The organism is Sphingomonas rubra, assembly GCF_900115745.1.
Lineage (GTDB): Bacteria > Pseudomonadota > Alphaproteobacteria > Sphingomonadales > Sphingomonadaceae > Sphingomonas > Sphingomonas rubra.
The window spans coordinates 54,848-109,269 of sequence record NZ_FOXP01000001.1; the positions used below are offsets into that span (position 1 = coordinate 54,848).

60 protein-coding genes and 2 tRNA genes (2 of these 62 running past the window's edge) are annotated in these 54,422 nt (G+C 70.1%); 33 read left to right on the forward strand and 29 right to left on the reverse strand.

Annotated elements, in window-relative coordinates; genetic code table 11:
• Positions 1–426, forward strand: the 3' end of a protein-coding gene (locus BM145_RS00295) for a CaiB/BaiF CoA transferase family protein (RefSeq protein WP_093329874.1). 690 nt of this gene lie to the left of the window's left edge; only the last 426 of its 1,116 coding nucleotides appear in the window; its start codon lies beyond the left edge, outside the window; it ends in the stop codon at positions 424–426.
• Positions 427–483: 57 nt separating this feature from the next.
• On the opposite strand, the gene BM145_RS00300 is transcribed toward BM145_RS00295, so the two are convergent.
• Together BM145_RS00300 and BM145_RS00305 are read right to left on the reverse strand one after the other, a co-directional pair.
• Positions 484–981, reverse strand: coding sequence for a hypothetical protein (locus BM145_RS00300; RefSeq protein WP_093329876.1), 498 nt, complete (start codon positions 979–981; stop codon positions 484–486).
• Between the two features lie 125 nt (positions 982–1,106).
• Positions 1,107–1,181, reverse strand: a tRNA-Thr gene (locus BM145_RS00305).
• An 89-nt stretch (positions 1,182–1,270) separates the two neighbouring features.
• Here BM145_RS00305 and BM145_RS16485 point away from each other — a divergent pair.
• The gene (locus BM145_RS16485) at positions 1,271–1,393 is read left to right on the forward strand and encodes a hypothetical protein (protein WP_281244322.1); all 123 of its coding nucleotides are present in this window, start codon (positions 1,271–1,273) and stop codon (positions 1,391–1,393) included.
• On the opposite strand, the gene BM145_RS00310 is transcribed toward BM145_RS16485, so the two are convergent.
• Positions 1,390–3,192, reverse strand: coding sequence for an aminopeptidase P family protein (locus BM145_RS00310; RefSeq protein ID WP_093329878.1), 1,803 nt, complete (start codon positions 3,190–3,192; stop codon positions 1,390–1,392). The two genes, BM145_RS16485 and BM145_RS00310, sit on opposite strands and share 4 nt — an antisense overlap.
• A gap of 256 nt (positions 3,193–3,448) precedes the next feature.
• On the opposite strand from BM145_RS00310, the gene acs reads away from it, so the two are divergent.
• From acs to tatC, 7 genes are all read left to right on the forward strand, one after another.
• On the forward strand, positions 3,449–5,374 hold the full coding sequence (gene acs, locus BM145_RS00315) for an acetate--CoA ligase (RefSeq protein WP_093329881.1): 1,926 nt from the start codon (positions 3,449–3,451) through the stop codon (positions 5,372–5,374).
• Positions 5,375–5,583: 209 nt separating this feature from the next.
• Positions 5,584–7,308 (forward strand): arginine--tRNA ligase, encoded by a 1,725-nt coding sequence (gene argS / locus BM145_RS00320; protein ID WP_093329883.1) that lies wholly within the window; start codon positions 5,584–5,586, stop codon positions 7,306–7,308.
• On the forward strand, positions 7,308–8,045 hold the full coding sequence (locus BM145_RS00325) for an SPOR domain-containing protein (RefSeq protein ID WP_093329886.1): 738 nt from the start codon (positions 7,308–7,310) through the stop codon (positions 8,043–8,045). Before argS ends, BM145_RS00325 begins: the two co-directional genes overlap by 1 nt.
• 53 nt (positions 8,046–8,098) lie before the next feature.
• Positions 8,099–9,106: a glycoside hydrolase family 3 N-terminal domain-containing protein gene (locus BM145_RS00330; protein WP_093329888.1), complete on the forward strand. Its 1,008-nt coding sequence runs from the start codon at positions 8,099–8,101 to the stop codon at positions 9,104–9,106.
• Positions 9,107–9,177: 71 nt separating this feature from the next.
• Positions 9,178–9,420, forward strand: coding sequence for a twin-arginine translocase TatA/TatE family subunit (locus tag BM145_RS00335; protein WP_093329890.1), 243 nt, complete (start codon positions 9,178–9,180; stop codon positions 9,418–9,420).
• Between the two features lie 23 nt (positions 9,421–9,443).
• The gene (gene tatB, locus BM145_RS00340) at positions 9,444–9,839 is read left to right on the forward strand and encodes a Sec-independent protein translocase protein TatB (RefSeq protein WP_093329893.1); all 396 of its coding nucleotides are present in this window, start codon (positions 9,444–9,446) and stop codon (positions 9,837–9,839) included.
• Entirely contained in the window at positions 9,836–10,597 is a 762-nt protein-coding gene (gene tatC, locus BM145_RS00345) for a twin-arginine translocase subunit TatC (RefSeq protein ID WP_093329896.1), read from the forward strand. Before tatB ends, tatC begins: the two co-directional genes overlap by 4 nt.
• Before the next feature lie 291 nt (positions 10,598–10,888).
• On the opposite strand, the gene BM145_RS00350 is transcribed toward tatC, so the two are convergent.
• The 3 genes from BM145_RS00350 to BM145_RS16265 all read right to left on the reverse strand — a co-directional run bounded on the left by BM145_RS00350 (position 10,889) and on the right by BM145_RS16265 (position 13,051).
• Positions 10,889–11,023: an entericidin A/B family lipoprotein gene (locus BM145_RS00350; RefSeq protein ID WP_093329898.1), complete on the reverse strand. Its 135-nt coding sequence runs from the start codon at positions 11,021–11,023 to the stop codon at positions 10,889–10,891.
• Between the two features lie 271 nt (positions 11,024–11,294).
• Positions 11,295–12,881, reverse strand: coding sequence for a sensor histidine kinase (locus tag BM145_RS00355; RefSeq protein WP_093329899.1), 1,587 nt, complete (start codon positions 12,879–12,881; stop codon positions 11,295–11,297).
• A gap of 11 nt (positions 12,882–12,892) precedes the next feature.
• Entirely contained in the window at positions 12,893–13,051 is a 159-nt protein-coding gene (locus tag BM145_RS16265; RefSeq protein WP_245738976.1) for a NepR family anti-sigma factor, read from the reverse strand.
• 285 nt (positions 13,052–13,336) lie between these two features.
• Here BM145_RS16265 and BM145_RS00360 point away from each other — a divergent pair, with 285 nt between their 5' ends.
• The 3 genes from BM145_RS00360 (at position 13,337) to BM145_RS00365 (ending at position 15,077) form a co-directional block, all read left to right on the forward strand.
• On the forward strand, positions 13,337–14,137 hold the full coding sequence (locus BM145_RS00360) for a response regulator (protein ID WP_093329901.1): 801 nt from the start codon (positions 13,337–13,339) through the stop codon (positions 14,135–14,137).
• Positions 14,138–14,199: 62 nt separating this feature from the next.
• Complete coding sequence (locus tag BM145_RS15895; RefSeq protein ID WP_177200029.1) at positions 14,200–14,337, forward strand: hypothetical protein; 138 nt, start codon at positions 14,200–14,202, stop codon at positions 14,335–14,337.
• A 92-nt stretch (positions 14,338–14,429) separates the two neighbouring features.
• On the forward strand, positions 14,430–15,077 hold the full coding sequence (locus BM145_RS00365) for a sigma-70 family RNA polymerase sigma factor (protein WP_093329904.1): 648 nt from the start codon (positions 14,430–14,432) through the stop codon (positions 15,075–15,077).
• Here the strand turns inward: BM145_RS00365 and BM145_RS00370 are convergent.
• Positions 15,061–15,273, reverse strand: a complete 213-nt coding sequence (locus tag BM145_RS00370) for a hypothetical protein (RefSeq protein ID WP_093329906.1) — start codon at positions 15,271–15,273, stop codon at positions 15,061–15,063. The two genes, BM145_RS00365 and BM145_RS00370, sit on opposite strands and share 17 nt — an antisense overlap.
• Before the next feature lie 23 nt (positions 15,274–15,296).
• Between BM145_RS00370 and BM145_RS00375 the strand changes: the two genes are divergently transcribed.
• The 7 genes from BM145_RS00375 (at position 15,297) to BM145_RS00405 (ending at position 21,937) form a co-directional block, all read left to right on the forward strand.
• Positions 15,297–17,972 (forward strand): [protein-PII] uridylyltransferase family protein, encoded by a 2,676-nt coding sequence (locus BM145_RS00375; RefSeq protein WP_342741790.1) that lies wholly within the window; start codon positions 15,297–15,299, stop codon positions 17,970–17,972.
• Positions 17,951–18,430 carry a peroxiredoxin gene (locus BM145_RS00380; RefSeq protein WP_177200030.1) on the forward strand — a complete coding sequence of 160 codons (480 nt, stop codon included), beginning with the start codon at positions 17,951–17,953 and terminating at the stop codon, positions 18,428–18,430. Before BM145_RS00375 ends, BM145_RS00380 begins: the two co-directional genes overlap by 22 nt.
• Positions 18,420–19,217 carry a ferritin-like domain-containing protein gene (locus tag BM145_RS00385; protein ID WP_093329909.1) on the forward strand — a complete coding sequence of 266 codons (798 nt, stop codon included), beginning with the start codon at positions 18,420–18,422 and terminating at the stop codon, positions 19,215–19,217. The genes BM145_RS00380 and BM145_RS00385 overlap by 11 nt, the downstream gene beginning before the upstream one ends.
• Before the next feature lie 109 nt (positions 19,218–19,326).
• Positions 19,327–19,995 (forward strand): M23 family metallopeptidase, encoded by a 669-nt coding sequence (locus BM145_RS00390; RefSeq protein WP_093329911.1) that lies wholly within the window; start codon positions 19,327–19,329, stop codon positions 19,993–19,995.
• Between the two features lie 40 nt (positions 19,996–20,035).
• The gene (gene erpA / locus BM145_RS00395; protein WP_093329914.1) at positions 20,036–20,362 is read left to right on the forward strand and encodes an iron-sulfur cluster insertion protein ErpA; all 327 of its coding nucleotides are present in this window, start codon (positions 20,036–20,038) and stop codon (positions 20,360–20,362) included.
• A gap of 10 nt (positions 20,363–20,372) precedes the next feature.
• Positions 20,373–21,143, forward strand: a complete 771-nt coding sequence (gene xth, locus BM145_RS00400) for an exodeoxyribonuclease III (protein ID WP_093329916.1) — start codon at positions 20,373–20,375, stop codon at positions 21,141–21,143.
• Complete coding sequence (locus BM145_RS00405) at positions 21,140–21,937, forward strand: transporter (protein ID WP_093329919.1); 798 nt, start codon at positions 21,140–21,142, stop codon at positions 21,935–21,937. Before xth ends, BM145_RS00405 begins: the two co-directional genes overlap by 4 nt.
• A 212-nt stretch (positions 21,938–22,149) precedes the next feature.
• Here BM145_RS00405 and BM145_RS00410 read toward each other — a convergent pair whose 3' ends face one another.
• On the reverse strand, positions 22,150–23,304 hold the full coding sequence (locus BM145_RS00410; protein ID WP_093329921.1) for an N-acetyltransferase: 1,155 nt from the start codon (positions 23,302–23,304) through the stop codon (positions 22,150–22,152).
• Between the two features lie 123 nt (positions 23,305–23,427).
• Here BM145_RS00410 and BM145_RS00415 point away from each other — a divergent pair, with 123 nt between their 5' ends.
• Positions 23,428–24,516, forward strand: a complete 1,089-nt coding sequence (locus BM145_RS00415; protein ID WP_093330751.1) for a fatty acid desaturase family protein — start codon at positions 23,428–23,430, stop codon at positions 24,514–24,516.
• A gap of 243 nt (positions 24,517–24,759) precedes the next feature.
• Here BM145_RS00415 and lptG read toward each other — a convergent pair whose 3' ends face one another.
• The 10 genes from lptG to BM145_RS00465 all read right to left on the reverse strand — a co-directional run bounded on the left by lptG (position 24,760) and on the right by BM145_RS00465 (position 35,923).
• Positions 24,760–25,860, reverse strand: a complete 1,101-nt coding sequence (lptG, locus tag BM145_RS00420) for an LPS export ABC transporter permease LptG (RefSeq protein WP_093329923.1) — start codon at positions 25,858–25,860, stop codon at positions 24,760–24,762.
• Positions 25,861–25,870: 10 nt separating this feature from the next.
• Positions 25,871–27,067, reverse strand: a complete 1,197-nt coding sequence (gene lptF / locus BM145_RS00425; protein WP_177200031.1) for an LPS export ABC transporter permease LptF — start codon at positions 27,065–27,067, stop codon at positions 25,871–25,873.
• A 78-nt stretch (positions 27,068–27,145) separates the two neighbouring features.
• On the reverse strand, positions 27,146–29,011 hold the full coding sequence (locus BM145_RS00430; RefSeq protein ID WP_093330756.1) for an ATP-binding protein: 1,866 nt from the start codon (positions 29,009–29,011) through the stop codon (positions 27,146–27,148).
• A 119-nt stretch (positions 29,012–29,130) separates the two neighbouring features.
• Positions 29,131–30,315, reverse strand: coding sequence for a serine palmitoyltransferase (spt, locus tag BM145_RS00435; protein WP_093330758.1), 1,185 nt, complete (start codon positions 30,313–30,315; stop codon positions 29,131–29,133).
• Positions 30,316–30,383: 68 nt separating this feature from the next.
• The gene (locus BM145_RS00440) at positions 30,384–30,626 is read right to left on the reverse strand and encodes an acyl carrier protein (protein WP_093329927.1); all 243 of its coding nucleotides are present in this window, start codon (positions 30,624–30,626) and stop codon (positions 30,384–30,386) included.
• 37 nt (positions 30,627–30,663) lie between these two features.
• Complete coding sequence (locus BM145_RS00445) at positions 30,664–31,566, reverse strand: NAD-dependent epimerase/dehydratase family protein (RefSeq protein ID WP_093329930.1); 903 nt, start codon at positions 31,564–31,566, stop codon at positions 30,664–30,666.
• Positions 31,563–32,666 carry a glutamate 5-kinase gene (gene proB, locus BM145_RS00450; RefSeq protein ID WP_093329933.1) on the reverse strand — a complete coding sequence of 368 codons (1,104 nt, stop codon included), beginning with the start codon at positions 32,664–32,666 and terminating at the stop codon, positions 31,563–31,565. Before proB ends, BM145_RS00445 begins: the two co-directional genes overlap by 4 nt.
• A 49-nt stretch (positions 32,667–32,715) precedes the next feature.
• Positions 32,716–34,176 (reverse strand): hypothetical protein, encoded by a 1,461-nt coding sequence (locus BM145_RS00455; protein ID WP_093329938.1) that lies wholly within the window; start codon positions 34,174–34,176, stop codon positions 32,716–32,718.
• A gap of 13 nt (positions 34,177–34,189) precedes the next feature.
• Positions 34,190–35,236: a GTPase ObgE gene (gene obgE, locus BM145_RS00460; RefSeq protein ID WP_093329942.1), complete on the reverse strand. Its 1,047-nt coding sequence runs from the start codon at positions 35,234–35,236 to the stop codon at positions 34,190–34,192.
• A gap of 87 nt (positions 35,237–35,323) precedes the next feature.
• Complete coding sequence (locus BM145_RS00465) at positions 35,324–35,923, reverse strand: TetR/AcrR family transcriptional regulator (protein ID WP_093329945.1); 600 nt, start codon at positions 35,921–35,923, stop codon at positions 35,324–35,326.
• A gap of 67 nt (positions 35,924–35,990) precedes the next feature.
• Here BM145_RS00465 and BM145_RS00470 point away from each other — a divergent pair, with 67 nt between their 5' ends.
• Positions 35,991–36,860 (forward strand): metal-dependent hydrolase, encoded by an 870-nt coding sequence (locus BM145_RS00470; protein ID WP_177200032.1) that lies wholly within the window; start codon positions 35,991–35,993, stop codon positions 36,858–36,860.
• Between the two features lie 284 nt (positions 36,861–37,144).
• On the opposite strand, the gene rpsI is transcribed toward BM145_RS00470, so the two are convergent.
• From rpsI to BM145_RS00485, 3 genes are all read right to left on the reverse strand, one after another.
• Complete coding sequence (rpsI, locus tag BM145_RS00475; RefSeq protein ID WP_093329951.1) at positions 37,145–37,693, reverse strand: 30S ribosomal protein S9; 549 nt, start codon at positions 37,691–37,693, stop codon at positions 37,145–37,147.
• Complete coding sequence (rplM, locus tag BM145_RS00480; protein WP_093329955.1) at positions 37,693–38,172, reverse strand: 50S ribosomal protein L13; 480 nt, start codon at positions 38,170–38,172, stop codon at positions 37,693–37,695. Before rplM ends, rpsI begins: the two co-directional genes overlap by 1 nt.
• Positions 38,173–38,291: 119 nt before the next feature.
• A complete protein-coding gene (locus tag BM145_RS00485) occupies positions 38,292–39,347 on the reverse strand; it encodes a COX15/CtaA family protein (protein ID WP_177200033.1) in 1,056 nt (351 codons plus the stop codon).
• 146 nt (positions 39,348–39,493) lie between these two features.
• Here BM145_RS00485 and BM145_RS00490 point away from each other — a divergent pair, with 146 nt between their 5' ends.
• The 3 genes from BM145_RS00490 to dxs are packed head-to-tail and all read left to right on the forward strand — an operon-like array spanning position 39,494 to position 42,355.
• A complete protein-coding gene (locus tag BM145_RS00490; RefSeq protein ID WP_245738978.1) occupies positions 39,494–39,874 on the forward strand; it encodes a MerC domain-containing protein in 381 nt (126 codons plus the stop codon).
• A 38-nt stretch (positions 39,875–39,912) separates the two neighbouring features.
• On the forward strand, positions 39,913–40,374 hold the full coding sequence (locus BM145_RS00495) for a Fur family transcriptional regulator (RefSeq protein ID WP_093329960.1): 462 nt from the start codon (positions 39,913–39,915) through the stop codon (positions 40,372–40,374).
• A gap of 55 nt (positions 40,375–40,429) precedes the next feature.
• The gene (gene dxs / locus BM145_RS00500; protein WP_093329964.1) at positions 40,430–42,355 is read left to right on the forward strand and encodes a 1-deoxy-D-xylulose-5-phosphate synthase; all 1,926 of its coding nucleotides are present in this window, start codon (positions 40,430–40,432) and stop codon (positions 42,353–42,355) included.
• A gap of 2 nt (positions 42,356–42,357) precedes the next feature.
• On the opposite strand, the gene BM145_RS00505 is transcribed toward dxs, so the two are convergent.
• The gene (locus BM145_RS00505) at positions 42,358–42,675 is read right to left on the reverse strand and encodes a type II toxin-antitoxin system PemK/MazF family toxin (protein ID WP_245739007.1); all 318 of its coding nucleotides are present in this window, start codon (positions 42,673–42,675) and stop codon (positions 42,358–42,360) included.
• Complete coding sequence (locus tag BM145_RS00510) at positions 42,669–42,896, reverse strand: antitoxin MazE family protein (RefSeq protein WP_093329970.1); 228 nt, start codon at positions 42,894–42,896, stop codon at positions 42,669–42,671. Before BM145_RS00510 ends, BM145_RS00505 begins: the two co-directional genes overlap by 7 nt.
• Before the next feature lie 46 nt (positions 42,897–42,942).
• On the opposite strand from BM145_RS00510, the gene BM145_RS00515 reads away from it, so the two are divergent.
• The 5 genes from BM145_RS00515 (at position 42,943) to BM145_RS00535 (ending at position 45,995) form a co-directional block, all read left to right on the forward strand.
• The gene (locus tag BM145_RS00515; RefSeq protein ID WP_093329972.1) at positions 42,943–43,695 is read left to right on the forward strand and encodes a TlyA family RNA methyltransferase; all 753 of its coding nucleotides are present in this window, start codon (positions 42,943–42,945) and stop codon (positions 43,693–43,695) included.
• A gap of 122 nt (positions 43,696–43,817) precedes the next feature.
• Positions 43,818–44,336, forward strand: a complete 519-nt coding sequence (locus BM145_RS00520) for a TspO/MBR family protein (RefSeq protein ID WP_093329975.1) — start codon at positions 43,818–43,820, stop codon at positions 44,334–44,336.
• 29 nt (positions 44,337–44,365) lie between these two features.
• On the forward strand, positions 44,366–44,629 hold the full coding sequence (locus BM145_RS00525; RefSeq protein ID WP_093329979.1) for an accessory factor UbiK family protein: 264 nt from the start codon (positions 44,366–44,368) through the stop codon (positions 44,627–44,629).
• Between the two features lie 53 nt (positions 44,630–44,682).
• Positions 44,683–45,189, forward strand: coding sequence for a type III secretion system chaperone family protein (locus BM145_RS00530; RefSeq protein WP_093329982.1), 507 nt, complete (start codon positions 44,683–44,685; stop codon positions 45,187–45,189).
• Positions 45,189–45,995, forward strand: a complete 807-nt coding sequence (locus BM145_RS00535; RefSeq protein WP_093330766.1) for a pyrroline-5-carboxylate reductase family protein — start codon at positions 45,189–45,191, stop codon at positions 45,993–45,995. Before BM145_RS00530 ends, BM145_RS00535 begins: the two co-directional genes overlap by 1 nt.
• Here BM145_RS00535 and BM145_RS00540 read toward each other — a convergent pair.
• A complete protein-coding gene (locus BM145_RS00540; RefSeq protein WP_093329984.1) occupies positions 45,992–46,480 on the reverse strand; it encodes a MarR family transcriptional regulator in 489 nt (162 codons plus the stop codon). The two genes, BM145_RS00535 and BM145_RS00540, sit on opposite strands and share 4 nt — an antisense overlap.
• A 62-nt stretch (positions 46,481–46,542) precedes the next feature.
• Between BM145_RS00540 and BM145_RS00545 the strand changes: the two genes are divergently transcribed.
• Both BM145_RS00545 and BM145_RS00550 read left to right on the forward strand, forming a co-directional pair.
• Positions 46,543–47,637, forward strand: coding sequence for a branched-chain amino acid aminotransferase (locus BM145_RS00545; RefSeq protein WP_093329987.1), 1,095 nt, complete (start codon positions 46,543–46,545; stop codon positions 47,635–47,637).
• Positions 47,638–47,695: 58 nt separating this feature from the next.
• Positions 47,696–47,770, forward strand: a tRNA-Gln gene (locus tag BM145_RS00550).
• 380 nt (positions 47,771–48,150) lie between these two features.
• Here the strand turns inward: BM145_RS00550 and BM145_RS00555 are convergent.
• From BM145_RS00555 to BM145_RS00565, 3 genes are all read right to left on the reverse strand, one after another.
• Positions 48,151–48,675: a gamma carbonic anhydrase family protein gene (locus BM145_RS00555; RefSeq protein ID WP_093330769.1), complete on the reverse strand. Its 525-nt coding sequence runs from the start codon at positions 48,673–48,675 to the stop codon at positions 48,151–48,153.
• 61 nt (positions 48,676–48,736) lie between these two features.
• Positions 48,737–51,112, reverse strand: a complete 2,376-nt coding sequence (locus BM145_RS00560) for a hypothetical protein (RefSeq protein WP_093329989.1) — start codon at positions 51,110–51,112, stop codon at positions 48,737–48,739.
• Positions 51,113–51,166: 54 nt separating this feature from the next.
• A complete protein-coding gene (locus tag BM145_RS00565) occupies positions 51,167–51,397 on the reverse strand; it encodes a hypothetical protein (RefSeq protein ID WP_093329992.1) in 231 nt (76 codons plus the stop codon).
• A 124-nt stretch (positions 51,398–51,521) separates the two neighbouring features.
• Here BM145_RS00565 and BM145_RS00570 point away from each other — a divergent pair, with 124 nt between their 5' ends.
• Positions 51,522–52,298, forward strand: a complete 777-nt coding sequence (locus tag BM145_RS00570) for a hypothetical protein (protein ID WP_245738979.1) — start codon at positions 51,522–51,524, stop codon at positions 52,296–52,298.
• A 9-nt stretch (positions 52,299–52,307) separates the two neighbouring features.
• On the opposite strand, the gene BM145_RS00575 is transcribed toward BM145_RS00570, so the two are convergent.
• Positions 52,308–52,706 (reverse strand): DUF6165 family protein, encoded by a 399-nt coding sequence (locus BM145_RS00575; RefSeq protein ID WP_093329994.1) that lies wholly within the window; start codon positions 52,704–52,706, stop codon positions 52,308–52,310.
• Positions 52,703–53,572, reverse strand: coding sequence for a glycosyltransferase family 9 protein (locus tag BM145_RS00580; protein ID WP_245738980.1), 870 nt, complete (start codon positions 53,570–53,572; stop codon positions 52,703–52,705). The genes BM145_RS00575 and BM145_RS00580 overlap by 4 nt, the downstream gene beginning before the upstream one ends.
• 128 nt (positions 53,573–53,700) lie before the next feature.
• On the opposite strand from BM145_RS00580, the gene BM145_RS00585 reads away from it, so the two are divergent.
• Positions 53,701–54,422: the 5' portion of a TIGR04290 family methyltransferase gene (locus BM145_RS00585; RefSeq protein WP_093330772.1), read on the forward strand. 91 nt of this gene lie beyond the right edge of the window; 722 of the gene's 813 nt are visible here — the first part of the coding sequence; its start codon is at positions 53,701–53,703; its stop codon lies beyond the right edge, outside the window.

Genomic DNA, 54,422 nt, shown 5'->3' on the forward strand with positions numbered 1-54,422 from the left:
GGCAACGGCCACGCCAATCTGGTGCCGTACCAGGCGTTTCCGGCGATGGACGGCGAGTTGATCGTCGCTGTCGGCAATGACGGGCAGTTCCGGCGGCTGTGCGCGGTGCTGGGGCTCAACCTGGCCAACGATCCGCGCTTCGCGACCAACCCGGCGCGGGTCACGCATCGCGACGCACTGATCCCGCTGCTCGGCGCCGCGATCGGCGGGTGGCGCAAGGCGGAACTCGCCTGGGCGCTGGAGGAGCAGGGCATCCCGGCCGGGCCGATCAACACGGTGGCGGAGACCTTCGCCGACCCGCAGGTGGTCGCGCGGGAGATGGCGCTGGCGATCGACGGCATTCCCGGCGTGGCCAGCCCGATCGTCATCGACGGCGAGCGGATGGTGTCGCCGCTCGCGTCGCCGGCGCTGCCGACGAGCGGCTGATTTCAGGGGCGAGCGGCGAGCCGCCCGCCCCTGTCTCATGCCGCGGTCACAATGCCGTCACGCGGAGGCGGCCGTCGTGCCGAGCTGCGGCGGCGCGTCGTCGATCAGCCGCCTCACGGTGGCGTGGCAATCGTCGATATGGGCGTTGCCGGCGAGCTTCATCGCGCCGAAGCTGATCGTACCCGCCACCGCCTGGCCGATGAACGGCACGTAGCGGGCGACGGAGGCGGTGGCGACGCGCACGCCCATGCGGCGTAGCAGCGCGATCACCACGCGCTTGGTGATCGCGCGTCCGATGACGTTGTTGCCCATGCTGGACGCGATCACCAGCACCTGCGCGGCGCGGCCGGGCTCCATCTTCTCCACCTGATCCTCGCGCAGGCCGAACTTGGCGCTGATCGCGGGCAGCAGGTTGGACAGGATGCCGACGTCGGCGACCAGGTCGGCGCCGGGAATCGGCACCACCGCGGCACCGGCGGAGACCAGCGCACGCTTGGTGACCATGCGGCGGCACTCGTCCGCCACGGCGTCGAGTTCGGCGAGGGTGCGGATCATCGGAATGCCTCGAAGAAATGGAACGAGTGCGCAACGATCGATCGGCACGCGCGGTTGCACGGCATCGCGGCGCGGGACGCATCGATCGCGCGACATACCCCTGGGTCGGGGATCTTAGCGGAAAATGGTGCTGCCGGTGAGGATTGAACTCACGACCTCAGCCTTACCAAGGATGCGCTCTACCACTGAGCTACGGCAGCACGGCCAGCGGGTTGCCCCGGGCGAAGCGCGCCTAGAGCGGAGGCGGCGCGCATTGTCAAGCGGATCGGTGCTGCTTTACACCGCGGCCATGACGAAGGACGAGAAAGCGGAACGGTTGGCGGCGGCGCTGCGGGAGAATCTGCGGCGGCGCAAGGCTCAGGCGCGCGACGCCGCCGCCTCGCCGCCGCCCGCGCCGGAGGAGCGCGGCTAGGCGATCGGCGCGCATTTGGCGGCGAGCCAGGTCGCGTCGTCGCCGTCGAGCAGCGGGCCGATGATCCGTTGGACCTGGGCGTGATAGCGGTCCAGCCAAGCGCGCTCCTGCTCGGTGAGAAGGGCGGCGTCGATCAGGGTGCGCTCAATCGGCGCCATCGTCAGCGTCTCGAAGGCAAGCATGGCGCGGTCGGGATCGCCGCCGGGCACAGCGTGGGCAACGGTGAGCAGCAGATTCTCGATGCGGATGCCGTACTCGCCCGCCTTGTAGTAGCCGGGCTCGTTCGACAGCATCATGCCGGCGCGCAGGGGTTCGAGCGACTGGCCGCCGGGATAGCTGGGCGGGGCGATCCGCTGCGGCCCCTCGTGCACCGCCAGATAGGCGCCGACGCCGTGGCCGGTGCCGTGACCGAAGTCGAGGCCGGCTTCCCAGAGCGGACGGCGGGCGAAGGCATCGATCTGCGCGCCCGACGTGCCGTCGGGGAAGATCGCGGTGGCAACCGCGATGTGGCCCTTCAGCACGCGGGTGAAGCGGTCGCGCATCTCGGGCGTGGGCGGGCCGACCGGGACGACGCGGGTCACGTCGGTGGTGCCGTCGGCGTACTGGCCGCCGGAATCGATCAGGTAGAGCTGGCCCGGCAGGATCGGCGCGTTCGACTCCTGGGTGACGTGGTAGTGCGGGATGGCGCCGTGCGCGCCGGTGGCGGAGATGGCGGGGAAGCTGAGGTCGAGCAGCGCGCCCGTGTCGCGGCGGAACTGATGCAGCTTCGCGGCGGCGGAAAGCTCCGTGAGTTCGCCCGTCGGCGCGGTCCGTTCGACCCAGCGGAGGAAGCGGGTGAGGGCGGCGCCGTCGCGGGCGGAGGCGGCGCGGTGGCCGGCGACCTCCGCCTTGTTCTTCAAGGACTTCAACAGGATGGTCGGATCTCTTGAAGCGACGACGGAGGCGCCGCCGGCTTCCAGCGCCTGCGCGATCGCGGCGACGGCGCCGGTGGGATCGGCGACGACGCGCTTGCCGGCGAAGCGGCCGAGGGCGGTGGCGACGTCGGCGCGGTCGTGGAGGCGGACGGCGTTGCCGAGATGCTGCCGGACGGCGTCGGTGAGCTTGTCGGGTGCGACGAACAGGTCGGTTTCGCCGTTCGCGTGGACGATCGCGTAGGAGAGTGCGACCGGGGTGTGGTCGACGTCGGCACCGCGGACGTTGAGGAGCCAAGCGATCGAATCGAGCGCGGCGACCACCAGGGCGTCGGCCTTTTTCTCGACCAGCCAGTCGGCTACCTCGGCGCGCTTGGCGGCGGAGGAGGCGCCGGCGACGTGGTCGGGCTGCACGACCAGTGGCGCGGGGGAGGGGGCGGGGCGGTCCGTCCAGATCGCGTCGAGTGGGTTGGTGTCTGCCGCGACGAGGGTGGCGCCCGTGCCGGCGAGGGCGGCGGTGACCTCCGTGACCCAGGCGCGGGTGTGGAGCCAGGGATCGTAGCCGATCCGCGCGCCGGCGGAGGCGTGCTCGGCCAGCCAGGCGGCGACCGATCCCTGCGGCACGCCGATATAGTCATAGTCGTCGGCGGACACCTGTTCGCGGACCTGGAGCGTGTAGCGCGCGTCGGTGAAGATCGCGGCGCGGTCCGCCAGGACGGTGGCGCTGCCCGCGGAGCCGGCGAAGCCGGTGAGCCAGGCGAGGCGCTGCGCGTAGGCGCCGACATACTCGCTCATATGTTCGTCGGTGAGGGGGACGACGAAGCCGTCGAGGTGGCGGGCGGCGAGTTCGGCGCGGAGCGCGACGAGGCGGTCGTGATGGGTCGTCATGGTCGGGATATGGCAGAACCGGCCGTGGGGGGACAGCCGGTGGTGCTTGGCCGATCTCCCGCGGCGTCATCCCAGTGACCCGGCATCCACCGTGCCGCGAACTCACGGGCGTAAGTGGGTGCGGACGCATGGACCCCGGATCGGGTCCGGGGTGACGGTGTGGGTGCGGCCGGCAACGGTTCCTCCAAACGGGGCGGCGTGCGGCGCTTGACCGGGCGGGGGCGGGGCGGGAAGGTCGCGCGACGAGGAGAGGACGATGACCGAGACCATCCACCCCGCCGCCGGCCGCGCCGGATCGATCGACCGCGCCGAGTATGAGCGGCAGTATGAGGCGGCACGGAACGATCCGGACGGCTATTGGCGCGAGCAGGCGGGCGTGATCGACTGGAGCCGGCCGTTCACGGTCGTGAAGGACACGTCGTTCGACCAGGCGGATTTCCGCATCCGCTGGTTCGCCGACGGGCAGCTGAACGTGTCGGCCAACTGCCTCGACCGGCATTTGGCGACGCGCGGCGATCAGGCGGCGATCGTGTGGGAGGGCGACGAACCCGGTGAGACGCGCACGGTGACCTATCGCGAGCTGCACGAACTGACCTGCCGCTTCGCCAACGTGCTGAAGGCGCACGGCGTGGCGAAGGGCGACCGGGTGACGCTGTACCTGCCGATGGTGCCGGAGGCGGCGGCGGCGATGCTGGCGTGCACGCGGATCGGCGCGATTCACTCGATCGTGTTCGGCGGCTTCTCGCCCGACAGCCTCGCCAACCGCATCAACGACTGCGATCCCAGGCTGGTGGTGACCGCGGACGAGGGCTGCCGCGGCGGCAAGCGGATCCCGCTGAAGGCCAATGTCGATTCGGCGCTCGAATCCTGTCCCGGTGTCGAGAGCGTGCTGGTGCTGCGGCGCACGGGCGCGGCGGTGCCGATGGTGGAGGGCCGCGACGTGTGGCTGGACGAGGAACTGGCGATGGTCGACGGCGATTGCCCGGCCGAGCCGATGGACGCGGAGGACCCGTTGTTCATCCTCTACACCAGCGGTTCGACCGGCAAGCCCAAGGGCGTGCTGCACACGACGGGCGGTTACCTGGTATGGGTGGCGAAGACGTTCCGCGACGTGTTCGACTGGCGCGAGGGTGAGCTGTTCTGGTGCACGGCGGACATCGGCTGGGTGACCGGGCACAGCTACGTCGTCTACGGGCCGCTGGCGAACGGCGCGACCACGGTGATGTTCGACGGCGTGCCCAGCCACCCCGACCATGGGCGGTTGTGGGAGACAGTGGATCGCCTCCGCGTCAACATCCTCTACACCGCGCCGACCGCGCTCCGCGCGCTGATGCGTGAGGGCGACGGATACGTGACGAAGTACGATCGCGGATCGCTGCGGCTGCTGGGCACGGTGGGCGAGCCGATCAACCCGGAGGCGTGGGACTGGTACTGGCGGGTCGTCGGCGACCGGCGCTGCCCGGTGGTGGACACTTGGTGGCAGACGGAGACGGGGGGCATCCTGATCTCCGCCCTGCCGCACGCGACCGACCTGAAGCCGGGATCGGCGACCCGGCCGCTGCCGGGCGTGCTGCCGCAGCTGGTCGACGGGGAGGGCGTGCCGCTGGACGGCGCGGCGGCGGGCAATCTGTGCCTGACCGACAGCTGGCCGGGGCAGATGCGGACGGTGTGGGGCGATCACGATCGCTTCTTCCAGACCTATTTCACCACCTATCCCGGTAAGTATTTCACCGGGGACGGGTGTCGCCGCGACACCGACGGCTATTACTGGATCACCGGCCGGGTCGACGACGTCATCAACGTGTCCGGCCACCGGATGGGGACGGCGGAGGTGGAGAGCGCGCTGGTGCTGCACCCCAAGGTGGCCGAGGCGGCGGTGGTGGGTTTCCCGCACGAGGTGAAGGGACAGGGCATCTACGCCTTCGTGACGCTGAACGCGGGCGAGGAATGGAGCGAGGCGCTGGCCACCGAGCTGAAACAATGGGTGCGGCGCGAGATCGGGCCCATCGCGACGCCGGACGCGTTGCAGGGCGCGCCGGGGCTGCCGAAAACGAGGAGCGGCAAGATCATGCGGCGCATTCTTCGCAAGATCGCCGAGGGTGAGGTGGGGGCCTTGGGCGATACCTCGACGCTGGCCGATCCGGCGGTGGTGGACGCGCTGGTGGCGGGACGTGTGGGGTAGGTATTCAATCCTCCCCTGCAAGGGGAGGGGGACCGCGAAGCGGTGGAGGGGTGTCGCCGCTTACGAAGCTCGGGCTCGAGCGACCCGTGACACCCCTCCGTCATGCCTGCGGCATGCCACCTCCCCTGCAAGGGGAGGATCGGTGACGTGATTTGAGCGGGCGGGAATTCCCCGCTAGAGAGCCGGCTTTGCCGCATCCCGGATTTCTCATGACGCTTTACACCCGTTTCGCCGCGCATATCGACGCGGCGCTCGACCAGTTGACCGAGGCGGGCGTGCTGCCGGGCGGGCTCGACCGGCGCAACGTCACGGTGGAGCCACCGCGCGACGCTAGCCATGGCGACCTGGCGACCAATGCGGCGATGGTGCTCGCCAAGCCCGCCGGCGCGAAGCCGCGCGAATTGGCGGAGGCACTGGCGGAACGGTTGCGGCAGATCGACGAGGTGGCGCGGGTCGACGTGGCCGGGCCGGGTTTCATCAACATGGTGCTGGGCGACGACAGCTGGCGCGGCGAGCTGGAGGCGGTGCACGCGGCCGGGTCCGATTACGGGCGTTCGGCGAGCGGGCAGGGCGTCACCGTCAACATCGAATATGTGTCGGCGAACCCGACCGGGCCGATGCACATGGGCCATTGCCGCGGCGCGGTTGTGGGCGACGCGCTCGCCAACCTGCTGGAGTTCGCCGGCGCGCGGGTGATCCGCGAATATTACGTCAACGACGCGGGCGGCCAGGTCGACGTGCTCGCCCGCTCGGTGCACCTGCGCTACCGCGAGGCGCTGGGCGAGACGGTGGCGATCCCGGAAGGGCTGTATCCGGGCGATTACCTGGTGCCGGTGGGCGAGGCGCTGGCGGGCGAGTTCGGCGACCGCTACGCCGCGGCGGGCGAGGCGGAGTGGCTGCCGCTGTTCCGCACGCGCGCGGTGGCGGCGATGATGGACCTTATCAAGGCGGACCTGGCGCTGCTCGGCATCCATCACGAGCGGTTCGCGTCGGAGGCCGAGTTGCAGGCGGCGGGCAAGCCCGAAGCGGCCGAAGCCGAGCTGCGCGCGCGTGACCTGGTCTATGACGGCGTGCTGGAGGCACCCAAGGGCGAGTTGCCCGATGACTGGGAGCCGGTGGAGCTGCCGCTGTTCCGCTCCACCGCGTTCGGCGACGACCAGGACCGGCCGATCCGGAAGTCGACGGGGGCGTGGACCTATTTCGGCGCCGACCTCGCCTACCATTATCAGAAGGCGCAGGACGCGGACCAGCTGATCGACATCTGGGGCGCGGACCATGCCGGCACGGTGAAGCGGATCGTCGCCGCCGTCGCCGCGCTGACCGGCGGCGAGACGCGCTTTGACGTCAAGCTGATCCAGATGGTGCGGCTGCTGCGCGGCGGCGAGCCGGTAAAAATGTCCAAGCGGTCCGGCAACTTCGTGACGCTTGCCGATGTGGTGCGCGAGGTTGGGCGGGACGTGGTACGCTTCACCATGCTGACCAGGCGCGCCGACGCGCAGATGGATTTCGACTTCGCCAAGGTGGTGGAGGCGTCGAAGGACAATCCGGTGTTCTACGTCCAGTACGCGCACGCACGGATCGCGTCGCTGCACCGGCGCGCGAAGGAGGCGGGGATCGAGGAGGGCGCGGCCGACCTGTCCCGCCTTGAGACGGACGAGCTGGCGTTGATGAAGCTCGCCGCGCAGTTCCCGCGCACGGTGGAGACGGCGGCGGCGACGCGCGAGCCGCACCGGATCGCCTTTTATCTCTATGACTTGGCGGCTGCCTTTCACGCCGCGTGGAACGTCGGCAACGATCGGCCGGACCGGCGCTTCCTTCAGCCGGACGATCCCGCGGCGACGCGCGCGCGGCTTTTCCTGGCGGCGGGAATCGGGCAGATCGTTCGCAACGGCCTTGCCATCATGGGTGTCGAGGCGGTCTCGGAGATGAACTGATGGCCGACGAGATGGACCTGCGCGATCGGTACGCCGATGGGGGCGACCGGCTGCCCTGGCTGGAGACGGTCGAGCCCGACGAGCAGGAGGGTCGCGGGATCGGCCGGATCGTCGCGCTGGTGCTGCTCGGCGTGGTGGTGGTGGCGGGCGTGGTGTTCGCCGCGATCATCCTGCAAAGGCCCGGCACGTCGGGCGACGGCGAGCTGATCGTGGCGCAGGCCGGCGACTACAAGGTCCGCCCGAACGAGCCCGGCGGCCTGAAAGTGGAGGGCGAGGGCGACAGCGCGATCGCGACCAGCGCCGGCAAGGACGCGGGCACCGGCGCGATCGACCTGCGCGCGGTGCCCGAGGCGCCCGTTGCCGGTCAGCGTCCGCCGGCCGCAACGCCGACCGACGCTCCCGCCGGGCGCGTCGCCACGGCGGCGGTGCCGCAGGCGAGCGGCCGGCTGGTCGCCGCCGCGCCGCTCACCGGATCGCGGCCGCCCGAGCAGGCGGCGAGCGGCGGCGGCAGCCTGGTGCAGCTGGGTGCTTATCCGAGCGAGGCGGTCGCCAACGATGCCTGGAACCGGTATTCCAAGCGGTTCGGCTACATCGCCGCGCTTGACAAGCTGGTGCAGCCCGTCGCCCGTGGTGGCAAGACGCTGTACCGCTTGCGCGTCAACGCGGGCAGCGCGGCCCAGGCGGCGGATATCTGCGGCCGGCTGCGCGTCGCGGGCGAGACCTGCTTCATCGCCTGATCTGATCGCCTCCTGATCTGGCAGGGCTGGGCGGGCGGGAGTAGGAGCGCGGCATGAAACCCGTCATCTTCGGTCTGTCCGGCCCCGTCCTCACGCCAGACGAGCGCGCCTTCTTCGCGGAGGCGGAGCCCGCCGGCTACATCCTGTTCGGGCGCAACGTGGAGAGCCGCGGGCAGGTGCGGGCGCTGACCGATGCGCTGCGCGAGCTGGCGGGGCGCGACGATCTCGCCATCCTGATCGACCAGGAAGGCGGCCCGGTGGCGCGGATGCGACCGCCCGAATGGCCCGCCTTTCCCGCCGGGCCGGTGTTCGACGCCGCCTACGAGGTCGCGCCGATGACCGCGATCCAGGCGATGCGCGCCAACGGGGAGGCGCTGGGCCTGATGCTGTCGGAGGCGGGCGTCACCGTCGATTGCGCGCCGCTGCTGGACGTGGCGCAGCCGGAGACAACGCCGGCGATCGCCACCCGCGCCTATGGCCGCGAGCCGATGCGCGTCGCGGCGCTGGGGCGGGCGATGCTGGAGGGGCTGGCGCTGGGCGGAGTGGTCGGGGTGGTCAAGCACATGCCGGGACACGGGCGGGCGCTCGTCGATTCGCACCATCTGCTGCCCAGGGTGACGGCGCCCGCCGCGGCGCTGGAGGACGATCTCGCCCCGTTCCGCGCGCTGCGCCACGCGAGCATGGGCATGACCTCGCACATCGTGTTCGAGGCGTGGGACGCCGAGCGCCCGGCGACGCTGTCGCCGACGGTGATCGGCGAGGTGATCCGCGGCGCGATCGGCTTTGACGGGCTGCTGATGACCGACGATATCGACATGAAGGCGCTGTCCGGCAGTGCCGCCGACAAGGCGGCGAGCGCGATTGGAGCGGGATGCGACCTGGTGCTCGATTGCTGGGCGCGGATGGACGAGATGGTCGCGATCGTCGATCGGCTGGACGAGATCGCGCCCGCCTCCCGCGCGCGGCTCGACCGGGCGATGGCGGCGCGGGCGATGCCCGTCGGCGATCTGGCCGAGTGTATCGCGCGCCGCGACGCGCTGCTCGCTGCCGCGACGGCGTAGAAACGCCGGTTCGGCTGGCAAAGTCGCGCGACAACGACTAGGTTCGACGCCACACACCAGGAGTTAGCGCCATGGGCAGCTTCAGCCCGATCCACCTGCTCGTCCTCGCCGTCGTCGCCATCCTGCTGCTCGGCGGCGGACGTTTCTCCAACCTGATGGGCGACGTCGCCAAGGGCGTGAAGAACTTCAAGAAGGGCATGGCCGAGCAGGACGACGACGTGCCGGCCAAGCGGATCGAATCGCAGAACAAGGCCGAGTCCGCGTTCGACCGCGACGGCAACCGCACGCGCGACGGCGTGCGCGACGAGCGCTGATCCGTTTCCGCTGAGCTGGCGCCGTGTTCGGAGTCGATTCGTCTGAGTTTCTGCTGATCGCCCTGGTGGCGCTGGTAGTGATCGGTCCCAAGGACCTGCCCAAGGCGATGCGCGTGGTCGGCTACTGGGTCGGTCGCGCGCGCGGCGTCGCGCGCCAGTTCCGCTCCGGCTTCGACGCCATGGTGCGCGAGGCGGAGCTGGAGGAGATGGAGAAGAAATGGGCGGCGGAGAATGAGCGGATCATGCGCGAGCATCCGCAGCCCACCGCCGACGCTGCGCCGTACGGCGATGCGGCGGCGACGGCGCCCGAGATGACGGAAGCCGAGAAAGCCGTGACGGTGGAGCGGCCGGAAGTGGCGCCCGCGGCGGATGATGAGGCCGCGCGGCCTGCGGGCCGGACCGAGGGGGCCTCCTCGTGAGCGAGATCGACGACAGCCGGGCGCCTCTGCTCGACCACCTGATCGAACTTCGCCGTCGATTGCTGTACTGCATCCTCGCGGTCGCGGCGGCGTTCGCGGTATGCTTCTATTTCTCGGAAGCGATTTTCGGCTTCCTGGTCCAGCCGCTGTTGAGGGCGGGCCAGGGGACGCTGATCTACACCGAAATCTTCGAGGCCTTCTTCGTTCAGGTGAAGGTGGGGTTCTTCGCGGCGATGATGGTGTCCTTCCCGGTCATCGCCAACCAATTGTGGCAGTTCGTCGCGCCTGGCCTGTACCGCAAGGAGAAGCGGGCGCTGCTGCCGTTCCTGCTGGCGACGCCGGTATTGTTCCTGATGGGCGCGGCGATGGCGTATTTCGTTGCCATCCCGATGGCACTGCACTTCCTGCTCGGTTTCGACGGCATCGTCGGCGGGGTGCGACGCGAGGCGTTGCCGGCGGTCGGCAACTACCTGTCGTTCATCATGCAATTCCTGTTCGGTTTCGGGTTGTCGTTCCTCCTGCCGGTCCTGCTGATGCTGCTGGAACGCGCCGGAATCGTGACACGTCAGCAGTTGATCTCCGCCAGGCGCTACGCGATCGTGGGTGCCACGGCGATCGCCGCCGTGCTCACCCCTCCGGATCTGATGAGCCAGATCCTGCTCGCCGTCCCACTCGTCATCCTTTACGAACTCGCGATCATCGGCATCTGGTTTACCGAACGCCGCCGCGCGCGCGAGAAGGTGATCGAGGAAGCTTGATTGCCAGTGCGGAGTGACGGGGTGACCGTCACCTCCGCGGGGCGCCGCCGGCGGGGTGGGATCGATGTCACGTCGCCTCAATCCAAGATCGTCGCGATTAGATGGTCGTGAGCGCTGTCCGATGCACGATAGCCGCTTGGGCTAAGCGAAGGTGAAGCAGCTATCGCAGCGTCAGTGCTCTTGTCACACGCTTCTACTTCGATGCCAGCATAGAAGCGCGCTATACTCCGGATGCGCGAACGGGCGCCCGCGTCGAATACGCGGGCGCCCGTCCTGTCGTGATCGCCGGGCTTACTTGGCGCCGTCGGCGGCATTGGCGACGGCATTGCCGGCCGAGCTGACGTCGCGACCCGCACCTTCGACGGTGTTACATGCCGACACGAGCAGTGCCGTTGCCGCGATGGCGAGACCAACGAGATTACGCATGAGATACCTCCTGAACAGGCTTGAATGCCGCAGGTGGCAATGATCGTCCGCGGGGTTCGTTCCACGCGCGGTACGATCCGGTGCTCTGAGTAGGTGGTAACGGAAGAGATTAAGGCCCGAAAGCGTCACCGGGGGGGAGGGGTAGACGCTTCCGGGCCTATGTCGTGGATCGCGATAAGCGGGGGGGGCGTAAGGTCGCGATCCGCTATGCATAACCAGCAATGAGCGGCCGGGTTCCGCGCGGGGGCGGGCTTCCCGGAAATAATTCTCGTCAGTCGCGGCCGATCACGGCAACGGCGATCTCGTAGGCGCCGGTGAGCGGATCGTGGTGCAGCTTGGAGCGCAGCTGGCGCGACAGGCCTTCCATGACGCGGCCGTAGCGGGTGCCGGCGAGGTCCCTCAGCGTGTCGCCGTCGACCAGCGCGCGGGAAACGACGCGCAGCACGGCACGGGTATCGGTGTCGGCGGGCTTCACCGACACGCGGATCTGCGCGGCGGGATCGCAGCCGGCGGCGAGCTCGATCGCCTCCGTCACTAGGAAGGCGACGGCGACCGCCACGTCCTGGTTGACCAGGAACGGATCGACGTCGAGCGTCAGGCCGATCATGTGCTGCTGTTCGGAGGCGGTGGCGCGCAGGTTGGAGGCGAGTTCGCCGATCAGCGTGCGCAGATTAAGGCCGCGATGCTCCTCCAGCTCGGCGAAATGATGGCGGTGGACGACCGCCAGCGCGTCGACCCGGCGCTGGATCGAGGCATAGGCCGCGGTCGCATCGGCGGAGCGCGCGCCGCGCGCGTGGAAGTTGATGAGACTGGAGATGACCTGAAGGTTGTTCTTGACGCGGTGATGGACCTCGCGCGTCAGCTTGGTCTGCCGACGCAGGCCTTCCTCCAGCCCCTCCTCGTGATCGGCGACGGTGCGCGACAGGGTCCGGAACGTATCGGCGAGGTCGCTGATCTCCTGCGTGGGCAGCATCCAGCCGCGCGGATCGATGACGGTGCCGGGCGTATAGGCGGCAACGCCCGCGCGAAGCCGCCGCAACGGCCGCAGCAGCAGCCGATCCACGACCAGCCAGGCGATGCCCGCGGCGGCCGCCCACATCAGCAGCGGCAGCAGCAGCGCGATGACCAGCGACGAGGTGATCGGCGCGCTGCGCACGCTGGTCTGCAGGCGCAAGTCGGCGATACCGAGCGGCGTCTCCATCGTCTCCAGCCGCTGGAACACGCCGCCCGCCGGCGCCGGCTCGAGCGGCAGCGCCTCGCCGTCGACGATCAGCGCGCTGGCGAAGCTCGTCGCGCGGCTGGTCGGCTGACCCAGGCGGCGCAGCACGTCGCGCGGGAAGAAGGCACGCGCCGACACGTCGTCGCGCGCGCCCTCGACACTGAGCACGACGCCGCGGGCGGGGAGGATGTCGGCGCCGAAGGCAGTGCCGTCGGGCAGGCCGTCCGTGGCGGGCAGGCGCGTGCCGCACAGCAGGCGACCGTCACGACCGGCAATTTCGAACCGGGCGCCGGCGGAGGCCTGTTGCGCGAACACGCCCTGGGCGCGCGCGCAGCTCGCCGCGTCGGTGGGGTCGATGCCGAGCGCGTTCACCGCGACGCGCAGCGCCGTCATGTCGCCGACCAACTCGATCGCGATCGCGCGTCCGCTCTCGGCGGCGGCGATGCGCAGCCGGGCGCGCGCCTCGGCATCGGCGAGGCGGCTGGTCTGGAGCGTCGCAAATACGGCGATCAGCGCCAACGGCAGCAGCGCGGCGCTGAGGATCAGGAACAGCTTGGCGCCCGTCGGCCAGCGCGCGATGCGGCTGCTCCGCGGGAGCGGCGCGTCGTCGGGCTGGGGCGCGGGATCGATGTCGCTCATCGATCCGCCGGTCAGGATAGCTTGCCGAGCAGATCCAGCAGGTCGTCCGGCACCTTCTCCTCCACGGTACGCTGATATACCGAGCGAAGCGCCGATCCCATCTCGCGATCGGACCCCAGTTCCGGCGCGGTATCCAGCGAAGGCGCCGTTTTCTTCTTATCTTGACCCAACCCGAAAAAATCCCCCTGGGGACGCCCGGCGGAGAAGGCCGGACGACCGGTGCCTCATCTCCAGGCACGGCTTCAACAAGGGGCGGAAACTAATCGGCGCTTCGTTGGTTCCGACCCTTGCACGAAAAAGCAGATCGCCGTGCACGGGGGGCTTCCATGCGGTGTTCCGCATTGCATCGGCGCCGTCCCGCGCACAGATGGGCTGGACGTTCACCCCTTCAACCGCCGCGACGACCCGTCGTCGCGGGTCGGCCAAACAAGTTCTCCAGGGAGTTTTCACCGCCCATGTCGCTCGGACAGCAACTCGCCCCGCACCTTCCTTTCCTGCGGCGCTACGGCCGGGCCCTGACCGGCAGCCAGACGCACGGCGACCGTTACGTGCGTGCCACGCTGGAGGCGATCGTCGCGGCGCCCGACCAGTTCCCGCGCGACGTGGAGCCGCGGCTGGGTCTCTACCGGATGTTCCAGGGCATCTGGAATTCGGCCAATTACGACGAGATGGAGGACCATCTCGGCAGCGAGTTGGACGGGGCGGAAGCGGTGACGCGCGCGCGCCTCGCTCGGATGACGCCGCTGTCGCGCCAGGCGCTGCTGCTCACCGCGATGGAGGGCTTCACCCCGGAGGACGCGGCCTATCTGATCGACACGGACGCGAGCGAGGTCGAGCGGCTGGTGGCGGAGGCGCTGTCGGAGATCGAGAACCAGACGCGCGCGCGCGTGCTCATCATCGAGGACGAGCCGATCATCGCGATGGATATCGAGGCGATCGTCCGCGACTTGGGCCACGACGTGACCGGCGTGGCGGTGACGCGCGACGAGGCGGTGGGCCTGGCGATGGAGGACCGACCGGGTCTGGTACTGGCGGACATCCAGCTTGCCGACGACAGTTCGGGCATCGACGCGGTCAAGGATATCCTGGCCGAGTTCGAGGTGCCGGTGATCTTTATCACCGCCTTCCCGGAGCGGCTGCTGACCGGCGAGCGGCCTGAGCCGACGTTCCTCATCACCAAGCCGTTCCAGCGGTCCACGGTGAAGGCGGCGATCAGCCAGGCGCTGTTCTTCGACCAGAACACCGCGCCCGAGTGATTTCACTCGCGGCGATGACAAAGGTTACGGACCTAAAACGATTTTCGGGGGTTTGAAGAGCCATGGCTGATCCGAACGACCGCATCGAACTCAACACCGACGAGGCTCGCGCCGGATCGACGCCGCATATGACGCGGTACATCCTGCCCATCTCGCTGGTGCTCATCATCGTGATCTTCGCGGTCATGGTCTTGCGCTGAGGCGATTTCCTGAACCACGTGATGGAAAAGGGGCGGATCGCTCCTAGATATTGGCCCGGCGCGCGTGTGCCGGGCTGCATGATCGGAAATGAATGACTGAGACCACGCTGCGCGACGATGACGCGGACACGCCGGAGGCGGCGCCCGTCGAGCACGTTTCGCTGTCCGACCCGGAGTTCAAGACGCAGCTCGCCCAGGTCATCCCGCACCTGCGCGCGTTCGGTCGTTCGCTGTCGGGCAGTCGCGACCTCGCCGACGATCTGGTGCAGGAGACGCTGTTGAAGGCGTGGGCGGCGCGCAAGCGCTTCCAGGCCGGTACCAACATGCGTGCCTGGACCTTCATCATCCTGCGCAATCTTTATTTGTCGCAGATGCGCCGCGCGCGCTTCAAGGGCGAGTGGGACGATCTCGTGGCCGACCGCATCCTGGCGGCACCGGCCAGCCAGGATCGCCACGTCGAGCTGGGCGACATGCAGCGCGCGCTGATGCATCTGCCGCAGCCGCAGCGCGAAGCGCTGATCCTGGTCGGCGCGGGTGGCTTCGCTTATGAGGAAGCGGCCGAGATCTGCCAGGTGGCGGTGGGCACGATCAAGAGCCGGGTGGCGCGCGGTCGTGTCGCGCTCGAGGCGCTGATGACGGATGGGCAGCTACCGTCACGCCGTGAGCACGTCACTGATACCAGCAAGACGGTGCTCGATACCATCATGGGCAATGTCGATCAGCTCAGCGGCGGCCGCTGATCCGTTCGGCATCCGGCTTCGTTTCCATGCGGGGCAGCAGGCGCGCGATCGGATCGGGGATGGCGCGGTGAACAGCGTAGACCCGCTGCAGCAGTGCGCCGATCGCATCCCAGCGGCGCGGCGGACGCACGACCTGCTCGCCGTCGTGTCGATCGATCAGCAGGGATGACGTCGGTGTCATATCAGTGAAACGCATCGTTGTCGCTTTCGTTGCCCGCGATCGTTGACCTCGCGGTGCGTGACGTCGTGATCGATCCCCGGCTGCCGGAGGCGCTGGAGCGGGCCCGGCGATGGTCGCCGTTCCTCGATATGCTCGCCGCGCGCGAGCCGGCGATCGCCGCGGCGGCGGCGGAAGGGCGGCTCGACCGATCCCTGCCAGCGATCGATCCGGCGATGCCGGTCGGTCGGGCGCTGCGCCTGCGCCGTCGGTCGCTGGCGCTGTCGGTGGCATTGGGCGATCTGGCCGGCGTGCTCGACCTGACCGGCGTGACGCGGGCGCTGAGCGACTTCGCCGACGAGGCGCTGGACCTGGCGATCGGCACCGCGATTGCCGAGCGCTACCCGGACGCGGAGCCGCTCGGGTTCGCCGGCATCGCGCTGGGCAAACAGGGCAGCCGCGAACTCAACTATTCCTCCGACATCGATCCGATCCTGTTGTTCGATCCCGAGACGCTGCCGCGGCGCGCGCGAGAGGAGCCGGAGGAGGCGGCGGTGCGGATCGCGCGCCGGGCGGTGGAGCTGTTGCAGGCGCGCGACGGCGACGGGTACGTGCTGCGCGTCGACCTGCGACTGCGGCCGTCGCCCGAGGTAACGCCGATCGCGGTGCCGGTGAACGGCGCCATCGCTTACTATGAGAGCCAGGCGCTGGCCTGGGAACGCGCCGCCTTTATCCGCGCCCGCGCCGCCGCGGGCGACCACGCGCTGGGGCAGCGTTTCCTGGACGCGGTGCGGCCGTTCGTGTGGCGGCGGACGCTCGATTTCGGCGCGGTAGGCGAGATGCGGGCCTTGTCCGCACGCATCCGCGACCATCACGCGCACGGCCAGCGTCTGGGGCCGGGATACGATCTGAAGCGGGGGCGCGGCGGCATTCGCGAGGCCGAGTTCTTCGCGCAGATCCATCAGCTGATCCACGGCGGCCGAGACCCCGTGCTGCGCGCGCCGGCGACGCGCGACGCGCTGGAGGAGCTCGCCATCGCCGGCTGGATCGACGTGGGCGAGGCGCACGCGCTGGCCGACGCGTACGCGCTGCTCCGGACGATCGAGCACCGGGTGCAGATGGTGGACGACAGGCAGACGCACGCGCTGCCCGCGGGCGAGTCGCTGGACGGGGTGGCGCGGTTGCACGGGCTGGCGGACGGAGCGGCGCTGATCGACCTGCTCGCCCCGCACGTCGAGCGGGTCGGGCGCATCTACGACGCGCTCGACGATCGGCAGCGGCCGGCGCTGTCGCGCGATCCGGCGCTGCTCGGTGCGGCGCTGGGCGCGGCCGGCTTCGCAGAGGAGGCGGCGGCGCGGGTCGCGGCGTGGCGGGCGGGCACCTATCCGGCGCTGCGCAGCACGGCGGCGCGCGACGCACTGGAGGCGGTGCTGCCGGTCCTGGTCGAGGCGCTGGGCGCCGCGCCCGATCCCGGGGCGGCGCTCAACCGGTTCGACCGGATGCTGGAGCGGATGCCCAGCGCCATCAACGTGTTCCGGCTGCTGGAGGCGCGGCCGGGGCTGGCGGAACTGCTCGCTCGCATCCTCGCCCATGCGGGCCCGCTCGCCGACGAGCTGGCGCGGCGGCCGGCGTTGATCGACGGGCTGATCGACGCGACGGCGCTGGGCGACGTGGGCACGGTAGAGACGCTGGCCGCGGCGATGCGCGGCGGCGACGCGGACGATTATCAGGGGCGGCTCGACCATGTCCGCCGCGTGGTCGGCGAGCGGCGTTTCGCGCTCGGCGCGCAGATCGTCGCGGGCAGCGCCGACCCGCTCGATGTGGCGGCCGGCTACGCCCGCGTCGCGGAGGCGGCGGTGGCGGTGCTCGCCGAGGCGACGGTGGCGGAGTTCGCGCGCGCGCACGGTCGGGTGCCCGGCAGCGAGCTGGTGATCCTGGCGCTGGGGCGGCTGGGCGGTGGCGCGCTGACCCACGCGTCGGACCTCGACCTCGTCTACCTGTTCACGGGCGATTTCGGCGCCGAGTCGGACGGGGCACGGCCGCTCGGCGCGACGCTCTACTACAACCGGCTGGTCGCGCGGGTGACGGCGGCGCTGTCGGTCGCGACGGCGGCGGGGCCGCTCTACGAGGTTGACACGCGGCTGCGGCCATCGGGCGCGCAGGGGCCATTGGCCGTGTCGCTCGACAGTTTCGCGCGCTACCAGCGCGAGGACGCCTGGACCTGGGAGCATATGGCGCTGACCCGCGGGCGCGCGGTGTTCGGCTCGGCGGCGGCGCGGCAGGCGGTGGCGGCGGTGATCGCCGGCGTGCTCGGCGGCGAGCGGCCGGCGCGCGACGTGGTGGCGGACGCGCGCGGGATGCGCGACGAGATGGCGCGGCACAAGCCCCCGCGCGGCGAGATCGACGCCAAGCTGCTGCCCGGCGGGCTGGTCGACCTGGAGTTCGCCGTGCACGTGCGGCAACTGACCTGCCGGACGGCGTTTCACCCCGACTTGGCCCAGGCGATCGACCGGCTGGTCGAGGCGAAGCTGGCACCGGCAGCGATTCGCGGGGCGCACGACGTGCTGGGGCGGTTGCTGGTGGTGTTGCGCCTGCTCGCGCCCGACGCGGCGGCGCCGGTGCCGGCGACGCGCGCGCTGGTCGCGGCGGCCCTGGGCGAGGAGGATTGGGACGGCGTGGTTGCCAGCCTGGCGGCGGCGCGGCAGGAGGTGGCGGCATGGTGGCAGCAGATCACGTGATCGCGCCGGGCGATCCGATCCCGGCGGTGACGCTGGTGGGGCAGGCGGGGACGATCGACCTTGCCGCCATATCGGGCGCGCTGGTCGTCTATTTCTATCCCAGGGCGGATACGCCGGGGTGCACGCGCGAGGCGCAGGACTTCTCCGCGTTGAGCGAGGCGTTCGCCGCGGCGGGCGTGCGGGTGATCGGCGTCTCGCGCGACGCGCCGGCCAGGCACGCGCGCTTCGCCGCCAAGCACGATTTAACGGTGGAGCTGGCCAGCGACGAGGACGGCAGCGCCTGCGCGGCGTTCGGGGTGTGGGGCGAGAAACAGCTCTACGGCAAGACGTACATGGGCGTGGAGCGCGCGACCTTCCTGTTTCGCGACGGGCGGCTGGTGCGGGCGTGGCGCAAGGTCAAGGTGCCGGGCCACGCCGCGGCCGTGCTGGAGGCGGCGGAAGCTCCACGTGACCGATAGCGTCGCCGCCGCGTGCCGGGCCGTGCTGCTCGCCGACGAGCCGCGGGCCAAGGTGCGGCTGGCGCGGGCGGCGGCGCGGGCGTGGCGGCGCGGCGCCCTGGCGTATCGGTTCGACGCGGCGATGCCCGACGTGCCAGCGCGGCCCGACCGACCCGAGCTGCTGCCGCCCAATCGCATGCCCAAGCGGGGGCGCGGTGGATCGGAGCGGGGGCGGGCGGCGATGCTGCACGCACTGGCGCACGTCGAATATTCGGCGATCGACCTCGCCTTCGACGTCGCCGGACGGTTCGGCGCCGAGTTCCCGCGGCGCTTCGTCGACGACTGGCTGTCGGTGGGCGCGGACGAGGCGATGCACTTCGCGATCCTTGATCGCAGGCTGCGCGTGCTTGGCGGCGGGTACGGTACGCTGCCCGCCCATGCCGGCCTGTGGGAGGCGGCGGCCGCGACCGCGCACGACGCGGCGGCGCGGCTGGCGGTGGTGCCGATGGTGCTGGAGGCGCGCGGCCTGGACGTGACGCCGGCGACGGTGGCGCGGTTCGAGGCGGCCGGCGACGCGCCGTCCGCGCGCATCCTGCACCGCATCTACACCGACGAGATCCGCCACGTCGGCTTCGGCGCCAAATGGTTCGGCTATCTGTGCGCGAATGCGGGGATTCGGCCCGCGCCGCACTGGCAGCAGCTGGTCCGCACCCATTTTCGCGGGCAGCTGAAGCCTCCGTTCAACGATTCGGCGCGCACCCGCGCCGGTTTGACGCGCGACTTCTACGAACCCCTTGTCGCGGGCTGACTTCTTCCGCCACACAGGCTGCGACTGGCGAGCGGAGGGGCTGCGAACCAAGTCGGGGATGGACTGAGCCGGTCCTTTCGGGGGCGCCGGCGCTTCGCATTGGGGTTCGATGACCAAGCTGATTTCCCTGCTCGCCGCGGCGAGCTTCGTGGCTGCTCTGCCGGCTGCGGCAAATGCCAACGATGCCGCGACGGCGATGGCCGGGGCGGCCACGGCGACCGCCACCGCCGAGGTGGCGACTGAACAGCAGTTCAAGGCGCTGTTCCAGACCTGGAAGGGTTTCGACGGCGGCCTGCAGCCCAAGGGCGCGATCGCCATCCCCTCGGTCCAGCCGGTCACCGAGATGCAGTTCACCAGCAATTTCGGCATCCGCAGCGATCCGTTCCAGGGCACCGCGCGGATGCACGCCGGGGTCGACATCCGCGGGCCGATCGGCACGCCGATCTACGCGACCGCCGACGGCATCGTCGCGCATGCCGATCGCCAGGGCGGTTATGGCAATTTGATCGAGATCAACCACGGCAAAGGTATCGCGACCCGGTACGGCCACCTGTCGAAGATTCTCGTCGCCGATGGCGGCCGGGTGACACGCGGGCAGCTGATCGGGCTGATGGGATCGACCGGCCGGTCGACCGGTTCGCACCTCCATTACGAGGTGCGGATCGACGGGCACGCGGTCAACCCGCTGCCGTTCCTGACCACCTCCGACTATTTGCTCGCGTCGCAGGACCAGGCGGTGCGGATGATCCCGGTGACGACCGAGGCGGCGCAGGACTGATCCGGTTGTCCCCGGGCTCGCCCGAGCCTATCTGCCGATCATGACCGACATCGCCCTGACCCCGGCCGCGGCCGCCCGCGTGGCGACGATCGCAGCGAAGCAGAACAAGCCCGCGATCCTGCGCCTGTCGGTGGATGGCGGCGGCTGTTCGGGCTTCCAGTATAAATTTGGTTTTGCCGACGCCGCCGAGGGCGACGACACGGTGGCGGAGACGGACGGCGTGCGGCTGGTGGTCGACAGCATCAGCCTGGATTTGGTCCGCGGTGCGCGGGTCGATTACGTCGAATCGCTGGGCGGCGCGGCGTTCAGGGTCGACAATCCGGTCGCGGCGTCCGGTTGCGGTTGCGGAACCAGCTTCTCGGTTTAAGACCGGTGGCGTGAAGATCGTCACCTACAACGTCAACGGCATCAAGGCGCGGATCGACCGGCTGGTCGAGTATCTGACCGAGGCCGACGCCGACATCGTCTGCCTTCAGGAACTGAAGGCGTCCGACGAAACATTCCCGCTGCCGGCGATCGAGGCTGCGGGGTACGGTGCAGTATGGCATGGGCAGAAGGCGTGGAACGGCGTCGCCGTGCTCGCCCGCGGCAAGACGCCGGTGGAGCGGCTGCGCGGCCTGCCCGGCGAGCCGGAAGACGAGCAGAGCCGCTACCTGGAGTGCGAGGTGGACGGCCTGGTCGTCGCGTCGCTCTACCTGCCCAACGGTAACCCGCGGCCGGGCCCCAAATTCGACTACAAGCTACGCTGGATGGAGCGGCTGCGCGCGCGCGCCGACGCGTTGCTGGCGGAGGAGGTGCCGGCGGTGCTGGCGGGCGACTATAACGTGATTGCCAACGACGACGACACCTTCTCCGTCCGCGCGATGCAGGACGACGCGCTGATGCAGCCGGAAAGCCGTGCCGCCTATCGCCGGCTGCTGGCGTCGGGCTGGACCGATTCGCTGCGCACGCGGCATCCGACGGGAGGGGTGTGGACCTTCTGGGATTATCAGGCGGGCGCCTGGGCACGCGACGCGGGGTTCCGCATCGACCATCTGCTGCTCAGCCCGCCGGCCGCCGACCGGCTGGTCGATGCCGGCGTCGACAAGGAGTTTCGCGGGCGCGAGAAGGCGAGCGACCACGCGCCGACCTGGGTCTCGCTGCGATGAAGGTCGCGGTGGCCACGGCGGCGCTGCTGCTGCCGGCGGCCGCGTGGGCGCAGGACGAGGGGCCGCGCTTCTGTCCCAATCGTCCGTCGCTGGAGAGTTCGGCCTGCACCACCGAGCCGGGGCGTGTGCATGTCGAGTTCTCGGTCGCCGACTGGACGCTGGACGACGATGCCGGCGAGCGGAACGACACGATCCTGGGCGGCGATTTCCTCGCCAGGCTGGGCGTCGGGTCGTCGACCGAAGTGCAGCTCGCCTGGACGCCGGTCGCCTACGCGCGCACCCGCGACAAGGCGACTGGTGCCGTCAGTCGTGTCGCGCGGCCGGGCGACGCGCGGCTGGCGGTGCGGCAGAACCTCGCCAATCCGGACGGCAGTGGCCTGTCCTACGGGCTCGAACCGTTCGTGACGCTGCCGGTCGGGCGGTCGCCGGTCGGGGCGGGCACCTGGGGCGCGGGCGTGGTGCTGCCGGTGACGTACGACGTCAGCGACACGGTGAACGTCGGCTTCACCGGCGAGCTCGACGCAGCGCCGGACGACGACGGCCGCGGCCGGCACCTCCAGTATAGCGGCGTCGCGGCCACCTCGTTGCAACTGACGCGAGCGTTGTCGCTGACGGTGGAGGGCGAGTTGCTGCGCGACCGCGATCCGACGGGGCACGAGACGCAGGCGCTCGCCGGGCTCGGCATGTTGTGGAAGTACAGCCGCACGCGTGCCTTCTACGCGGAGGCGATCGGCGGGTTGAACGGTGCCTCGCCCGACGTGCAGCTTTACGCGGGGGTGGCGGCATTGTTCTGATGCCGGCTTCCTGTCGCCTCTGATGTCCACCGACCTAGGTCGTTGATGCAAATATCTACCCCGGCGCAGGCCGGGCCCAGTTGGGAAACGGTAAGGATGAGGGAAGCGCTCCTCACGTCGGCCGATGCAACTGGGCCCCGGCCTGCGCCGGGGTGGATGTCAGGACGGAAAAGCGCCGACTTGATCCTGCGTGAAGTCGGCGGCGAGCGCTCCTACAGCGCCTTCTCGTACACGTTGTACACCTTGTTCACCCGGCTGCGGATCGTCTCGGCGATCGAGCGCATGCCCTGGTTGTCGTCCAGGACCCAGCCGATCTCGCCGCGACTGGCACCGTAGCGCTCCACCGAGGCGCGGCGGATATACTCGATCATCATGAAGGCGAGCTGCGACGCCATGCGCGACGATTGCAGGTCCTTGACCACACCCATCAGCGGCACGCGCATGGTGCGGACCTTGGGCGCGCGCAGCCACAGGAGCAGCTTGGCCCAGCCGAACGGGAGCAGCGATCCGTTCAGTGGCCGGATCGCCTCGTTCAGGTCGGGCAGGGTAATCATGAAGGCGACCGGTCGGCCGTCCAGCTCGGCGATGCGGATCAGGTCGTTGAACACGATCGGCTTCAGCTTGACGCCCACGTCCTTGATCTCGGGCGGGGTAAGGGGAATGCCGCCCCAGTTTTCCGACCATCCGTCGTTGAGGATATCCAGGATGATCGCGGCCTCTTCCTCGAACTTCGACTTGTCGACCTCGCGGATGCGGATGCGCTCGTTCTTCTCGCCCGACGCGATGATCCGCTGTACGATCGGCGGGAAGGTTTGCGTGATGTCGAGTTCGTACGTCATCAGCTGCTTGACGAGGGTATAGCCAGCCACCTCGATCCAGCCGCGATATTCGGGTTTGTGGTGGCCCATCATCACCGTGGGAGGATGATCGTACCCTTCGACCAGCAGGCCCGGTTCCTCCCAGATCGATTGCGAGATGGGGCCGAGCGCGCGCGTCATCCCCTCGGCACGGAGCCATTGTTCGGCACGGGCGAGCAGGGCGAGGAAGATATCTTCCCGCTCCGCGTCCATCAGTCCCCACTGGCCGACGCCCGGTCCGAACCCCAGTGCCGGATCAATCGTCAGCGCCAGCGTATCGATGTGCGCGGAGATACGCCCGACGACGCGGCCATTCTCCTCGGCCAGGAACAGCTGCGCCTTGGCGTGGCTGTACCAGCCGTTCTTCTCGGGCGTAATCATGCCCAGCGCCTCCGACCTGAGCGGCGGCACCCAGTGCGGATCGTCGGCGTAGAGGCGGAAGGGCAGGTCGACGAACGCCTTGCGGTCGCGCTTGGTCTCCACGGGGCGTATCGTCAGCGTGTCGGTCATCGATCGTTCCTTGCCTGTTAGTGCCGTAAACGGCCGGATCGATCATAGCGAGTGGCGATTCTCGGCCGCGGACGGCTGTAAACACCATGCTGTCGCCACTATTTGCAGGGCATGGAGATGCCCATGGCCAGCAGTTTCACGCTCGATCGCGCGCCCGCGCCCGTTTCCGCGGGCGCCGCGCCCGTCAGGACCGCCGACGACAAGGCGATGCTGCGTGCCGCCGCCGACCTGACCCGCCAGCTGTCGACGCCCAGGCCCACGATCTACTGGGCGGACCTGCTCGGCTCGGCGCTGATCGGTTACGGCGCACTGGCGGTGGCGATCCTGTCCGCCTCGACGGCGGTGAGCGTGGTCGCCGGCATCGTCGCGGTGCTGGGCCTGTACCGCGCGATGAGCTTCATCCACGAGGTGAGCCATATGAAGCACAGTAGCCTGCCGCATTTCCGCGCCGGCTGGAACGCGGTGGTCGGCGTGCCGATGCTGATCCCGTCCTTCATGTACGAGGGCGTGCACAACCTTCATCACGCGAAGACGCGTTATGGCACCGTGGAGGACCCGGAATATCTGCCGCTGGCGCTGATGAAGCCGTGGACGCTGCCGCTGTTCATCGTCGTGTCGGCGCTGGCACCGGTGGCGTTGCTGTTCCGCTACGCCGTGCTGTCGCCGCTCTCGCTGCTGTCGCCCAGGCTGCGGACCGTGGTGGTGGAGCGTTACTCTGCGCTGGCGATCAACCCGCAATTCCGCCGCCGCGCGCCGGAGGGCGAGGCAAAGGCGCAGTGGAACCGGATTGAGACGGCGGCGAGCCTGTGGGCGATCGCGCTGATCGCGCTGGTGGCCACGGGAACGCTGTCGCCTCGCTCGTTCGCGATCATCCTGGCGGTCGCGTCGGCGGTGGCGGTCGTCAACCAGGTGCGGACGCTGGTCGCGCATCTGTGGGAGAATGACGGCGAGCCGATGAGCGTCACCGCGCAGTATCTCGACACCGTCAACGTGCCGCCGCCGACGCTGCTGCCGGCGCTGTGGGCACCGGTCGGCCTGCGCTATCACGCGCTCCACCACCTGCTGCCGAGCGTTCCGTACCATGCGCTGGGCGAGGCACACCGGCGGCTGTCGGCGATGCTGGAGCAGGACTCGCCGTACCACAAGGCGAGCTATCCGGGATTGCCGATGCTGGTCGGCAAGATCGCGCGGAGCACGATGCTGAAGCGGTGAGCGGCGAAAGCAACGTCGTAGGAGGTGGCCGCTCCCCGGCCGCGCCGACGTGACGAGTGTTCACTTTGCGGAGCTAGAGCATCTAGCTCTAACACCGTTCGCGCTGAGGAGGCATTGAGCTTGTCGAAATACCGTCTCGAAGCACATGCCCTTCGAGACGAGGCTTCGACAAGCTCAGCTTCTCCTCAGGGCGAACGGTCGTCGTCAGGATTTGCGCTCAATACTTTTGGAGAGGCCGCCCGCTTATTCCTCGGTCCGGAACAGCACCGCCTCGCCGATCAGGAAGAACAGCAGGAACGGCGCCCAGGCGGCCAGGAAGGGCGGGTAGGCGCCGAGATTGCCCATCGCCAGCGCGAAATTGTCGGCGACGAAATAGGCGAAACCGAGCGCCATGCCGATCACCGCGCGCACGAACAGCTGGCCCGAGCGCGCAATGCCGAAAGCGGCGACGGCGCCGAGCAGCGGCATCAGGATCGACGATAGCGGCCCCGACAGCTTGTGCCACAGCGCGCCCTCCAGCGCCTTGGTCGGGCGGCCCGCGTCGGCGAGGTCGTCGATAGCCTCGTTCAGCTGGTCGAAGGGCAGGCTGTCCGGATCGACGGTGGCGAGCGTGAACTGGTCCGGGCGAACGCCGCGGCCGATGACGACCGATCCCAGCCGAGTCTGGCGGCCATCGCCGACGGTAAAGCGCGTGGCGTCGGGGCCGATGCGCCAGCCGTCGCCGTCGCGCACGCCGCGGGTGGCGCGGACGATCGATCGCAGGTTGCCGCCGGCCCGGTCGTAGAGGGTGACGCCGCCCATAATTGCAGCGTCGCCGCGCCCGCGGATCTGGTCCGCCTCGATCAGATCGTCGCCGTCGCGCACCCACACGTTGCTGCGGTCGCCGCGATCGATCGGCAGCGGACCGTAATCGACCTTCTGCCACTGCGTCAGGGTCGCGGTGGCGCGCGTCACCACGCGCTCGTTGAAGGCGAAGGACAGGATCGCGACGCCCATGCTGGCGACGATCAGCGGCGCCAGCACCTGGTGCGCCGACAGGCCCGCGGCCTTCAGCGCCACCACCTCGCTGTTCTGGTTCATGGTGATGAGCGTCAGGATGGTGCCGAGCAGCACCGAGAAGGGCAGGAAGCGCGCGATGATCTGCGGCGCGCGCAGCGACACGTAGGTCCACACCTGCGCCTGGCCGTTGCCGGGCACCGCGAGGATGTCCCCCGACTCGCTCAGCAGATCGAGCGCCTGGAGGACGAGCACCAGCGCGAACAGGATCGCGAAGGTGCGCACCAGGAACAGCCGCCCGGCATAGCGCGCGAAGGTGCGCGACGGAAAGAAGCTCATGCCCTTCATGGTGCGGCCCTCATTGCGGCGCCAGTTCGCGGCGGCGACCGGGTAGGCGACGGGTGATCGCCTTTGCCAGCTTGGCGAAGCCGCGTTCCAGCGCGCCGATCGGCTGGCCGCCCGGCACGTGCGCGATCTGATAGTACATCCACCAGACCAGCGCCGCGAACAGCGCGAACGGTGTCCATAGCGCGAGCGCGGGATCGACCCGGCCCAGCTCGCCGATGCCCTGCGCATATTCGTTGATCTTGTGATAGGTGACGATCATCACGATCGACAGGAACACGCCGAGCGCCGAGGACGATCGCTTCGGCGGCACGCCCAGCGCGGCAGCGAGCATCGGCAGCAGGAACATCGTCGCCACCTCCACCAGGCGGAAGTGAAATTCGGACCGGCTGGCGTCGCGCAGCCGCTCGGTGCCGCCGGCATGGCCAAGGCGCGCGAGTTCGGGCAGGGTGAATTCCAGATTGCGGCCGCCGCGCTGGCGGAAGCTCTCGATCTTGGGTAGGTCGATCGGCAGGTCGTGGGCGGTGAACTGCAAGACCCGCGGGGTGCGGAAGTCGGGCCGGTTGTGGACCAGCGTGCCGTTATTCAGGCGGAAGATGATGACGTTGGGATCGTCCGTCGCCATGAATTGCCCGCGCTCGGCGGTGACGGCCAGCCAGTCCTGCTTGGGCGTCTGCACGTGGACGAAGATGCCGGACAGGTCGCGCCCCGAATCGCGGCTGCGCTCGATCCGGAGCGTCATGCGGCTGCCAAGATGGGTGAACTCGCCGACCTTGATCGACGCGCCGAGCGCGCCGGTGCGCAGTTCGAAGCGCAGCCCCTCGTAGTAATAGCGCGCGATCGGCTGCACGTAGCCGACGATCGCCAGGTTCACGGCGGCCAAGCCGATGGCGTAGAGGTATGGCACGCGCAGTAGCCGGGCATAGCTCATGCCCACGCCGCGCATCACGTCCAGTTCCGACGAGGTGGCGAGGCGGCGGAAGGCGAGCAGGATGCCCAGCATCAGCCCGATGGGGATGCCCAGGCCCAGATATTCGGGCAGCAGATTGGCGAGCATCCGCCACACCACGCTGATCGGCCCGCCCTGCGTGGCGACGAAATCGAACAACCGCAGCATCCGGTCGAGCACCAGCAGCATGGCCGAGATGACGAGCGTGGCGAGCAGCGGCAGCGCGATCAGCCGCGCCATGTAGCGATCGATGGACTTCATGCGGGGGAACGCTCGCTCGGCAGGGTGGCGGCGGGTATAGGAGGCGGCGCGCCCGTCGTCTCCCCCCAAAAACGGTGCCTACTCGGCGGCGATCTGCGCCGGCGGCGGCGGTCGGCGGCGCATCGTGTCCGCGACGGCACGATCGAGCGCGGCGAGCGTGAACGGCTTGCGCAGCACCGCGTGGTCGCCGAACTCGGCGGCGTTGGCCTCGCCGGCGAAGCCGGTGACGAACAGCACGGCGACGTGTGGGAAGCGCGGCAGCAGCCCGGCCACCATCTCCGGCCCCGTCTGGCGCGGCATCAGCACGTCGGAGACGACCAGCGACACCTGCGGGTGGCGGGCGAGCAGGTCGGGCGCGTCGAGCGGGTCGGGGCAGGGGACCGTGCGATGGCCGAGCTCCTCCAGCGCGCCCACCGTCGCGGTCAGCACGCGCGGATCGTCCTCGACGACCAAGATGTCGTGGCCGTCCGCGTCGTCGGCGGCGACGGCATCGGCGACGGGCTCGGCCGCGGGCGACTCCACCGCGGCGACGTCGCGCGGCAGGTAGAGCGTGACGGTGGTGCCGCGTCCCGGCGCCGTGTCGATGCCGATCTCGCCGCCGTGAGCCTTGACGAAGGCGAAGATCTGGCTGAGGCCGAGGCCGGTGCCGCGTCCGGCTTCCTTGGTGGTGAAGAACGGCTCGAATACCCGTTCCGCCACCTCCGGCGTCATGCCGCAGCCGTCGTCGGCGACCGCCACGGTGACGTAGTCGCCCGCGGCGCAGCGGCCCACCGCCTCCGCGCCCAGCGTGACCGCGTCGGTGGCGATGGTGATGGTGCCGCGGCCGTTCACCGCGTCGCGGGCGTTGACGGCGAGGTTGAGGACGACGTTTTCCAGCTGCACCCGGTCCGCGCGGACGCGCCAGCCGTCGGCGCCGTCGCGGGTCACCAGCGTGATGCCGTCACCCAGCGTCCGGTCGAGCAGGTCGGACATCGCGGCGATCAGCGCGAAGGCGGCGATCGGTTCGGGCTTGAGCGACTCCTCGCGGCTGAACGCGAGCAGCCGCCGGGTCAGCGCGGCGGCGCGGTTGGCACCCTCTGTCGCGTTGTCGATGTGTCGACGTGTAGCTGCCAGCGTGGTGCTGCGCCGGGCAAGCTCCAGCCCGCCCAGCACCACCGCCAGCATGTTGTTGAAATCATGGGCGATGCCGCCGGTCAGCTGGCCCACCGCGTCCATCTTCTGCGCCTGGCGGAGCTTCGCCTCCTGCGCGCGCAGCTCCGCCGTGGCCTCGGTCACCGCGCGTGACAATTCCTGCGCACGCTCGCCCGCGGCCTCCGCGTCCGCCTGCGCCAGCGCGCGCTCGTTGGTGGCGCGCAGCGATACCCAGCCGAGCACGATGGCGCCCAGCACCAGCAGGATGCCGAACACGGCCAGCACGCCGGCGATGCGGCTGGACGCCGCGACGCTGCCCGCCGCCACCTGCGCCCGCTCGTCGAGCAACGCGCGCTCGCGGGCGATGACGGTGTCGAGCAGGTGGTTGATCTGAATGAGCGAGGCCGCCTTGCGCGTCTGGTAGAAGCGCGCATAGGCTAGGCTGTTCTTGCCGTAGGTCGTCGACAGCGCCGTGGTCGACAGTTCGCGACCGCGCGCTTCGTAGGCGGCGCGCAGCTGCCTGATCGCGGGGCCCTGATCCGAATTGTCGTGGGTGATGTGGTCGAGCCGGTCGATCTGCCCGCCCGCCAGCGTCCACTCGTCATAATAGAGCTGCCCGAGCTGCTTGTCGCCGGAGATGACGTAGCGGCCGAGCGACGCCTCCGACCGGGCGATGGTGCCGGCCAGCGTGCGCGCCAGGATCATCACGTCGTAGCTGTGCCGCTGCCGTGCCAGCGCCAGGTCGCGCTCGCGATTGGCGCCGCCCAGCGTCACGATCAGCGCGACCAGCACCGCCGCGGCGGTGAGCGCCATCGCGCCCAGCGCCAGCGTCTGCCAGAACCCTACGCCCCCCGGCGTGCCAGTGTCGCCATCCCGCTCCACGGGCCGTTTCTACCGCATTCGCCGCCGCGTCGGAAGCCGTGCCGCTCGGCTCAACCGATCGCCCCCACCGCCTGCCCCGCGCTGCGGAACATCGCCAGCACGCGGGTCAGCTGATCGGTCGTGTGTTCGGCACATAGCGAGCAGCGCAGCAGGTAGGTGCCCTGCGGTGTCGCCGGCGGCCGCGCGACGTTGACGTAGAGGCCGCCGTCCAGCAGCGCCTGCCACATCGCCACCGCCTGTTGCTGATCGTCGAGGATCACCGCGACGATCGCGCTCTGCGGCGTTTCCGTGCCGAGCTTGAAGCCCATGGCGGTCAGGCCGCCGTGCAGCTGCCGCGCATTGGCCCATAGCCGCTCGCGCTTCTCCGTCGCGGTCGCCAGCTTGCGGATCGAGGTGGCGGCGGTAGCGACTACGGAGGGCGGCAGGCTGGCGGTGAAGATATAGGGGCGGCAGGCGAGGCGGATCGCCTCGAACTTGGGATGGTCCGACACGCAGAAGCCGCCCACCGTGCCGACCGATTTGGAGAAAGTGCCGATGACGAAGTCCACGTCCAGGCCCTGATCCTCGTACACGCCGCGGCCGTTGGGCCCGAAGAACCCCATCGAGTGCGCCTCGTCGACCAGCACCATGGCGCCGTGCTTGCGGCTGACCGCGACCATCTCCCGAAGCGGCGCGATATCGCCGAGCATCGAGTAGACGCCTTCCAGCACGACGAGCTTGCCCGCTTCCTTGGGCAGGCGGCCGAGCCGCTTGTCGAGATCGTCGACCGAATTGTGGCGGAAGCGGACGATCTCGGCCACGCCCTGCTTGCAACCGTCGTAGATCGAGGCGTGGCTGTCGGCGTCGAGGATGACGTACTCGCCCTTACCCACCAGGGTCGAGATCATGCCGAGATTGGCCATGTAGCCCGTCGAGAACACGATCGCACCGGTCATGCCGTAGAAGTCGCGCAACGCCTGCTCGACCTCGACGTGATCCTGGAAGGTGCCGTTCAGCATCCGGCTGCCGTTGGTGCCGGAGCCGAAGCGGTCGAGCGCCTGCTTGCCCGCCGCGACCACGTCCGCGTCGAAGGTCATGCCCATATAGTTGTAGGTGCCGAGCAGGATCGTCTCCCGCCCCTTGATGACCGCCTCGGTCGGGCTGCGGACCTCTTCCATCACGATTGCGAAGGGATCGGTGACGCCGCTGTCGATCAGCGCCCGTCGCTCGGCGATCAGGCCGTCGAACTTCGACATCAGGTCGCGGTCCGGGGCGACGGGCGCCGGATCGAGATCGAGCGTCTCGGGCTGGAGGCCGGTTTCGGTCACTGCTTCAGCTTCTCCACCGCGTCGACCAGCTGGCCGACCGTCTCGATCTCGGCCTGCATGTTCATCGTGATGATGATGTCGAACTCGTCCTCGATCGCGGCGACGAAATCCATCACGGTCAGGCTGTCCCACTCCAGGTCGCCCTGGAAGGTGGTGGCGTCGGTCAGCGCGACGCCCTTCTTGTTGAATGGCTCGATCTGCCGGGTGACGGTGTCGAAGATGCTGTCGCGGTCGCTCATGCGGGGTCCTTGGGCGAGAATTGCGGCGGGGGTGCGGCTATAGCAGGCCGTTCGCGCGATACCACCGGGCGGTGTCGGCCAAGCCCTGCGGCGTGGCGACGCGGGGGCGCCACAGCGAGGCCGGGGGACGCCTGGCCGGGTCCACCGTCCAGTCGGGATGGCAGTACATTGCGACCCGGTCGGGGGTCAGCTTCGCGCCGGCCCCGCGCACCAGCCGGTCGCCGCGCGCGACCAGCGACAACAGCGCGCGGGGCAGGGGAAGGGGCAGCACGCGGCGGCCCACCGCCGCGCCGATCGCGCGCGCGAAGCCCGCGTGCGTCCACCCGTCCGTTCCGTCGTCCGCCTCGTAGATCGTCCGCGGGCCGTCACCCGTCGCCGCCGCCAGCAGCAGCGCAGCGAGATCGTCCACCGCGATCACCGACAAGCGGCCGGGCGGCGGCAGCATCACGACGCCGCGCCGGGCCATGCGGAACAGTTCCAGCTGCTCGAGGTCGCCGGGGCCGTAGACGCCGGGCGGGCGGACGATCGTCCAGGCGAGCGGCGACGCCGCCACCAGCCGCTCCGCCTCCGCCTTGGACCAGCCATAGTCGGACAGGCCGGGCTCGCGCGCCGCCAGCGAGGAGACGTGGACGAAGCGCGTCACGTCCGCCCGCGCGGCGGCGGCCAGCATGGCGCGCGTGCCCTCCACATTGCCCGCGACGAAGCCGGCCCGGTCGGCCGCGTTGACGACGCCGGCGACGTGGATTGCGGCGTCGGCGCCCGCCAGCAGCCGGTCGAGCGCGGGCGCGTCGTCCAGCGCGCCGGCGATCCAAGTGACGCCGAGGCGCTCCGGCTGCGGGCGCCTCGCCAGCGCGCGCACTTGGTGGCCCGCGGCGAGCGCCGCGTCGATCAGGCGCGCGCCGACGAAGCCGGTGCCGCCGGTGAGGGCGAGCACGGTCACAGCAGCGCCAGGTGGTTGCGGTGCACCACCGCGGCGCGCGGCGCGTAGCCGAGGATCGCCGCCTGCGCGTCGCTGCGATGGCCGATCAGGCGGCGCGCCTCGGCGGCGTCGTACTCGGCCAGGCCGCGGGCGACGGGGCCGGCGGGGCCGTCGATCGTGACCAGGTCGCCGCGCCCGAAACCGCCCTCCACCGCGACGATGCCGGCGGCGAGCAGGCTGCCTCCGCCCGCCAGCGCGGCGGTGGCGCCCGCGTCGATGCGGATCGATCCGGCCGCGGTCAGGCCGCCGGCCAGCCAGGCCTTGCGCGCCGTGGCGGTCCGCTCGGCGACGAACAGCGTGTGGACGCGCTCGCCCGACAGCGGGCGATCGACCCGGCCGGACGCGATCGCGAACGGGATGCCCGCGGCGGTCGCGATCCGCGCTGCGGCAATCTTGGACATCATGCCGCCCGATCCCAGGCCGGAGCCGGAGGTCGCGTCGGCCATGCCGGCGACCGCGTCGATCCGCTCCACCCGCGCGATGTGGCGCGCGCCCGGGTGGGTCGCGGGATTGGCGTCGTACAGCCCGTCGACGTCGGACAGCAGCACCACGCCGTCGGCCCCCGCGGCCTGCGCGACGCGGGCGGCGAGCCGGTCGTTGTCGCCGAAGCGGATCTCCTCGGTCGCGACGCTGTCGTTCTCGTTGAGGATCGGCACCGCGCCGAGCGCGAGCAGCCGGCCGAGCGTCGCCGCCGCGTTGAGGTAACGGCGCCGATCCTCCAGGTCGCCGAGCGTCACCAGCATCTGCGCGGCGGCGAGGCGGTGATCGGCGAGCAGCTCCGCCCAGACCTGCGCCAGCGCGATCTGCCCCGTCGCCGCGGCGGCCTGCGCATCCTCCAGGCTCGCGCGACCGCCCTTGGGCAGCGCCAGCCGCCGCGCGCCCAGCGCGATCGCGCCCGAGGAGACGATCGCCACCTGCTGCCCCGCCGCCACACGCTCCGCCACGTCGGCGACCAGCGTCGCCAGCCAGTCGCGCCGCACCCGCCCGTCCGCGTCGACGAGCAGCGCCGAGCCGACCTTGACGACGAGGCGCTGGGTGGAGCCGGGGGCGAACAGGGTCATCGCGCCGGACCCTAGCGGCGGCCGCGCGGCGCGCAACCGTTCCGCCCGCTCACCGTTCGGCGAGGTCGCGCCGCACGTAGACCAGCGTGTGCCAGCGACCGCGCGGCACGACCAGGCGCAGGCGGTAGTCGTGGACCAGGGCGCGATCGACGACGCGGCGGCTGTCGACGTTCCAGATCATGCGCTGCCGATCGGAGGTGACGACGACAGGCGGGCGGTTCCGCATGATCCGCGCCACCTCGCCCGCCTCGTCGATGCCGGTCGCGCCCTGCTCGATCCGCTGGGCGAGGGTGTTGAGAAAGGCGTAGGGCGTGGGGACGCAGGCATCGGCGAGATAACAGGTGATCGGGTCGCCCATGAAGACGTAGGGACAGCCCCGGCTCCCGACCGACCGGACCAGGGCGATGACCTGACGGGCGCCCGCCGCGTCGTCGCGCCGGGCGAGCCGCTCCCCGGCGAAGATCGCCAGCGCGGCGACGATCGCGGTCCACGACAGCCACCGTGATCGACCCAGCACGGTGGCCGCGACGACCGCCAGCGGCGGCAGCAGCGGCAGGGCATAGTGATCGTGGAACGTGCCGATCGACAGAAAGCCGATCAGTGCCGCGGCCAGCCACCACCGCGCCAGCGCGGCCTCGGTCGATCGACCCGGCCGGGCGATCGCGATGATGGCCGGGACGAGCAGCGGCGCGATCTGGCCGACGATGCTGCCGAGATTGGCGACGACCAGCGCCGGGGGATAGGCGTGCCGCAGCGTGATAGACACGAAATTGGCGAACCAGAACGCGTGCAGCGCGTCGGGGCCGAGCCGCGCATAGGCGGCAACGACGGCCAGGGTCGGCAGCAGCCCCGCGAGCATCCAGCCGGTCGCGACGAGCGCGACCCTGACGGGGCGCCCGCCCGCCCGCCGCAACGCCCAGACATGCGCCAGCCCGACGAACGCGGCCTCGAACGCCACCGTGTATTTGATCTGCATTGCGATGCCAGCGAGCAGGCACGCGCCGCCGCCGCGAGCGACGATGCGCCCCGTCGCGCCCGCCGCGATCAGCCGCGGCATGCCGACCGTGGCGAGTGCCGCCAGCGCGACGGGTAAATTGTAGAAAACGGGTGCCTGGCCGCCCTGGCCGCCGATCACCGAGGCCGCGAGCAGGTACAGCGCGCCCGCGACCAGGCTCCCGCGCGGCGCGGCGCCGGTCGCGTCGGCGATGCGGGCGATCGTCGCGGCGGTCAGGCCGGCGGCGATCGTGGCGGCGATCTGGTAGACGACGATCGTATCGCCGGGGATCAGGCGAAACCCGGCGAACAGCAGGAACAGGCCGACGGGCTTGCGATCCCACAGGTCGACGAACGGGATCGCGCCGCGCAGCACGCGATCGTCGACGAGCAGATACCATTGCTCGTCCAGGTCGAGCACCGGGTTGCCGATGTCCCACCCGCGCAGCGCGACGGCGAGCAGGAGCAGCGCGGGCAGGGTCCAGCTGCGCGTCGTCGCGTCCGCGCCCGTCGTCATTCCCGCCGTCCGATCAGATCGGCGACCACTCCACCGTGTCCTCACCGCCGTCGTCGGCGACGGGTTCGCCGCTCGCCGGGCCGATCGCCTCGATCAGGCGGTCGAGCACCCAATCGACACCGACGCCGCTCGCGCCGGAGATGGGGATCACGTCCGCGCCCGAGGCATCGGCGAGTTCGGCCGACAGCGCCTCGATCAGCTCGTCGTCGAGCGTGTCGATCTTGTTGAGCGCGACCACGTGCGGCTTGTCGACCAGGCCGGCGCCGTATGCTTCCAGCTCGTCGCGGACGATGCGGTAACTCTCCGCCACGTCGGCGTCGCCCGCGTCGACCAGGTGGAGCAGCACGCGGCAACGCTCGATATGGCCCAGGAACCGGTCGCCGATGCCGGCGCCGTCGGCCGCGCCCTCGATCAGGCCGGGGATGTCGGCCACCACGAACTCGCGGCTCTTGTGGCGGACCACGCCCAGCTGCGGCCGGGTGGTGGTGAAGGCGTACTCCCCGACCTTGGCCTGCGCGTTGGTGACGGCGTTGATGAAGGTCGACTTGCCCGCGTTGGGCAGGCCGACCAGCCCGGCATCGGCGAGCAGCTTCAGCCGCAACCAGACATACGCCTCCTCGCTCGGCCAGCCGGTGCCGTGCTGGCGCGGGGCGCGGTTGGTGGAGGTCTTGTAGCTGGCATTGCCGCGACCGCCGTCGCCGCCGCGGAAGAACACCTCGCGCTGTCCGGCAACGGTGAAGTCGAGCAGCACCTCCTCGCGGTCCTCCGACAGCACCTGCGTGCCGACGGGCACCTTGATGACCAGATCGTCGCCGCCGCCGCCGGTGCGGTTGCTGCCCGACCCGCCCTCGCCGCGGGGTGCGCGGAAATGCTGGGTGTAGCGGAAGTCGATCAGCGTGTTGAGCCCGGCCACCGCTTCGAACACGATGTCGCCGCCCTTGCCGCCGTTGCCCCCGTCGGGGCCGCCATATTCGATGAATTTCTCGCGCCGGAAGCTGACGGCGCCAGGGCCGCCGGCGCCGGAGCGGACGAAGATCTTTGCTTGGTCGAGAAAGTGCATGGTACAGCGCGTAGCGATTTAGCGTCGCTAAAGCGACCCGGCGCTGCATCCGGCCGGCGCGGCGTCGCCGCGCCCGACGACGCGGGCCTAGCCCGCTTTCCCTTCGGCCGCGTACGCGCGCAGCAATTGCCGCAACGCGATCTCCCGCGCCGTCTCCGCCGGCAAGCCCAACGCCCCCGCCATCGACGGTCCGAGCAGCGCGTGGCCGAGCGCGGCGAGGACCAGCGACAGCGTGTTCTCCGCGATAAAGCGGCTCGCCTCCGCGCCGCCGCCCATCTCCGCCCCCAGCTGGTCGACCAGCCGGTGGATCGCGTCGAGCACCGGGTCGAGCACCTGCGTCTGCCCGGTCAGGATCACCCAGCTGGCCAGCGCGCCCGCGCCCTCCTGCCCGAAGGCGTCGAACGTCAGGTCGACGATGGCGCGGGGATCGGCGATACCGGCGCGCGCGGCGCGCACCGCCTGGCCGATCGTCTCGGTGATATCCGCCGCCATCCGCTCCGCCAGCGCGCGTTGCAGGCCGGCGGCCGAGCCGAAATGGTGGAGCAGGTTGGCGTGCGTCCGCCCGACCCGCGCCGCCACCGCCTTCAGCGTCAGCCCCTGTGGCCCTTCCTCGATCAGCAGCGCGCGTGCGGCGTCCAGCGCGCGGTCGCGCGATTCCTCGGGGGCGAGACGACGGCGGTTTGACACGGGGGAGGGGAGACCTTACTTACACGACTGTAAGCAACAATCGCTGCTCTTACCTTTGGAGATTTTCGTGGCCAAGGCAATCACCCCCGCGGACCTGACGATCACGCCGCGCGACGTGCGCTTCGGGCGCGGGCAGCGGCTGGGTCGCTACTGGCTGAACGACGATCCGATCGCGACCGCCTTCTACAACGCGCTGTCGGTCACCTTTCCCAAGGGCGAGGCGTATTTCTGCGAGAGCGTGAAGGCGTTCCGCGAGGGCACGCCGCCCAAGCTGGCCGGCGAGATCGCCGCCTTCGTCAAGCAGGAGGTGATCCACAGCCGCGAGCATGTCGCCTTCAACCGCCACGTCGTCGACCAGGGTTACGACGTGTCGCTGCTGGAGCGCCACGTCGACGAGGCGCTGGCCCTGACCAAGGGGCGCCACCCGATCGGCAATCTGGCGGCGACGATGGCGCTGGAGCATTTCACCGCCATGCTGGCACACGAGCTGATCGCCAATCCGAAGCATCTCGCCGGTGGCGAGGCGCAGGCAGTCGGCTTGTGGAAGTGGCACGCGGCCGAGGAGATCGAGCACAAGGGCGTCGCCTACGACACCTGGATGCACGCCACGCGCGACTGGTCGCGCGGACGGCGCTGGCGCGTCAAGGCGCTGGTGATGCTCATCACGACGTGGAAGTTCTTCCAGGGGCGCCGCAAGGGGATGCTCGAACTGCTGCGTCAGGACGGGATGACGGGTCCGAAGGTGTGGGCGAAGCTCGCCTGGTACGCGTTCGGGCGCCCGGGCATGGCACGCAAGGTCGCGGGCGTGTGGGTCAGCTATTTCCTGCCCGGCTTCCACCCGTGGAAGCATGACGACCGCGCGCTGATCGCGCTGGCGGAGAGCGACTATGCCGATGCGGTGATGCCGGCGGCGCGACGCGAGGCGGTGGCGGCCTGAACTCTCCGTCGCGATAGCGCGAGGCGATGGCGGTCCTGAAGTCTCTGTCATGCCGGGCTCGTCCCGGCATCCAGGGCCAAGCAGCGGAGCGTTCGTGACCCTGGATGCCGGGACGAGCCCGGCATGACATGAAAAGGGCGGCCCCTTGCGGGACCGCCCTTTTTGTTTTCAGGCTGCGGAGGCCGTCACGGAGTGAATTCGTGACGTCGAACGGGGCGGGCGAGCCGCCCCGTCGGTCGGGCCGCGCCGGGTGCCCGCGGATCGGTCGCCCGATCCGGTGGCTGTTAGCGCTTGGAGAACTGGAACGAGCGACGGGCCTTGGCGCGGCCGTACTTCTTGCGCTCCACCACGCGGCTGTCGCGGGTCAGGAAGCCCGCTGCCTTCACCGGCGCGCGCAGCGTCGGCTCGTACTTGGTCAGCGCCTGGCTGATGCCGTGCTTGACCGCGCCGGCCTGGCCGGAGAGGCCGCCGCCCTTGACGGTGCAGATCACGTCGTACTGGCCCTCGCGCTCGGCGACGCCGAACACCTGGTTGATGACGAGGCGCAGCGACGGACGCGCGAAATACACTTCCTGGTCGCGGCCGTTGATCGTGATCTTGCCCGATCCGGGCTTCAGCCACACGCGGGCGACCGCGTCCTTGCGGCGGCCGGTGGCATAGGCGCGGCCCTGGGCGTCGATCTCCTGCTCGCGCAGCGGCGCGCGCTGCACGGGCGCCTCGATCGCGCCGGCCATGTAGGCGTCGGCGGAGGCGTCGGACTGGGCGGCGGCGGCCTCGCGCTGCTGGCCGAGCGCGGCGCCGAGATCGGACAGGGACTGGCGGTTGTCGGACATTATGCGCCCACCTTGTTCTTGCGGCTCATGCCGGCGATGTCGAGGACCTCAGGGTTCTGGGCGGTGTGCGGATGCTCCGACCCGGCGAAGATGCGCAGGTTGCGCATCTGGTCGCGACCGAGCGGCCCGCGCGGGATCATCCGCTCCACGGCCTTCTCCAGCACGCGCTCAGGGAAGCGGCCTTCCAGCACCTTCTCGGCGGTGATCGACTTGATGCCGCCGGCGTAGCCGGTGTGCTTGTAATAGACCTTCTTCGCCGCCTTGTTGGAGGTGAAGCGGATCTTGTCGGCGTTGATGACGACGACGTTGTCGCCGCAGTCGACGTGCGGGGTGAACGACGTCTTGTGCTTGCCGCGCAGGACGTTGGCGATCACCACCGCGGCACGACCGACGACGAGGTCGGTGGCGTCGACGATGTGCCACTTCTTCTCCACCTCGTGCGGCTTGGCCGACTTGGTGGTCTTCATGAGCGCCTTCATGGGCGGGTGAACCTTTCAAAACGGATCGCGCCGCCCCGGTGAGGGAGCGGCGCGGTGTGATGCGCCAATTGCGGAAAACAGCCGGCAAGTCAAGCAAACCGCCTCTGAGCCGACGGGTATCATGATACCATGGCGCGTTGCCGATCGGCGCGACCGACGATGTGGGCGGCGGCGACCGTGGCAAGGAGGAGGAGCGCGGCGTTGGCCTGATGGGCGACGGCGACGCCGATCTCCACTCCGGTGAGGAGGGTGGCGACGCCGAGGAAGATCTGGAGGGTGACGAGCGCGACGACGAGGAAGCCGAGCCGTGACCCGGCACGCGTGACCGCGACGGCGAGCGCGAGCAGGCCGGCGGCGGCGGCGAAGGCGAACCAGCGGTGGATGAACTGGACGACGACGGGGTTGTCGACCGCGTTGGTCCAGGCGGGGCTCAGCATCGGCACGCCGGCGGGGAACCAGGCGTCGCCCATCAGCGGCCATGACGAGAAGGCGTAGCCCGCGTCGAGCCCGGCGGTGAGGGCGCCCAGCGTGATCTGGAGGGCGAGAAGGACGAGCGCGACCACCGCGAGCGGACGCAGGCGGGCAGGGGCGGCGAGGCGATTGCGCTCCAGCCTCTGAAGGTCGAGCGCGGTCCAGGCGATGCCGGCGAGGATGAACAGCGCGGTGCCGAGATGCGTCGCGAGGCGCAGGTGGCTGACATCGGTGCGCTGCGTCAGCCCCGAGGCGACCATCCACCAGCCGATCGCCCCCTGAAGCCCGCCGAGCGCGAGCAGCGCGACCAGCCGCCAGCCATAGCCCGCAGGAATGCGCTTCTTCACCGCGAACCAGAGCAGCGGCAGCGCGAAGGCGAGCCCGATGACTCGGCCGAGCAGACGGTGGAGATATTCCCAGAAGAAGATCGCCTTGAACCCGGCGAGCGTCATGCCGCGGTTGAAGGCGGCATATTCGGGAATGCGCTTGTAGCCGTCGAACTCGGCCTGCCACTGCGCCTGCGTCAACGGCGGCACGATGCCGCTGATCGGCTTCCACTGCGTGATCGACAGGCCCGACTCGGTCAGGCGGGTGATGCCGCCGACCACCACCATGGCGACGATCAGCACCGCCACCAGCCAAAGCCAGCGCGCGATCTGGCCGGGACGGGCGGTGGACATGAACGCGGCGCTGGGTTGAAGCATGGGAAATGCCCTACTCCCGGTAGGGCGTCGCGCCAAGCGTCGCTAAGGCAGCCGTTATATGGCGCGGGGATAATGCTCGCGATCGATGCATACCGCGACATTGTGTGATGTTGTAACCTGGCCGCGTCGTTGTTATACCCTCTCGCGTGACGCTTGTTCTGCCCTCCCGCTGGTCGTTGGACCTTGATCGCCTCGCGATCGGCTTGTCGGGGCTGTGCGTCGTCCACTGCGTCACCACCACCGTGCTGCTCGCGCTGTTGTCGACGGCGGGGGGCATGTTCCTCCATCCGGCGGTGCACGAGGTCGGGCTGGTGCTGGCGATCCTGTTGGGCGCGGTAGCGCTCGGTCGGGGGGCGGTGGTTCACGGCTATCTGATGCCCGCGGCGATGGGCGCGTTCGGGCTGGGCGTGATGGCGGGCGCGATGAGCCTGCCGCACGACGGATCGGGTGGCGAAGCGCTGTGGACGATGGTGGGGGTCGGCCTGCTCGCCTTCGGCCACGACCTCAACCGGCGTGCCGCCGCCTGAGGCTTGCCCGACCCGGCCGGCGGCCTTACCTCTCCGCTATGGCGCACTCGCACGATCACCACGAACCGCAGGGCGACGATCTGGTCCCCGCCGCGCGCGCGGCACTGGAAGCCTCCGGCGAGCAGTGGACGGCGATGCGCGCGTCGGTGTTCCAGTCGCTCGCCGGATTCAGCAAGCCCGCCTCCGCCTACGACATCGCCGACGCGGTCTCCAAGACGGAGGGGCGACGAGTCGCGGCCAACAGCGTGTACCGCATCCTCGACCTGTTCGTCGGGGCCAATCTGGCCCAGCGGGTGGAGAGCGCGAACGCCTACGTCGCCAACGCGCATCCCGGCTGCCTGCACGACTGCATCTTCCTGGTCTGCGACGCGTGCGGGCAGACGACGCATATCGACGACGACCGCGTCACCCGCGGCGTCCGCAACGCGGCGGAGGCGACCGGCTTCTCGCCCGTGCGCCCGGTGATCGAGGTGCGCGGACGCTGCGCCGCCTGCGCCTGACCGTCATCCGTCGGTAGCAATCGACACCATTGCCGGGCTGGGTTAAGTGCGCGGGATGGTTGATCTCCCCGCCACCCCGCTGCTCGACACCGTCCGCTCGCCCGCCGACCTGCGCGCGCTGAAGCCGGAACAGTTGCGCCAACTGGCCGACGAGCTGCGTAGCGAGACGATTTCGGCGGTGGGGACGACCGGCGGCCATCTCGGCTCGGGCCTGGGCGTCGTCGAGCTGACGACGGCGATCCATTACGTGTTCGACACGCCGACCGACAAGCTGGTGTGGGACGTCGGCCACCAATGCTACCCGCACAAGATCCTGACCGGGCGGCGCGACCGCATCCGCACGCTGCGCCAGGGCGGCGGGCTGTCGGGCTTCACCAAGCGTAGCGAGAGCGAGTACGACCCGTTCGGTGCAGCGCACTCGTCGACCTCGATCTCCGCGGCGCTCGGCTTCGCGGTCGCCAACAAGATCGCCGGCCGGCCCGGCCGCGGCATCGCGGTGATCGGCGACGGATCGATGTCCGCCGGCATGGCGTACGAGGCGATGAACAACGCCGAGCAGGCGGGCAACCGGCTGGTCGTGATCCTGAACGACAACGACATGTCGATCGCGCCGCCGGTCGGCGGCCTGTCGGCCTATCTGTCGCGGATCGTGTCGAGCCGCGAGTTCCTGGGGCTTCGCGATCTGCTCAAGCGGTTCGCCAAGAAGCTGCCGCGTCCCTTCTCCGAAGCGGCGCGCAAGACCGACGAGTTCGCCCGTGGCATGACCATGGGGGGGACGCTGTTCGAGGAACTCGGCTTCTATTATGTCGGGCCGATCGACGGCCATAATCTCGACCATCTGATCCCGGTGCTGGAGAATGTCCGCGACGCGGAAGAGGGGCCGATCCTGGTCCATGTCGTCACCAAGAAGGGCAAGGGATATGCCCCGGCAGAGGCGTCGGCGGACAAGTATCACGGCGTCCAGAAGTTCGACGTCATCACCGGCGCGCAGGCCAAGGCGCCACCCGGACCGCCGCAATATCAGAACGTCTTCGGCGAGGCGCTGACGCGAGAGGCGATCACCGACCCACGCATCTGCGCGATCACCGCCGCGATGCCCTCGGGCACGGGGCTCGACAAGTTCGCCGCCGCGCACCCCGATCGATTCTTCGACGTCGGCATCGCCGAGCAGCACGCGGTGACCTTCGCTGCCGGGTTGGCGGCGGAAGGGATGCGACCGTTCTGCGCGATCTACTCGACCTTCCTCCAGCGCGCCTACGACCAGGTGGTGCACGACGTGGCGATCCAGAACCTGCCCGTCCGTTTCGCGATCGACCGCGCCGGCTTAGTCGGCGCGGACGGCGCGACGCATGCCGGGTCGTTCGACGTGACCTATCTGGCGACGCTGCCCAATTTCGTGGTGATGGCGGCGGCCGACGAGGCCGAGCTGGTCCACATGACGCACACCTGCGTGCTGCACGACACGGGGCCGATCGCGGTGCGCTATCCCCGTGGCAATGGCACCGGCGTGGCGTTGCCGGACGTGCCCGAGCGGCTGGAGATCGGCCGCGGCCGCGTCGTGCGCGAGGGCAAGACGGTGGCGATCCTGTCGCTCGGCACGCGGCTGGCGGAGGCGCAGCGCGCGGCCGATCAGCTGGAGGCCAAGGGCCTGTCGACCACGGTCGCCGACCTGCGTTTCGCCAAGCCGCTCGACGAAGCGCTGATCCGCCGGTTGCTGACCAGCCACGAGGTCGCGGTGACGATCGAGGAGAACGCCGTCGGCGGCCTCGGCGCGCACGTGCTGACGCTGGCGAGCGACGAAGGGCTGATCGACGGCGGGCTGAAGCTGCGCACGATGCGGCTGCCCGACCTGTTCCAGGATCAGGACAAGCCGGAACTGCAGTACGCGACTGCGGGACTGGACGCGGACGCGATCGTCACCACGGTGCTGACCGCTCTGCGGCATAACAGCGCGGGCGTCAGCGAGGGCGCGCGGGCGTAAGCTTAGCCGGCGATCCTGAGGACGATCGCAAGCGAAGCCGAGAGGCGCTCGCGATCATCGAAGGACAGGTGCCCGATAATGCCATCGATGCGCGTGCGCCGCGCCGCTCCGATCTGATCGACCATCATCTGTGACGGCGCAAGCAGGCCATTGCCTTTATCGGGTACGAGGGTAGGTCGATAAATGGGCGCGTCGATGAGCTGCGACGTCAGCGGACAAAGCAGAATCCGGTCGGGTGTCACCAGCCAATCCGATTGGATGACCACGGCCGGTCGTGGCTTGCCTTCGGCGACACGAACGATGTCGCCGCGTTTCAGCACCAATCGTCCCGCGCCTCCGCCGCCAGACGATCCATCATCGCGATGGCATCCTGTTCGTCCTGACTGTGGTTGAGCAACGCAGCCTGCCGCTTCGCTTCCGCCTGAAACTCGGGCGAACGCGTGTCAGGCAGCCACAAACGTACCTCTCGCAGCCCTGCCGCCTTCTTGCGCGCACGATAGGCGCGAAATTTGTCGTATCGACCGGGACTTGCGTCATTCATGGGCGGAAAGTAGCGCGCTACTTTCCGCCGTCAAGGAAACTCCCGTTTGCCCAAGATTCGCGTCGATCAATTGCTTGTCGATCGCGGGCTCGCCGAATCGCGCACGCGGGCGCAAGCGCTCGTCATGGCGGGGCTGGTGTTCGCCGGCGACCGCAAGGTCGACAAGCCGGGGCAGGTGCTGGCCGAGGATGTCGTGCTCGACGTCCGCGGGCGCGATCACCCCTGGGTGTCGCGCGGGGGGATCAAGCTGGCGCACGGGTTGGACGAGTTCGGCTGGGATGTGGCCGGCACCGTCGCGATCGACGTCGGCTCGTCGACGGGCGGCTTCACCGACGTGCTGCTCCAGCGCGGCGCGGCGCGGGTGTACGCCGTCGACAGCGGTACCAACCAGCTCGCCTGGAAGCTGCGTCAGGACGAGCGCGTGGTGGTGCACGAGCAGACCAGCGCGCGCGTGCTGACGGCGGCGCACGTCCCGGAGCGGGTCGACCTGATCGTCTGCGACGCCAGTTTCATCGGCCTGGCCAAGGTGCTGGAACGGCCGCTCTCCTTCGCAGGCCCCGGCGCGCGGCTGCTCGCGCTGGTCAAGCCGCAGTTCGAGGCGGGGCGGGCGGAGGTAGGAAAAGGCGGCGTCGTCCGCGATCCCGCCGTCCACGCCCGCGTCGTCGGCGAGGTCGCGGCCTGGTTGACGGGGCAGGGATGGCGCGTTCTCGGCACCACCACCAGCCCGATCACCGGGCCGGAAGGAAATGTCGAGTTCCTTATCGCCGGGCAGCTCGACGCGCCCGCGGGCGACGATTGATCCCGAAGCGGAACGCAGCCCGGTACGGAGCGGTTTACGCCCGCGCTTTCCTGCGGCAGGAAGCGGCAATTATCGACCGGGGGACGATTGTGGGCGGGATCGCATCGAAGGGCCAGTTGCGAATGTCGTTTCTTCGCTGGGCGGCCGTCACCGTTCCGGCGGTGCTGCTGCTCGGCTTCGCCTCCGGCCGGATCGTGCCCGCGGGCGACGACAATGGCTGGTATCGGGCGCTCGCCAAACCCGCGCTGACGCCGCCGGGCTGGGTGTTTCCGGTGGCCTGGACGACGATCTACATCCTGATGGGGCTCGCGCTGGCGATGGTGCTCAACGCGCGCGGCGCGCGGGGGCGCAAGGGCGCGGTCGGGCTGTTCGCCGTTGGATTCGCGATGGCGCTCGTCTGGATGCCGCTGTTCTTCGGCGCGCACCGGATCGACGCGGCGACGATGCTGATCGGGGCCATGGTGCTGGTCGGCATCGCCACGACGGTCGCCTTCGGCCGCATCCGCACCGCGGCGGCGTGGCTGATGCTGCCTTATCTGGTGTGGATCAGCTTCGCCGGCGTGCTGTCGTGGAGCATCGGCCGGCTCAATCCCGGTGCCGCCACCCTTGCCCCGGCGGCCCGTACCTCCCAAATGCTGTAATCACCGTACCTCCCGAAAGTCGAACCGTTATGCAATCCGAGAACCGCCTCTTCGACGACGTCGCCAAGTTGCTGAACGGTGCCGCGGGGACGCTGGCGGGCGTCGGCCGCGAGGCGGAGCAGTCGGCGCGGGCGCGGGCGCGCGAGTGGATCGGTGGGCTCGACTTCGTGTCGCGCGAGGAGTTCGACGCCGTCAAGGCGATGGCCGCCGCCGCCCGCGACGAAGCGGACGTGCTGCGCGCGCGTCTCGACGCGCTGGAGGCCAAGGCGGCCGATCCGCTTCCTACCGTCTGAACGCGGTCGGGCGTCGGCCTTCCGTCGGCCGCCCACCCGTGCGACAAGGCACCATGCTGGACCAGAGTCAGGATCAGGACGACGACGCCCCCATCGACACGCTGGAGGGATATTATGCCGCGCATGGCTGGGACCATGATCGGCATGACGACGAGATCATCGCGTCGGTCAAGGGCAGCTGGGCGACCTATGAGCTGCGCGCGCTGTGGCGCGAGGACGACAGCGTCCTCCAGTTCCTCGCCTTTCCCGATATCAAGGTCGCCGACGATCGTCGCGCCGCGATCCACGAGGTGCTGGCGCTCATTAACGAGCAGCTGTGGATCGGCCATTTCGAATTGTGGTCGTCCAGCGGCATTCTGCTGTTCCGCCACGCCGCGATGATCGATGCCGGCGGGGACGACGAGCCGCGACTGTCGCTCGCCGGCGCCGAATTGCTGGTCGAGTCGGCGATCGAGGAGTGCGAGCGCTTCTACCCGGTTTTCCAGTTCGTGTTGTGGGGCGGCAAGACCCCACGCGAGGCGATCGCCGCGGCGATGGTCGAGACGCAAGGGGAAGCATGATGCCTCGCCCGGCATTCCCCGTCGGCCCGTTATGGATGATCGGCTGCGGCAATATGGGTGGCGCGATGCTGCGCCGCTGGCTGGACGCCGGGCTCGATCCGGCCACCGTCACCGTGGTCACCCGCAGCGGTGCCGGCGTGCCCGACGGCATCCGCTCGCTGCGTGCACCGCCGGTCGACGAGAGGGCAGCGACGCTGGTGCTCGCGGTGAAGCCGCAGCAGCTGGACGCCGTGGCGCCCATGCTGGCGTCGATTCGCCCACGATTGCTCGTTTCGGTACTCGCGGGGGTGGAGGAGCCCGCACTCGCCGGACGTATCCCCGCCGGCGCCGTGGTTCGCGCGATGCCCAACCTGCCCGTCGCGATCGGGCGCGGGGTGACGGCGCTGTTCAGCAGCAGTGCCGACGCCGGCGTGCGCGACGCCGCCACGGCACTGGCCGCGCCGCTCGGACTGGCGGAGTGGATCGCGGACGAGGGCATGTTCGACGCCGTCACCGCGCTGGCGGGTTGCGGCCCCGGCTTCGTGTTCCGCTTCGCCGACGCGCTCGCGGCCGCGGGCACGTCGCTCGGCCTGCCGCAGGATCAGGCACGGCGCCTCGCCCTGGCGACGCTCGCCGGATCGGCGGAGATGGCACTGACCGCCGATGAGGCGCCGGCGACCCTCGCCGACCGGGTCGCCAGCCTCGGTGGATCGACGCGTGAGGGGTTGAACGTGCTCGACCGCGACGACGCGCTCGTCGACCTGCTGCGTCGGACGCTCGCCGCGTCGGCGCGGCGCAATGCCGAGATGGCCGCGGCGGCGCGCTAGCCGCGCAGCCGCTCGACCTGCGGCATCTCGTCCTCGGGAATTAATCCTTCCAAGACCTTCCAATATCCGGCCACCGCCTCCGGCCCGGCGCGCGAGTAGGCCGCCGACATCTTCTCGCGCGCGGCATCGAACAGGTCGCTCTCCAGCGCCGCGCCCATCGGCGTCAGCCGCAGCAGCCGCTGGCGACGATCGCGCTCACCCGTCCGCGTCTCGACATAGCCGCGCTCGGCCAGTTCGGTCAGCACGCGGCCGAGCGACTGTTTGGTGATCGCCAGCAGCGCCAACAGGTCGCTGACCGTCAGATCGGGCTGCCGCGCGATGAAGTAGAGCGCCCGGTGGTGCGCGCGGCCGAGCCCCTGCGCCGCCAACCCGCGGTCGATGGAACGGATCAGATGGCTCTGCCCGAAATACAGGAGTTCCATGCCGCGCCGCAATTCGGGCTCGCGGAGGAACAGGGCGGGCGCGGAAGGTGCTGAGGCAGCCATGTTGACCCGTCTAGCCATCGTGCCTAGTCGACGGCAACCCGCATCGAGCAAGGTTCCCGATCATGTCCATTTCATCCGCCTTTCGCCTGGAGCCGCACGAGGCGCCCGTCGCGGCGGCGGAGCGTGCCAAGCGATTGATCGATCCCGGCTTCGGCCGCGTGTTCACCGATCACATGGCGGTGATCCGCTACTCGGACGCCGAAGGCTGGCACGACGCGCATATCGGTCCGCGCGGGGCACTGCCCATCGATCCCGCCTCGTCGGTGCTTCATTACGCGCAGGAAATCTTCGAGGGCCTGAAAGCCTATCGCCAGGCGGACGGCGGCACCGCGCTGTTCCGACCGCACGCCAATGCCCGCCGCTTTCGTGATTCGGCCAGGCGGCTGGCCATGCCGGAACTGCCCGAGGCGCTGTTCGTCGAATCGATCGAGCGGCTGGTCGCCGCCGATCGCGACTGGATCCCGGAAGGAGAGGAGGGCGCCTTGTACCTGCGTCCCTTCATGTTCGCGTCCGAGGTGTTCCTGGGCGTGAAGCCGGCGGCCGAGTATCTCTACATGGTGATCGCCTCGTCGGTGGGTGCCTATTGGAAGGGTGGGGCGCGGCCGATCTCCGTCTGGGTCAGCCGCGACTTCACGCGCGCCGCGCCCGGCGGCACCGGCGCGGCGAAGTGCGGTGGCAACTACGCCGCCAGCCTGATCGCGCAGAAGGAAGCGATCGGCCAGGGCTGCGATCAGGTCGTCTTCCTGGATGCGGCCGAGCGGCGCTGGGTGGAGGAACTCGGCGGCATGAACCTGTTCTTCGTCCACGCCGACGGCAGCCTCGTCACGCCGCCGCTGACCGGCACGATCCTGCCCGGCATCACCCGCGACTCGCTGCTGACCCTGGCCCGCGCCGAGGGGATGGCGGTGCGCGAGGAGCCGTACGCGATCGACGCGTGGCGCGCGGACGCGGTCAGCGGCGCGCTCACCGAGGCATTCGCGTGCGGCACCGCGGCGGTCGTCACCGCGATCGGTACGGTCGCGGGAGCGGACGGCCGCTTCACCGTGGGCGACGGCGGCATCGGACCGGTCACCCAGCGCCTCCACCGCGCGCTCGCCGCCATCCAGCGCGGCCAAGCGCCCGATCCCCATGGCTGGGTGCACCCGCTCGGCAGCTGACACGATGACAGCGCGGGGCTTCCCACCTCGCAGAGAGCCGCTATAAGCCGCCGCTCGTTGGGGCGTCGCCAAGCGGTAAGGCAACGGTTTTTGGTACCGTCATACGCAGGTTCGAATCCTGCCGCCCCAGCCATCATGACATCTAAGTCGTTGATTGGCGGCCAAAACCGTTTCCGTCCTCTGGATAGGGTCGGAGGGCGTGACGGCTCCATGTAGAGTTGCCTTGCCTGCTATCCAGCATGGCCAGCGCCGCAGCGCGGTTTGCTACGAATGATGTTTGGTTCCAGCCCGGCGGAAGAGGGGCCCAGGTGGGAAAACATCGCGGCGACGTGCCTCGTCCACGATGTGCGACTCGCAACTGAGCCCTGGCCTGCGTTGGCGTGGAATGATGTTGAAGGTCGGTTCGGCCTTCCCGGCACGCCCGGCTGACCCTGTTCGCCGGAGCGTCGCTGTGTGTCGAACAGTGCCGTGCGAGCGGGCACGTTCGACATCCTGTCCCGGCGGGACGGCCGTTCAATCCAGCCGTCGCAGGTCCGCGGCGTAATCACGCGCCTTGGCGGCGTAGCCGGTCGCGGACGCGCGCAGCCTGGCGACGTCGTCCGGCGAGAGTTGCCGAACCGCCTTCGCCGGTGAGCCCACGACAAGGCTGCCGGCCGGAAAGGTCTTGTTCTCCGTCACGAGGGCGCCCGCGCCGATCAGGCAGTCGTCGCCGATGACGGCGCCGTTGAGGATGATGGCGCCCATGCCGACGAGCACGTTGTCGCCGATCGTGCAGCCGTGGCAGATCGCGTGGTGACCGATGGTCACGCCGTCACCGATCGTCAGCGGCGCGCCGGGATCGGAGTGAAGCATCGCCCCCTCCTGAACGTTGGTGCGCGCGCCGATGACGATCGGCGTGTTGTCGGCACGAATGACGGCGCCGAACCAGACGCTCACGTCCTGTCCCAGCCTGGCGTCGCCGATCACGTCGGCGCTGGGGGCGATCCAGACGCCCGGTGCCAGGGTGGGTTCGTTGCCGTCGATCGCGTAGCGGGCCATGAGACTGTTGTTCTCCTTCGTTGCTGCCGTCGCCTTCGCCGTCAGCACGGGGACTTGTATGTCACCCCTTCGCGGGCAGATCGACCCGGACGGTCGTGTCCGGCGCGTCGTGCAGGCGCAGGAAGATCGTCCGATCGGTCGGCGCTGGCAAGGTGATCGACGTGCCGACGAACCCGGCAGGCAGCGTGACCGCACGGGCGAGGTCGGCGGTGTCGCCGATCGCGGCGATCACGAACAGGTCGCGGCCGGATAGGGTGCATTCCTGCGTCCCCGCGCAGTCGATCCCGCGCAGGGACGGCAGGCGGACGACGCGGGTGAGCGGCTGCCAGTCGCTCGCCGTGCCGCCTCGCCACAGGCGTATCCTGAGCGCGCCGGTCGCCGCCGGGCCGAGCAACGCTGCCGGCGCGATGCTGGCCACCGCGATGTCGGCGCCGACCCGCTGGAGCCGGCCCGACGCGACGGTCAGCCGGGCGGCGCCGTCGCCGTCGACCGCGGCGATCTCCACCTGATCGTCCGGCGCGACGCCGCCTTCCACCCGCAGCGAGAAGGTCAGCGTGGCGCCCGCCGGTGCCAGGCCGTCGGGCAGGACGATCGGCAGCGATCCGGCGGGCGGCGCGTACTCGACCGACCGGCCGATCACCGTCAACCGGGGGCGGTGCGGGGTGAGGGTCGCCGCGACGGTGGCGACGCGGCCGTCGCGCATCCGCACCTTTGCCTCGCCCGCGCCGCTGCTCGCGCCCGGCGCGGCGTCGGCGGTCATCTCCAACCGGTCGCCATCGTCTCCGCGGGTCACGGCGCCGGCGGCGAAGCGTCGGCCGCCGAAATCGAGCGAGGTCACCTGATCGAGCCGGCTGCCGGTGAGCAGGCCGGTGCGATCGCCCGCATGGATCGTGAACCCGTCGAGCCGGCTCGCCTCGACGCGGCCCGTCAGGGTGATCGTCGTCGGCCGCGGGACGCCGTGATGGCCGACGATCAGCTCCAGCGGACCCGGCGACACGCGCGCGAGGGGAAGCGTCGTCTCGATCGCCTCGGCGGAGATCGCCTTCCAGGCGAGCGTCCGTTCGGTGCCGTCGCGCGTCCGCAAGGCGATATGCGTCACGCAGGCCGGCGCCCCGCCGCGCAACACCAGCGAGGAGTCGCGGCCGACGACGACGGCGTCGTTGGGCTGCGGCGTCCATCGGGGCTGCGCGTCGAACTGCACCGGCAGCCGCGGACCCACGAACGGATCGAAGCCCCAGCGACCGCGCAACACCGCGCCGGTCACCCGGCCGGGAATGGCGGGCGCGCCGTCCATCGCCAGCCGGATGCCGCCGCGCTCGACGTCGCGGACGACGGGCAGGTCGGTGACCGTCGCGTCCGCGGAGGTGACCCGCAGCGTCAGGTCGTGCGCGTAATCGGTGGAGAACAGCAGCGACGCGTCGTCGAGCGGCATCACCGCGTCGTTCCGGCCCAGGCAGACCGGCTTGGCGGCGGCCGGCTGCCACGCGGGCGGGACGGCGGTTCCGATCGGCGGCAGCGGCGCGACCAGCACGGAGCGGGGGTTCTGGAACGAGGGCGCGGTGTTGAGCTGCAACCGCACGCGGCCTCCGTCGGCGAGCGCCAGCGCCGGGACGTACTGATATTGCGCGCTGCGGAACGCGCCGAACAGCCGCGCCAGGTCGCGCGCGAGGCCGATATAGGGGCTGTAATAGCCAGCGCCGCCCTCCCGCGTCGCCGCCACGCGATAGGCGAGGTCGACGGGGGTACCGGTCAGCGTCTCGGCGAAAGTGGCGCCGCGCTGGGCCTGGAGCAGCAGGGAGTCGCGGTTCTGCGTCAGGCACGCAGCCTGGAGGGCACGCTGCCGCAACAGGCATTCGCCGTTCAGCTTGATGCGCAGCGACTGGGCAAGGACGGGGGCGACCGTGGCGAGCCGTTCCGGCTCCGTGTCGCTGATCCGCGCGATGCCGTTCACGAAGGTGTCGAGCCGGGCACGGTCGAGGGACGCCTGGTAGAGATCCTGCGCGGCGCGGACGAAGATGCCCGGGCGGCCGCGCACCGCCTCGCGCACCGCGTCGAAGCCGCCGCCGGCGTCCGGCGCGAGCAGCAACACCGCCTGCTCGGCGCCCTCGGGCACGGCGATATCGAGGACGTTCTTCTTGTTGCGCCACGGTTCGGCGTGGAAGAACCAATCCTTGGGCGGGGGCGCGGTCGCGCCGCGCAGGAAGGCGACGATCACCAGGTAGCGTCCGGCGTTGTCGGCCGGCATGTCCGCGCGGACGATCAGGCGATCGCCACCGTGCAGCGACGGCACGGCGGCGAGCGGCAACTGCGCGGGCCCGCGCCGCACCGCGATCGACAGCCCGGGACCGGCGAGGTCGAACCCGTTCTGCTGCGCCCGCGCCGGAGCCATGGAGAACAGCAGGGCGAGAGCGAGCAGGCGGGCGGACGGACGCGGCATGGCGAGCCTATAGACGATCGACCTGCCGGTGCATCACTTTGCTGGCGTGGCGGATCAGGACGTACCCTGTTTGCGGGCGCCCACGATCATCCGCCGCGCGATGTCGCGCACGCCTTCGTCATCCTTGGTCGCGTCGTGGGCGGGATCGCCGAGATGATCCAGGCTCGCGTCGAGGAAATCGAGCAGGCCGGGGTGCCGGGCCTCGACATACTCGATCAGCTTGAACAACAGGTGTTCGCTGGCGATCTCGCGCTGGCGGGTACGGGTGGCGGTGTCGTCGGTCATGATCGCGTCTCCGAGATGTCCGGTCGCTAACGGTCGGATGCGCCGGATAGTGCCGCGCGTTGCGGCGGCGACGGTTCCTCATGATGGCGCGACCGTGTAGCGCGGGGAAGAAGGAGAACGGAGCATGCGGTGGCGGGCAGCGCGGATCGGCGGGGTGGTGGCGGTCGCGTTGATGACGGCGGCCTGCGGCACCCGGTCCGACAACGACAACGCGCTGGCCGCTACGGTCACGGCGTCGAACGATGCCGCCCCGGATGCTTCGGCACAGGCCGGTCCGGCACCCGCTCCGTCAGCCGCCTCGACGCCGATCCGCACAGGAAGCGCGCGCCCGCGATCCTGCGCGGCGGAGATCGGCCAGGCGGCGGCGAAGGCGCGGGTCGCGGTGTGCGTCAACGTCTCGCCCGCCACGCACCCGCCCTGCAACGTGGCGAACAGCTGCGCGATGATCGAGGACGAGATCGCGCGCGCCTGCGCGTTGTTCGACGGGCAGGGCGCCTCCATGGCCGGGTGCGAACCGGCGCCCAAGAGCATGGAGGCCGCCGCCGACGTGGTCCGCCGCTACTATGCCGCGATCGACGCCGGCGATTACGACACGGCCTGGTCGCAATGGGGGGAGAACGGGCGACCCGGACAGACCAGGGCGGCGTTCCAGGCGGGGTTCGCGCGCACCCGATCGACGCATGTGACGATCGGGGCGCTGAAGCCGGGCGAGGGCGCCGCCGGGTCGATCTACCAGCCGGTGCCCGTCATCGTCGACGCGACGCTGGACAACGGCACGCGCCAGCGGTTCCGCGGCCAATACGTGGTGCGCCGGATCAACGACGTCGACGGCGCCACGCCCGCGCAGCTTCGCTGGCACCTCGATTCCGCACAGCTGACGCCGGTAGCGGTGGCGCGGTAGCCTGGCTCGTCAGGTCGCCGACCAGTAGCTCTTCTCCTCGACCAGGGTGGAGCCGAGCATCACGTCGATCCGGCGCTTGATCGCCGCGCGCTGGTCGTTCGTGCGGTAGACGGAGCGGGCGAGGTCGATGAACGCCTGCCCGAAGCGGCCGGCCGCGTCCTCCGCCCGGATCGCGTCCTCGATGTCCCACAAGGCCGCGTTGACGGCGGCAAGCTCGTCGAATAGCGCCGCGACGCGCTCGTCCGCCAGCACGGGCGCGCCGATCCGGTGGAGCAGATCGTGCTCGCGCGCGACGTTGGCGCGTGCGTCGGTCGCCGCGATTCGGTCGCGCTTGAGCTGGAGGATGGTCAGTTTGTCGAGCAACTCTCCCCAGGAGACCGGGATCGTCGGAGTGGTCTGGCCGGTCATGGCGGGCAAATCCTGTGAAAGTCGAGGTCGGCGAGAACCGTCGGCCAGTCGCCGGGGCGGGGTTGGACGTATGAGCGGATCGACGGGTACCAGGGGCTGCCCCGCGCGTCGGGCGACCAGCGCCAGTCGGGGCTGGCCTTGAGCAGCAGCCGGGTGGGTTTGCCCATCGCGCCGGCGAGATGGGCGATCATGGTGTCGACGGTGACGACCTGCTCCACGCCGGCGACCAGCGCCGCGGTCGCGGCCATGTCGGGCGGGCAGCCTTCCGGGTTGAGGCAGGGCAGGTCGGTGCCTCCCACCGCCAGCATCACGCACGGCCGGGTCTCGCAGAGCGGCCGGAGCAGGTCGGCGGGGATCGAACGGTCGGCGTCCCAGTCGCCCGCGACGTGGCAGATGCCGATCGTGCCCGCGGGCAGCGCCGCGGGCGGCCAGGAGAGGTAAGGCGCGGCGAGGGCGTCGGGCGGCACCCGCAGCGCGCCCGGCAGTTCGGTGATCTCGATGTCGCAGTCGCGCGGTGGCAAGGGGGCGGCGACGTCGAAGGGGTGCACCTCGTCGACGCCGAGGTTCGCCAGCAACGGGATCAGCCGCGGCTGCACTTCCAGCGCGACCGAGCGCGCGCGGGCCGCGAGCACGGGGAGGTAGCGCGCGAACTGGATCGTGTCACCGAGGCCGTGATAGCAGCGGACCAGCACGTCGCGTCCGTCGACCGGACGTCCGTCCCACACCCAGCGGCGATGATAGGGCAGGGCGGGGTCGTCGCGCCCGGCCGGGTCGCGGGCGGCGATGGTCGCCACCTCCATGTCCCACGCCTCGTCGTAGCGGCCCGCGCGCATCGCCGCCGCCCATGTTTCCATCGATCCCGTCACGGTTGCGTAATGACCATCCGCCTTCCTGGGTTCCGCCGTACGGCGTTGATGTGGATCAGCATGGCCAAGCGGGCGGAACGACGCCAGAGAGGGAGGCGTTGGCACGAACGACGACAATGGGGAACGCGATGAACGACGTGGCAGCGGGCGCGGGACGCCCGACCGGCGCCGAGCTGAGAAGCCGGATCGACGCGCTCGCCCCCTGGTTCCACAATATCGACCTGGACGGCGTCGCCACCGCGCCGAACCATTTCCTGGGCGATTACCCACGCGACAACTTCGTCCGCTTCGCGCACGCGCTGCCCGCGGACCTGTCAGGCAAATCGGTGCTCGACATCGGTTGCAACGCCGGCTTCTACTCGGTCGAGATGAAGCGGCGCGGCGCCGCCCGCGTGGTCGGCATCGACAGCGACGAGCGCTACTTGGCGCAGGCGCGGCTCGCCACGGAGGCGCTGGGCTTCACCGGCATCGAGTTCCGCAACCTGGACGTCTACCAGGTCGCGCAGCTGGGCGAGCGGTTCGACCTGGTGATCTTCATGGGCGTGCTCTACCACCTGCGTCACCCGCTGCTCGCGCTGGACCTGATCCGCGAGCATGTCGCGGGCGACCTGATGCTGTTCCAGACGATGCAGCAGGGATCGGACGAGATCGCCGACGTGCCGGAGAACCACCCGTTCTTCGTGCCCGGCACCTGGACCAAACCGACCTATTTCGACGATCCCGCCTATCCCAAGATGCACTTCATCGAGCGGCGTTACGCCGACGATTGGACCAACTGGTGGGCACCCAATCGCGCGGCCAGCGCGGCGATGCTGCGCGCGGCGGGGTTCCAGATCCTCGACAATCCCGA

Excerpts from the sequence above, each read along its gene's own strand:
- BM145_RS00485 (WP_177200033.1), bottom strand. The coding sequence starts at position 39,347 with ATGCTTCAACCCAGCGCCGCGTTCATGTCCACCGCCCGTCCCGGCCAG.
- BM145_RS00390 (WP_093329911.1), top strand. The coding sequence starts at position 19,327 with ATGACCAAGCTGATTTCCCTGCTCGCCGCGGCGAGCTTCGTGGCTGCT.
- BM145_RS00380 (WP_177200030.1), top strand. The coding sequence starts at position 17,951 with ATGGTGGCAGCAGATCACGTGATCGCGCCGGGCGATCCGATCCCGGCG.
- BM145_RS00405 (WP_093329919.1), top strand. The coding sequence starts at position 21,140 with ATGAAGGTCGCGGTGGCCACGGCGGCGCTGCTGCTGCCGGCGGCCGCG.
- BM145_RS00530 (WP_093329982.1), top strand. The coding sequence starts at position 44,683 with ATGCTGGACCAGAGTCAGGATCAGGACGACGACGCCCCCATCGACACG.
- BM145_RS00535 (WP_093330766.1), top strand. The coding sequence starts at position 45,189 with ATGCCTCGCCCGGCATTCCCCGTCGGCCCGTTATGGATGATCGGCTGC.
- BM145_RS00355 (WP_093329899.1), bottom strand. The coding sequence starts at position 12,881 with ATGAGCGACATCGATCCCGCGCCCCAGCCCGACGACGCGCCGCTCCCG.
- BM145_RS00525 (WP_093329979.1), top strand. The coding sequence starts at position 44,366 with ATGCAATCCGAGAACCGCCTCTTCGACGACGTCGCCAAGTTGCTGAAC.
- BM145_RS00370 (WP_093329906.1), bottom strand. The coding sequence starts at position 15,273 with ATGCGTTTCACTGATATGACACCGACGTCATCCCTGCTGATCGATCGA.
- lptG (WP_093329923.1), bottom strand. The coding sequence starts at position 25,860 with ATGAAGGGCATGAGCTTCTTTCCGTCGCGCACCTTCGCGCGCTATGCC.
- spt (WP_093330758.1), bottom strand. The coding sequence starts at position 30,315 with ATGTCGAAGTTCGACGGCCTGATCGCCGAGCGACGGGCGCTGATCGAC.
- acs (WP_093329881.1), top strand. The coding sequence starts at position 3,449 with ATGACCGAGACCATCCACCCCGCCGCCGGCCGCGCCGGATCGATCGAC.
- BM145_RS00330 (WP_093329888.1), top strand. The coding sequence starts at position 8,099 with ATGAAACCCGTCATCTTCGGTCTGTCCGGCCCCGTCCTCACGCCAGAC.
- BM145_RS16485 (WP_281244322.1), top strand. The coding sequence starts at position 1,271 with ATGACGAAGGACGAGAAAGCGGAACGGTTGGCGGCGGCGCTGCGGGAG.
- BM145_RS00570 (WP_245738979.1), top strand. The coding sequence starts at position 51,522 with ATGCGGTGGCGGGCAGCGCGGATCGGCGGGGTGGTGGCGGTCGCGTTG.
- BM145_RS00575 (WP_093329994.1), bottom strand. The coding sequence starts at position 52,706 with ATGACCGGCCAGACCACTCCGACGATCCCGGTCTCCTGGGGAGAGTTG.
- BM145_RS00440 (WP_093329927.1), bottom strand. The coding sequence starts at position 30,626 with ATGAGCGACCGCGACAGCATCTTCGACACCGTCACCCGGCAGATCGAG.
- argS (WP_093329883.1), top strand. The coding sequence starts at position 5,584 with ATGACGCTTTACACCCGTTTCGCCGCGCATATCGACGCGGCGCTCGAC.
- BM145_RS00350 (WP_093329898.1), bottom strand. The coding sequence starts at position 11,023 with ATGCGTAATCTCGTTGGTCTCGCCATCGCGGCAACGGCACTGCTCGTG.
- BM145_RS15895 (WP_177200029.1), top strand. The coding sequence starts at position 14,200 with ATGGCTGATCCGAACGACCGCATCGAACTCAACACCGACGAGGCTCGC.
- proB (WP_093329933.1), bottom strand. The coding sequence starts at position 32,666 with ATGACCCTGTTCGCCCCCGGCTCCACCCAGCGCCTCGTCGTCAAGGTC.
- BM145_RS00455 (WP_093329938.1), bottom strand. The coding sequence starts at position 34,176 with ATGACGACGGGCGCGGACGCGACGACGCGCAGCTGGACCCTGCCCGCG.
- BM145_RS00510 (WP_093329970.1), bottom strand. The coding sequence starts at position 42,896 with ATGAATGACGCAAGTCCCGGTCGATACGACAAATTTCGCGCCTATCGT.
- BM145_RS00310 (WP_093329878.1), bottom strand. The coding sequence starts at position 3,192 with ATGACGACCCATCACGACCGCCTCGTCGCGCTCCGCGCCGAACTCGCC.
- BM145_RS00545 (WP_093329987.1), top strand. The coding sequence starts at position 46,543 with ATGTCCATTTCATCCGCCTTTCGCCTGGAGCCGCACGAGGCGCCCGTC.
- BM145_RS00335 (WP_093329890.1), top strand. The coding sequence starts at position 9,178 with ATGGGCAGCTTCAGCCCGATCCACCTGCTCGTCCTCGCCGTCGTCGCC.
- BM145_RS00415 (WP_093330751.1), top strand. The coding sequence starts at position 23,428 with ATGGCCAGCAGTTTCACGCTCGATCGCGCGCCCGCGCCCGTTTCCGCG.
- BM145_RS00555 (WP_093330769.1), bottom strand. The coding sequence starts at position 48,675 with ATGGCCCGCTACGCGATCGACGGCAACGAACCCACCCTGGCACCGGGC.
- BM145_RS00325 (WP_093329886.1), top strand. The coding sequence starts at position 7,308 with ATGGCCGACGAGATGGACCTGCGCGATCGGTACGCCGATGGGGGCGAC.
- BM145_RS00560 (WP_093329989.1), bottom strand. The coding sequence starts at position 51,112 with ATGCCGCGTCCGTCCGCCCGCCTGCTCGCTCTCGCCCTGCTGTTCTCC.
- BM145_RS00495 (WP_093329960.1), top strand. The coding sequence starts at position 39,913 with ATGGCGCACTCGCACGATCACCACGAACCGCAGGGCGACGATCTGGTC.
- lptF (WP_177200031.1), bottom strand. The coding sequence starts at position 27,067 with ATGAAGTCCATCGATCGCTACATGGCGCGGCTGATCGCGCTGCCGCTG.
- BM145_RS00565 (WP_093329992.1), bottom strand. The coding sequence starts at position 51,397 with ATGACCGACGACACCGCCACCCGTACCCGCCAGCGCGAGATCGCCAGC.
- dxs (WP_093329964.1), top strand. The coding sequence starts at position 40,430 with ATGGTTGATCTCCCCGCCACCCCGCTGCTCGACACCGTCCGCTCGCCC.
- BM145_RS00430 (WP_093330756.1), bottom strand. The coding sequence starts at position 29,011 with ATGGCGCTCACCGCCGCGGCGGTGCTGGTCGCGCTGATCGTGACGCTG.
- BM145_RS00540 (WP_093329984.1), bottom strand. The coding sequence starts at position 46,480 with ATGGCTGCCTCAGCACCTTCCGCGCCCGCCCTGTTCCTCCGCGAGCCC.
- rpsI (WP_093329951.1), bottom strand. The coding sequence starts at position 37,693 with ATGTCCGACAACCGCCAGTCCCTGTCCGATCTCGGCGCCGCGCTCGGC.
- BM145_RS00520 (WP_093329975.1), top strand. The coding sequence starts at position 43,818 with ATGTCGTTTCTTCGCTGGGCGGCCGTCACCGTTCCGGCGGTGCTGCTG.
- BM145_RS00365 (WP_093329904.1), top strand. The coding sequence starts at position 14,430 with ATGACTGAGACCACGCTGCGCGACGATGACGCGGACACGCCGGAGGCG.
- BM145_RS00360 (WP_093329901.1), top strand. The coding sequence starts at position 13,337 with ATGTCGCTCGGACAGCAACTCGCCCCGCACCTTCCTTTCCTGCGGCGC.
- obgE (WP_093329942.1), bottom strand. The coding sequence starts at position 35,236 with ATGCACTTTCTCGACCAAGCAAAGATCTTCGTCCGCTCCGGCGCCGGC.
- BM145_RS00300 (WP_093329876.1), bottom strand. The coding sequence starts at position 981 with ATGATCCGCACCCTCGCCGAACTCGACGCCGTGGCGGACGAGTGCCGC.
- BM145_RS00410 (WP_093329921.1), bottom strand. The coding sequence starts at position 23,304 with ATGACCGACACGCTGACGATACGCCCCGTGGAGACCAAGCGCGACCGC.
- rplM (WP_093329955.1), bottom strand. The coding sequence starts at position 38,172 with ATGAAGGCGCTCATGAAGACCACCAAGTCGGCCAAGCCGCACGAGGTG.
- erpA (WP_093329914.1), top strand. The coding sequence starts at position 20,036 with ATGACCGACATCGCCCTGACCCCGGCCGCGGCCGCCCGCGTGGCGACG.